Below are 46,431 nucleotides of genomic sequence, written 5' to 3'. Positions count from 1 at the left end.
GATCAAAGAATTTGGTACAAAACCAGTTGTTGGTTTCATTGCCGGCCAAACTGCGCCTCCGGGCCGCCGTATGGGCCACGCAGGTGCAATTGTTGGCGGTGCCGATGATACTGCTGCTGCAAAAATGAAGATCATGCGCGAGTGTGGTATCCGTGTGGTAGAATCACCTGCCGAGATTGGCGCTGCTATGGCAGAAGAATTAGCGAAATTGAAATAGAATCAAGAGGTAAGAATCAAGATTCAAGATATAGGGAAATCCCGGTCAAAGTTTGGCCGGGATTTTTTGTTATGTTATGATCCCAACACAATTTCAAAATAAATGTAACTTTTGGCAGCTGATTTTTGTCTCCCATAAAACGAATGGAGAATTTGCATTATAAACAATTTTTAAGTTGCAGGCCAAAGCTTTATCGCTTTGCGCTTTCACTAACAAAAGATGTTAATGATGCAGAAGATCTTTTCCAGGAAACCTTGTTAAAGTTATGGGAACTAAGAAGTGAGTGGGCCGAATGGAAAAATTTTGAAGCCTATGCTATGAGGATGGAACGGAATGCTTTTTTGAATAATGTTAAGAAAAGTAATAGGCAACCACATCTGCAACTTGATGAAATAAGCGACCATCCATTTGAGAATGCAACTGATATTAACATGAGGTTAGCTGACCTAAGACTACAGTTCTATAGTCTAACCAGTCAATTGCCGGCAATACAACGGGATCTTTTGTATTTGCGCGAGATTGAAGAAATGGAGTACAAGGAAATTGGAGAAGTGCTTAATTTAACTGAAGCACAGGTTAAGGTGTATTTATACAGAGGAAGGCAGTATATAAAAAACAAGATGAATGGAACAAGATGAAATAATGTTACTGCTCGAAAAATATTGGAAAGCAGAAACAACAGTTGAAGAAGAAAAAATAATAAAGAAGTATTTAACAACACATCAGGATAAGAGCCTGGCACAGGATAGTAACTGGTTTAAGGCAATTGAAAAAACGCAAAGCATTGATCCAAAGCCTGTAGAACATAGCGGCAAAAATAACGGAACTTTTAAACTTATTGTTACTAAAATAGCTGCCAGCATTATTGTAATAACAGCGGTTTTTTTATGGGGAATAAATTATCACAACCGTGTTCAGGCCGAAAAGGATATAGTTCTTAGAAAACAAGTCGAAGCTGATCTGATATTCGTTGCTGAGGCACTTGATCAGGGCTATAACAACTTAAACGAGTCAAAAGATATTCTTTTAGATATTAAACCATTAAAAATAAAAAAATGAAGAAGATTATTTTATGCATGAGCATATTACTGTTAACAGCCAATGTGTCATTTAGTCAGGATACCCCATCACCTGCATCGTCAGGTAATATAATAGATACTTACTTTAAATCTTACAACAGCGAGCCGGAGTATCGTAGTACTGATATTACCGAAGAAATGATGAATAAGATTAGGGAAAAAGGCATATGGGGGAATCCAAAGTTCGATAAATTTATGAGGCAGATAAAACTATATAAAAAACTAAGTTTTAAAAGTAATAAAGAACATTCGGAACAAATATTTGCTGGTGTTAAAGCTGCGATAAAAAAAGACCGGTTATATAAGCCTTATTTTAAATGGAATAAAGATAGTGGGCAATCTTATTTTTATATAAAATCCAACGATAGTAAAATAACAGAGTTTTCATTTATAACGATCATGCCGGACAGAAACATTTTTACAGTAAGCAGTTTTAATGGTGATAATATAGATATAGAAACAATTCGTTCATTTACTCACGATAAGTAAGCTGTGAAGGGCGGATTAATCTTAAAATCCTTAAATTCGTTTAATTCCGGTTCAGACAAAATCCACCGCCATGAAAAAGTATCTTATCCTTTTCCTGTTCATATCTACCACAACCTTCGCCCAATACAAACCCGCAACCTTTACCGATCCCGACAGGCTCAAAAAAATTGAGGCAACCTTCCCGGTTATCGATTCCATCTATAAAAAGTATGCGCTTGCCAATAATTTTCCGGGCTTAGCTTATGGTATTGTGGTTGATGGTAAACTGGTGCACAGTGTTGGCCTGGGTTATAGTAATTTGGAAGAGAAGATCCCGGTTACTTCAAAGTCGGCGTTCCGAATAGCCTCCATGACCAAAAGCCTCACCGCTATGGCTATATTAAAGCTGCGCGATGCGGGCAAGCTAAAACTGGATGACCCGGCTTACCTCTACATCCCCGAGATGAAGAACAATAAGTATCTTACTAAGGATGCTACCCCGGTAACCATTCGCCACTTACTTACCCATGCGGCAGGCTACCCGGAAGATAACCCATGGGGCGACCGCCAGTTAGCGGTTAGTGATGATGAACTATTGGCCATTTACAAAAAGGGCGTATCGTTCTCTACTAATTCGGGGCAGGGGTATGAGTATAGCAACCTGGGCTTTGCCACATTGGGGTACATCATCAAAAAGGTATCGGGCAAAACCTACGAGCAGTATATTGCCGATAATATTTTAAAACCCCTGGGCATGACGCACACTTATTGGGAGTACACCAAGGTGCCCAAAGAACAGCTTGCCCTTGGCTACCGATGGCTTGATGGCAAATGGGTGCTTCAACCTATGCTGCACGATGGCGCTTACGGTGCAATGGGTGGACTGATCACCACTATTGAAGATTTTAGCAAATATATGGCTGTGCATATGGACGCCTGGCCTGCAAGGGATGATGCTGAAACCGGACCGGTGAAACGCAGTTCGGTACGCGAAATGCAATACCCCTGGGATGTAAATTATTTAACGGCAAATGCCAAAACACCCAATGGCAGGCCATGCCCAACGGTATCTGCTTATGCCTACGGGCTGCGCTGGGCAAAGGATTGTGATAACCGGGTTTATGTTGGCCACACAGGCGGTTTGCCCGGCTTTGGCAGCCAATGGAATATTATGCCCGACTATTGCGTGGGCATTGTATCATTCGCCAACCTTACTTATGCAAATGCGGGCGCGGTAAATAATATGGTTTTAGATACGCTGCTAACGCTATCGGGTGTAAAGCCGCGTACACTGCCAGCATCGAGCATATTGACCCAGCGGCGCAATGAACTGGTAAAACTGTTACCCAATTGGGATAACCCGCAGGCAACAGGCATTTTTGCCGATAACTTTTTTATGGATTACTTCCCCGATAAGCTAAAAGCCGAAGCAATCGAAGTTTTTAACCGGGCAGGCAACATAACCGGCGTAGGCGAGGTAGTGGCCGAAAATAACCTGCGCGGTTACTTTATAATGAAGGGCGAAAAGGGAAATATCAAAGTGCGGTTCACTTTAACCCCCGAGAACCCCGCGCTGATACAGGAGTATCATATTACGTTTGTTAAGTTATAATGTTTGTCATGCTGATTTCGCTCCCGCGAGTTTAGCGCAGAGTAACTCGTGGGTTGCATTAGGTAAGCTTTCAGCTTACAGTTCAGCTGAAAGCTGAAGCTATACCACGAGCTGAAAGCTCGCGGCCGCGCTTTTAAGGCTTGTCAAACCCGTGTAAACATCCTCCATACAAACAAAATCTGCCGGCAAATTGTCGTATATTTATATAGTAGAAAGGGCGAAATATATCTTAAATCGCCAATTCACTAACTCAATCAATTCACTAATTAAAATGGCATACAATCAATTAACACCCGAAGAAGAATATATCATATTACATAAAGGCACCGAGCGCCCGTTTACCGGCGCGTTGCTGGATAATAAGGCCGAAGGCGTTTACGTTTGCAAGCGTTGCGATGCCCCGCTTTACACATCCGAATCAAAATTTGAATCGCACTGCGGATGGCCAAGCTTTGATGACGAGATAGCCGGAGCGGTTAAATGGGAAACCGATGCGGATGGCCGCCGCACCGAAATACTTTGCGCCAATTGCGGCGCTCACCTGGGCCATGTTTTCCAGGGCGAGTATCTTACCCCTAAAAATACCAGGCATTGCGTTAACTCGGTTTCCATGAAATTTGTACCGATTGACGAACTGAAAAAATAAGTCAGAACGGCAGTGCTGCAAAGCCTTGAAAAATTAAATCCCTGCCGAAAAAACGGCGGGGATTTTTTCTTGTTCCACATGTTGTTTTTGTTAAAAAAACAGTCACTGTATGTTAAGTTTTCGGCGTGTAAAAACAGCCTTTTTAAGGCCTTTTACCTTAAGTATTCCGCTGGGTTTTAGGCTTGTTGAGAACATGTTTATATCCTGCAAGTGTTTCTGGTTTTTTATTTTCAATCTGTCAATATATCGGTCTAAAACCTGGTAAGATGTTGTTTCTTAAACTATTAATTTTAATGTCATTCTAAAATACTTTTAAAGTATTGCTAAATATTGTGGACAACTTATAGGTGATGTTAAAAACTTAGACTAACGTGAAACGGTGTGTTAACCTATCTTTGAATTACAAGTTCTTTTAACGCTATCTATGTTACCGATAATTCTATCGGGACAGAAAAGAAAGACCATGGTAAAACATGGGCTAATGTGCAACTAAGAAATAGTTTAGAAACGATTAGTGTGGGTGTAGAAAGTGAGTAAATAAATGCGGAAAAGCAATTTTTTTCCCTTTAAGTAAAAAACTCGCATGGTACACCTGTCTATTGTCGGCTCGGTACAAAAGCAGTTCAGGGGTAGGTTAACAGGGTAATAATTTAATACATAAATATAAGAAGTCGTCAGTATGGCAGAGGAAACCGAATTACTATTAAAAGAGAACAAAGACCGCTTTGTGATCCTCCCAATTAAATACCCCGCTATTTGGGAAATGTACAAAAAAGCTGAAGCCAGCTTTTGGACAGCCGAAGAGATCGACCTGTCTGACGACATGAAACACTGGGAAAGCCTGAATGATGGCGAGAGGCATTTTATTTCGCACATACTGGCGTTTTTTGCAGCGAGCGATGGTATTGTGAACGAGAACCTGGCTATCAACTTTATGAGCGAGGTGCAGTTGCCGGAGGCGCGTTGTTTCTACGGTTTCCAGATCATGATGGAAAACATCCACTCAGAAACCTATGCATTATTAATTGACACTTATATAAAAGACCCTGTAGAAAAAGACCGCCTTTTCCATGCTATTGATACCGTACCATGTGTAGGTAAAAAAGCAGAATGGGCGCTGCGCTGGATAAATAACGGAACTTTTGCCGAGCGTTTGGTAGCATTTGCAGCAGTGGAGGGGATTTTCTTCTCGGGTAGTTTCTGCTCAATCTTTTGGTTGAAAAAACGTGGCTTAATGCCGGGTTTAACCTTTAGTAATGAGCTGATATCGCGTGATGAGGGTTCACATTGTGAATTTGCCTGCCTGCTATACAAAATGCTGGATAATAAATTAAGCACAGCGGCGGCAACAAAAATTATTACCGATGCGGTTGAGATAGAAAAAGAATTTGTTAATGATGCGCTGCCGGTAAGCCTGATAGGCATGAACGCTAAAATGATGAGCCAGTACATTGAGTTTGTGGCAGACAGATGGCTGGACGAGTTGGGCTATCCAAAAGTTTACAATGTATCATGCCCTTTTGATTTTATGGAAATGATAAGCCTGCAGGGTAAAACTAACTTTTTTGAAAAACGCGTTGGCGATTACCAAAAAAGCGGAGTATTGAATGGCACTGCAGAAAACAAATCATTCTCGTTAGACGAGGATTTTTAGAGTTTGGTGAGTGGAGAGTAGTGAGCGGAGATTGGTTGAAAACTGATCAAAATCACAAACAATAAAATCGGTGAAATCATCCCAATCGGTGAAATCCCCAAAAAAGAAACTAAGTAATTAAATATATTAAACAATCCCCTGCCGGTGCAGGGAATAAGGAGGTGGCAAAATGTTCGTATTAAAAAGAGACGGTAGAAGAGAGTCGGTTAAGTTCGACAAGATCACAGCTCGTATAGAGAAGCTGTGCTATGGGTTTAAACTGGTTGACCCAATAGATGTAGCAAAAAAAGTAATTGAGGGTTTGTTTGATGGTGTTACCACCTCCGAACTGGATAACCTTGCAGCCGAGACGGCAGCATCGTTAACTACCAAACACCCTGATTATGCTTTGCTTGACTCGCGTATTGCGGTGTCTAACCTCCACAAAAACACCACAAAATCGTTCTCTGAAACCATGAAACGTATGTATGAGTACGTTGACAAAAAAACCGGTAAAAACGCCGCTTTACTGGCCGAAGATGTTTACCAGATCATCCGCGACAATGCCGAGCTGTTAGACAGCAGCATTATTTACGACCGCGATTTTGGTTTCGATTACTTTGGTTTTAAAACCCTTGAAAAATCGTACCTGTTAAAAATTGACGGTAAAATAGCCGAGCGCCCGCAGCATTTGTTTATGCGCGTATCAATCGGTATCCACAAAGAGGATGTAGAAAGCGCTATCAAAACATACCACCTGATGAGCGAGCGCTGGTTTACACATGCTACACCAACTTTGTTTAACGCAGGTACACCAAAACCTCAAATGTCGTCATGCTTTTTGTTAACCATGAAAGATGACAGTATTGAAGGTATTTATGATACGCTTAAACAAACTGCCAAGATCTCGCAAAGCGCTGGCGGTATTGGTTTAAGCATCCACAATGTAAGGGCTACAGGCTCGTACATCAGCGGTACAAACGGTACCAGCAACGGTATCATCCCAATGCTGAAAGTATTTAACGATACCGCACGTTATGTAGACCAGGGCGGTGGCAAGCGTAAAGGCGCCTTTGCCATATACCTGGAGCCATGGCATGCAGATATATTTGAATTTCTTGACCTGCGTAAAAACCACGGTAAAGAAGAAATGCGCGCCCGCGACTTGTTCTACGCCCTTTGGGTATCTGACTTGTTTATGCGCCGTGTTGAAGCTAACGAAGAATGGACACTATTTTGCCCGCACGAAGCACCGGGACTGGCTGATTGCCACGGCGCCGAGTTTGAAGCATTATACGAAAGATACGAAAAAGAAGGCCGTGGCCGTAAAACCATCAAAGCACAGGAACTTTGGTTTGCTGTACTTGATGCCCAGGTTGAAACCGGTACACCGTACCTGTTGTATAAAGATGCTGCCAACGCAAAATCGAACCAGAAAAACCTTGGTACTATAAAAAGCTCTAACCTTTGTACCGAAATTATGGAGTACACTTCTGATAAAGAAGTAGCGGTTTGTAACCTGGCTTCACTGGCCCTGCCACGTTATGTAATTAACGGTGAGTTTGACCACGCTAAACTGTACGAAGTAACTTACCAGGCTACCCTGAACCTGAACAAGATAATTGATAACAACTATTACCCTGTACCGGAAGCAGAGTACTCTAACCTGCGCCACCGCCCAATTGGTTTAGGTGTGCAAGGTTTGGCTGATGCCTTTATCCTGCTGCGTTTACCGTTCGAGAGCGAAGAAGCAAAACAACTGAACAAAGAGATATTTGAGACCATTTACTTTGCAGCCATGACGGCTTCAAAAGACCTGGCCATCAAAGATGGTGCTTACGAAACCTTTAAAGGCTCGCCTTTATCTGAAGGTAAGTTCCAGTTTGATCTTTGGGATGTTAAACCAGCCAGCACCCGTTGGGATTGGGAAAACCTTCGCCTTGATGTAATGAACCATGGTGTGCGTAACTCGCTGTTAGTAGCGCCTATGCCAACCGCGTCAACATCACAAATATTGGGTAATAACGAATGCTTTGAGCCATACACCTCAAACATTTACACCCGCCGCGTATTAAGCGGAGAGTTTGTGATTGTGAACAAACACTTATTACGTGACCTTGTTGACCGTGGCTTGTGGACAAACAACATGAAAGACAGGATCATCACCGCTAACGGTTCTATCCAGGATATTGCAGAGATCCCTGCCGATATCAAGGAACTTTACAAAACCGTTTGGGAAATTAAGATGCGTAACATTATAGATATGGCTGCCGATAGGGGCGCTTATATCTGCCAGTCGCAATCGCTTAATCTGTTCATCAACTCGCCAAATGCATCTAAACTTACTTCAATGCACTTCTACGCATGGAAGAAAGGCCTTAAAACAGGTATGTATTACCTGCGTACACAGGCAGCATCGCAAGCAGTTAAATTTACGGTTGAGAACCAGGGCGGAAAAAACATGGAAGCCGTTATCCCGGAAGTTGTTGCAGATAGCAGCGAAGCAGAAATGCCGGCCGGCCCAAGCTGCTCTATGGAAGAAGGATGCGTTACCTGCTCTGCATAACAACCGCCTAATCCACCATAAATTGATTATAAAAAAGACCGGTAGCTGTAAAGCTTACCGGTCTTTTACATTATAATGATTGGTATACATCATTCTATTACCGACCTTTGATAGATCATCCGGACTTTCGGTCTTTCCCGGCTTCCCGACTTAATAATGCTTATATCACCAAAACACGAAATACTCCACTGCGACCGCTGCAGCGCACCCTTTGAATGTAAAGCAAATTCATTTACCAAGTGCCAGTGCAGTACCGTGCAGTTAAGTATCAATGAGGTGCAATACGTAAGTGAGCTTTACGATAGCTGCCTGTGCGCCAAATGCTTGGTTGAATTGCAAAAGGAGTATCAGGAAAGTTTATAAATACAGCACTAACATTATTTTTTTTTCAAGGAAATGCATGTTGCTTAATGATTAAATAATTAACAATTGTTTAAATATAACAGTTGAGTTGTTTTTGTAGTTGATTTATTTTGACTTAGCTTAGCTATATACCAATTAAACAACCTAACATTATGAAAAAAAGCATTTTAGCCACATTGCTGGCCGGGTTAATCCTTGTGTGTATTTATTCGTTTACCCTTATTCACACTCCTCCCAAAAAAGTTGCTGCCAAGCCTAAAACGGCATTTGCCTGTAGCGCGGGTGTAAGCAATGCCCATGTCATATCTAACGATGGCTGGACCGTAACTATAGGCTGGACCGGTGTAAACACGCCCCATCATTACGATTATGGCGGCTATTACAAATGCTCTGTGCCCACTATTCCTACAACTATAACTTATGGTACAACAATTACTATCCCGTATGCATGTACCGGTGGTACGTTGGTAATAAGGGCCTATTGTGCCGACGGATCATTAGGCGGTTATCAAACCATTGGTTTTTAATAATAAATCTTAAATCTTTAAAAAAATGAAAAAGCTAAAAACACCATTAACCCGGGCAGAAATGAAAAATGTTATGGGGGGATTTTATCCCTGCGATTTCGGCGGTTACGTTTGTCCCGATTTTCCGCTGTGTGATAATCCAACCAACCCTAATGGGTGGGAGTATCAATGTATAAATAACACCTGTAGAATTGTCAATTGCAGTGTTTAACAGTTTAAATGACATGTAAAAGGCCGGTACCGGCCTTTTACATTGCTTAAATCTCATATAAAATTCCCTGCTTTCGCCTTTCCTGTTAATTCCTTACTTTCCCCCACTCTAAAAACTCATACTTAGATTATGAATTTTTCGTCCTTGTTGGTGTTGTCACAACAAGTGTTCGGAAGATCTTTCGTTTATCAACTCACCCCGACATCGCTACGCTTGTCGACCCTCTCTGCTACGCAAAGAGGGTGAGAAGAAAAGCAAAACCCTCTTTGCGCGTAGCAAAGACCGGGTGAGTAAATTACGCGGTGGCATTTAGGATCTTCCGAACACCTATCGTGTTGTCACCAACAAGCCGCGATTCGTTCCAAAAGGCTTTACAATTTTCTCTCCTCGTGGTGTTAGGCCGAAACAGGGTCGAAAAAGGGCGAAAAAAGTCGTTTTTTATTGGTGATTTCTGGCCTCCCCCAAAGCGGAACAAGGAACTTAATTAAACCTGCATCTTCAAACTTATCCTGGTTTTCACTTTCTAACAAATTCCCTATCTTCACCCACTCGAAAAACTCATACTTAAATTATGAAATTACTTGAAGGAAAAACCGCACTTATTACAGGTGCATCAAAAGGAATAGGCCGCACTATAGCCGAGAAATTTGCTGAGCATGGCGCCAATGTTGCCTTTACATATTTATCGTCGGTAGAAAAAGGCCAGGCCCTTGAGCAGGAATTGCAAAGCTTTGGCACGCAGGTAAAAGGTTACCGCAGCGATGCCTCCAAATTTGACGAAGCCGAAAAACTGATCAACGATATTGTTGCTGATTTTGGTACATTAGATATCGTGGTGAACAATGCCGGTATCACCAAAGATGGCTTGTTGATGCGTATGACCGAAGAACAATGGGACGACGTACTAAACGTAAACCTTAAATCGATATTTAACGTTACTAAAGCTGCCTCAAAAATCATGATGAAGAACCGTAAAGGCGTGTTCATCAACATGAGCTCGGTAGTAGGCGTGCAAGGTAATGCCGGCCAGGCTAATTACGCAGCTTCAAAAGCAGGTATCATTGGTTTCTCAAAATCAGTAGCTAAAGAACTGGGTTCACGTAATATCCGTACCAACGTAGTAGCCCCGGGTTTTATACGCACCGAAATGACAGACGTTTTAGATCCTAAAGTGGTTGAAGGATGGACGGCAGCTATCCCGTTGAAACGTGCCGGCGAAACAGCCGACGTAGCCAATGCCTGTGTGTTCCTGGCGTCAGACATGGCAGCTTACATCACCGGGCAGGTTATCCCTGTTGATGGTGGGATGTTGTAAGAGTAAGTCAAAATTAAAAATTCAAAAGTCAAAACCGCAACCGTCATCCTGAACTTGTTTCAGGATCTCTCGGAGCAGGTGATATTACCTATAAAACAAAAAAGGCAAAGCTTAGCTTGCCTTTTTTGTTTTATATTGGGTTGAAAACCTATCCGATGAAAAGATATTTAATTATTCTTTTATTAATCCTGCCATGTATAGCTTTAGCTCAGCGAAAAAAACACTTTGAGGCACCAAGAGTACGACACTACTATGAAGGCTATAATGATTGTTCTTACCAGTACCGCTTTAATGCTAATGAGCGGCGTACATTTTTCCCTTTTTCCAAAGCTGTAAATGTTCGCCTAATATCTTATCATGAAGGCGAAAATGTGCTCATCCATATAACAGAACCTGGAACAATAAGTGCCTTGGATGATATACCCGCAGAGGATACTATGCAGGTATTTTCGCCAATGGCAAAGGGTAATTTTTTTATAAATTATTGTAGGGTAATAGAAATGCGCGATCTGTCTAAAAGAGCGATTGACTCTTTAACAGATATTATGTATAACGTAGCCAGGAAACCAATAAAACTGCCTGATGACTACGCCAACCCGGGGGTAAAGTGTTATATGCCTGCAAATGCTATTTTATTTATGGATAGTAAGGGTAAAGTAACCGAATATATTGAGATATGCTTTCATTGTCATAAATATTATTACAGTTCATCCCAAACTCATGAAATAGACTATTGTGATCAAAAATGGGATATGCTCAAAAGTTTTTTTGTTTCTCAAGGGCAAAAGTTTGGAATAATTGAGTAATTGAATAAATAAACACCTATCTCTGTCATCCTTCAGAGTCTAACATTTTCGCCCAAATTGAAAATAAGAAACTCAAAATATTGTTCTGGAATATTAATGGTGACACTGTTTTGTCAGCACGTTTTTCATGTATCTGATTATCAGGTTTTAACGAGTGTTCGCGGTCTGCCTGTGGTGTGAACGTGAACACTTGATGCCGCAGTTGTTTAGCAAGCCGGCATTATAAAGCATGAAATTTAATTAGCCCCATTCCACAATATTTTCGCATTTTGCGGGTATGCACTGTATGGTCATCGCACACAATTTACCAACCAAAAATTAATGTCATTTACCTGGGGATCGGTTTCGGGGTGGTGGCTGCCTGCCTGCCTTGTTTTGGGCCTGCTTTATGCGTGGTTGATGTACCGCCAGCCTGTGCAACTGGTAAAAAGCATGCGGTATATACTGTTTGCCTTACGGGCAGTTGTGGTAAGCTTTTTAGCCCTGTTATTGGTGTCGCCTTTGGTGCGTTCAATAACTTACCAGCCGCAAAAACCACTTGTGTTAATAGCGCAGGATAATTCGGAATCTATCAAGTTATTTGGCAAGAATGCTCTTAGGGGGGGCTGGGAAGAATCCCTCAAAAAAGAATTAGGCAACGATTACGAAGTACATGAGTTTCATTTCGATAAAGACCTGAAAGATAGTTTGTCAACCAGGTTCGACGGAAAGCAAACCGATATTTCAAACGCTTTACACCAACTGAACGAGCGTTTTGTAAACCGCAACATAGGCGCCCTGGTGCTGGCTACCGATGGCCTGTATAACCTGGGTACCGATCCGCAATACGAAGCGCGCAACATCAAAACCAATATTTATACTATTGCCCTTGGCGATACCGTTCCCCGCCGCGACCTGTTGCTGAGTAATGTGAACTATAACAAAACCGCTTTTCTGGGGAATGATTTTGAGGTAGAGATACTGGCCGAAGCTTACCAAAGCGCGGGCGAAAATATGCACCTTACCATTACCGAAGATGGCAGGCAGGTGCATACCCAAAACATCAGTATCGCATCGGCGGCGTTTAAAAAAGTTATCCCGGTAAAACTGAATGCCGGTAAAAAAGGTATCCGTAAGTTCACCATCAGCCTGGCACCAGTAAAAAATGAACTATCGGTACAAAACAATACCGAAACTATTTACATAGATGTGCTTGATGCCCGGCAAAAGGTATTGTTGCTGTACGATGGCGTTAACCCTGATATCAGCGTGCTCAAACAAGCTATAGAAAGCAATAAAAACTTTGAGGTGAAAACCAGTTTGGTAAGCGATGTAGCTTCCATAAAAATGGCAGATTATAGCCTGGCTATTCTTTACCAGTTATCGGCATCTAGTTACGGCAAACTACAAACCCTGCTGCAAAGCAAAACCCCGATATGGTTTATCGCAGGTACACAGGCCGATCTGCAAGCGTTTAACAATGCGCAAAAAGCAGTGAAGATAAACGCTGGTAGGCAAGAGGTACAGGAAGCCTTCGCACAACCGGTTAGTACGTTTTCGGCTTTTACCTTAACAGATCCTACCCGCGATAAAATAAGCAAACTGCCGCCGCTGGTATCACCATTTGGCAGTTACGAAGCATCGGGCACTGCATCGGTATTGTTTAAGCAAAAAATAGGCAATGTAGAGACCAACTACCCGCTGCTTGCTTTTAATGATGAGGCAGGCCGTAAAATAGCCGCCCTTACCGGCGAAGGTTTATGGCGCTGGCAACTGGCCGAATACCGCGAGTTTGGCAACCACCATGCGGTAGAAGAACTGTTAAGCCAAACCGTACAATACCTTACCGCCAATGCCAACCGCCAGCGGTTTAGGGTATATGCCGCTAAAAATGTTTTTGACGAGGGCGAAAATGTATTGCTCAATGCCGAACTATATAATGATGCACTGGAGCTGATCAACACACCTGATGTAAAGATCAATCTGAAGAGCCGGTCGGGTAAGAGTTATAGCTTCCTGTTCACCCGTAGCGGGCAAAGTTACCAGTTAAACGCGGGCGCACTGCCGGTTGGCGAGTATAGTTATCTGGCTACAACGGCCAATGGCAAGCAGGCGTTTACGGCCAACGGACAAATAACAATCAAGCAATTAAACCTGGAAACCCGACAAAGTACAGCCAACCATGGCTTGCTGCGAAACATGGCTGCACAATCTGGAGGGCAAATGTTGTTGCCATCACAGATAGGCAAACTGGCCGGCTTGATCCGCAAAAACGAAAATATCAAAACCGTGGTTTATGAGGATAAGCGCTATACCGACCTGGTAGATATGAAATGGGTGTTTGTGCTGATACTATTGCTGCTTAGTGCCGAATGGTTTTTGAGGAAGCGCGAAGGGGAGATTTAGAGATTGGTGAATAGAGAGCGGTGAGTGGTTTTCTCTGTTCATTGCCGTTGGCTTCAGCCAACGGATAACCAATAATAAATTCCTCCGGCTTTAGCCGAAATCAATTGGCTAAAGCCAATTGGTAGATTTAATAATCCGCCCCATAAATGAGACGGCAATGATTTTATATTTGCATATCAATTCCTCCTACCATGAAAATCAAACTAACACTTATCCTGCTATTGCTTACCGCGACAGCTACATTCACCAAAGCACAGCAATTCAACATCGGCACATACAACCTGCGTTACTCCAACCAGGGCGATTCGACCGCCGGAAATGGCTGGGGGCAGCGGTTCCCCTGGATAGCAAAACTCATCCAATTTCAAGATTTGGATATCTTTGGCACACAAGAGGGCAAATACAACCAACTGGTAAACCTTTCCGATAGCCTGCCCGGTTACAAATGGGTTGGTGTGGGCCGCGATGACGGCAAACAAGGAGGAGAACACTCCGCAATATTCTATAAAATAGACAGGTTCAAACTCTTAAAAACAGGAAACTTCTGGATGTCGACGGTTACCGATAAACCCAACAAAGGCTGGGATGCCGCCTTACCGCGTATATGCACCTGGGCGCAATTCCGTGAAATTAAAACCGGCTTTACTTTTTACTTTTTTAACCTGCATATGGATCATATAGGTGTGGTTGCCCGCCGCGAAAGCGCCAAGCTGGTACTGGCAAAAATTAAACAAATGGCAGGCGCTATGCCAACCATCCTCACCGGCGATTTTAATGTGGACCAAACATCAGATAGCTACGCGGTGATCAATAACTCGGGCTTGCTGAAGGATAGCTATGTACTATCGCCCATAAAACTTGCGCCGAGCGATACCTTTAACGAATTTAATGCCAATACAGCCGGCGACAAACGCATCGACCATATTTTTGTGACCAAACAATTTAAGGTAAAACGCTACGGCATATTAACCAATACCTACCATGGCCGCACCCCGTCAGACCATTACCCGGTAGTAGCTGTGATGGGGGTTGGCAAATAGTTCATGGTTCATGGCCGGACGTAAATTGCTATGAACAATGAACCATCAGCTATGAACTACTAACAACAATTCCTATCTTCGCTACCATGTCGCCCACCGAAGCAAAAGACCAAATACAAGCGCTTACTGCCGAATTAAGACAGCACACTTATAACTATTATGTGCTGGCTATGCCTACTATTTCTGATTACGAATTTGACCAAAAGCTTGAGCAATTAAGCAAGCTGGAAAAGCAATTCCCTGAGTTTGCCGATCCCGAATCGCCAACACAGGTAGTTGGTGGTGATATCACCAAGGAATTTGTGACCGTAAAACACCGCTGGCCCATGCTCTCATTAGGCAACACCTACAACGAGCAGGAGTTGATTGATTTTGACCAGCGTATCCGCAAGGCCATCGGTGATAATTTTGAATATGTATGCGAACTGAAGTTCGACGGCTTATCAATGAGCCTTACTTATGTGGATGGCAAATTGTCGCGCGCGGTTACCCGTGGCGATGGTACACAGGGGGATGAGGTGACCACTAATGTACGCACTATTCATACTATCCCAAAGAAACTGAATACGGGCAATTACCCGGACATGTTCGAAATTCGGGGAGAGGTGTTTATGCACCTGAAGGCCTTTGAACGTCTGAACAAGGAACGCGTTGATAACGGAGAAGTTCCTTATGCCAATCCCCGTAACTTTGCATCGGGTACCATGAAACTGCAGGACTCGGCAGAGGTGGCCCGCCGCCCGCTGGATTGTTTCTTGTATGGCTTGTATACCGAAAAAACATTATTTAAAACCCATTGGGAAAGCCTGGAAGCCGTAAAAAACTGGGGTTTTCATGTAGATAACCATAGCCGTTTGGTGAGCGATATCAACGGCGTGCTGGAGTTTATAAGCCACTGGGATACCGAACGCCATAACCTGAGTTATGATATTGATGGGATAGTCATTAAAATAAACAATTATTCGCAGCAGCAGGAACTGGGCTTCACCGCCAAATCGCCACGCTGGGCTATCTCCTATAAGTTTAAAGCAGAAAGGGTAGAGACAGAATTGCTGGCTGTTACTTACCAGGTAGGCCGCACAGGTGCGGTTACACCGGTAGCTAATTTAAAACCGGTATTATTGGCTGGTACAACCGTAAAGCGTGCCACCCTGCACAACGCCGACGAGATAACCGAGCGCCTTAAACTGCATGAACACGATATCGTTTATGTAGAAAAGGGAGGGGAGATAATCCCTAAAATTATCAGCGTAAATTTGGATAAACGCAAGCCCGGTGCAAAGGCCATTGAATATATAACCCATTGCCCCGCTTGTGGCACGCAGCTATTACGCACCGAGGGCGAAGCGGCATGGTATTGCCCTAATGATGAAGGCTGCCCACCGCAGATTGTGGGTAAAATGCAGCACTACATAGGCCGTAAAGCCATGAACATTGATGGCCTGGGCGACGAGACCATCGAAACCCTGTACCGCCAGGATTTTATTAAACACATTAGTGATATTTATATCCTGCATGAGCGTGCCGATGAGTTGAAACAGCTTGGTCGCTTTGGTGAGAAATCTATCAATAACATGCTGGATGGGATTGAGAAATCGAAGCAGCAGCCGTTTGAGAAAGTATTGTTCGGCCTGGGCATTCGCTATGTAGGCGAAACCGTGGCCAAAAAGCTGGTAGCGCATTTTAAAACTATTGATAACCTGATGGCAGCTACGGCAGAAGAACTTATTGCAGCCGAAGAGATAGGCGGCCGGATTGCCGAAAGCATCACCGAATATTTTGCCGATGAGAACCATCGCGCAGAAATAGAGAAGCTGAGGGAACGCGGCCTGCAATTTATCGCCGAAGAAAAAGAAGTAACCCTGGCCAGCGAAAAACTAAGCGGACAAAGCTTTATCATCTCTGGTGTGTTTGAGAAGTATTCGCGCGATGAGTTGAAAGATTTGATTGAACAAAACGGCGGTAAGATATTGAGCAGTATATCTGCCAAGCTGAACTTTTTGGTAGCAGGCGATAACATGGGGCCTGCCAAATTGGAGAAGGCTAATAAACTAAACATCCCGATAATAAGCGACGATGAGTTGCTGGCCTTGATCAGCTAAAATATTATTTAAAAAAATGACAGCAATACAATGGGGCATCATAGGTTGCGGTAACGTAACCGAAAAAAAGAGCGGACAGGCCTATAATAAAATAGGTGATAGCAAACTGGTTGCCGTAATGCGCCGAGACGCCGAAAAGGCAGCAGACTACGCCCAACGCCATCATGTTGATAAATGGTACAGCGATGCCGAAGACCTGATGAACGATCCGGCGGTAAACTCAGTATCTATAGCTACGCCGCCTGCTTCGCATTTGGAGTATGCCTTACGGGCGATTAAAAAAGGCCTGAATATTTATGTAGAAAAACCTGTTACCCGCAACGCGCATGAAGCACAAGCAATGGCCGATGCAGTAAGGGAAAGCGGAGCAAAACTTACCGTAGCTCATTATCGCCGTGCGCTGCCCATGTTTTTGCATGTGAAAAATTTAATTGATAGCGGCGCCGTGGGCGATATCCGTACGGTGCAGATCAGGATGTGGAAATATGCTAATCCAAACCCGCAGGCCAACATTGATAACTGGCGGTTACAACCCGAGTTTTCGGGTGGCGGCTACTTTCATGACCTGGCCCCTCATCAGCTGGATCTAATGCTGTTTTACTTTGGCGAACCCGCAGCTTACAACGGCTATAGCCTTAACCAGGGTGGGTTTAGCCCCGCCGATGACCATGTTTGCGGGCAGATAGTATTTAAAAACAAGGTGGTGGTAAATGGCTCTTGGTGTTTTAATGTTGCCCCAAGTGAGGTGGCAGACAGTTGCGAGATCATCGGTACAAAAGGGAAAATCACTTTCCCTTTCTTTGGTGGCTTTGTTACCTGTAAGAATGAGGCAGGCGAGGAAACAGTAAACTTTACCCATCCCGAGCATATCCAGCAGCCTATGATCACCAAAATAGTATCTTATTTTAAAGACGAAGGACCAAACCCCTGTACAATTGATGAAGCGGTGGTGTTGATGAAAGTAATGGACTCATTTACAATATCTCAAAAAATAAAATTATCTTAGCATTAGCTAATAACATGAAAAAGATAATCCGCACTGTTTTATTATTAACACTGCTTACAGGCCTAAAGGCATCGGCGCAAACCTATGAAGTGCCAAAAGATTATCATTTTAAAAGACACGAAGACTATATTAAATACGAGACCGAAATTATAAAGGCCGCCGATTGGCTGATGCGTACACCCTGGGGTACCGAACCTGTAAAAACAGAAGCTGCAAACCAGTTTATTTTGCAATGGGCACAAGGTACACCAGATGTAGTTATTGAGTTGAAACAAGCCATAATGGACATTTCAGATACTAACCCACAACTGGGGTTTATATACATGTCTCAGTTTTGTAAATATGCTATACAACATAAAACAGGCTTTAATAAAGCGCTTGCTAACCTGGCGGCACTAAAGGCGGTAATTGAAAAGTATAACATGGAGCCCGCCCATAAGCGTGATAATGATGTTGAAAAGCTGATAGATATTGATAAGGATGGAAAACTGGATTATTGGATAAATAACGAATTTACCTTTAACTAAGCAGTAAGCCCCGCGTATAAATCGGGGCTTCTTACTTGTACAGTTATATTAATCCTTTTTCTTAGGTACTTTTGCGCCCTCTTTACGTACCTCTGATAAGCCTATTGCAACAGCTTGTTTTTTACTCGTAACTTTTTTGCCACTGCCGCTTTTTAGTTTGCCTTCTTTCATTTCGTGCATGGTTTTTTCAACCTTTTCGCTCGCCTTTTCTGAATATTTTGCCATGTTAGTATGTGTTAAGTTTATAACGTATTCATAGCAAAGTATTTGCCAGAAAGGAGCCATTAGGTAGTTATAAAATGGATAAATTTAGAATAGCTAATATTTTATTGCACATTTACGTTAGCCTCTAAAACATATAAAACACCCATATGTTGAGCTGATAAAATATTGCTGCTATATGCCAACAAAAAAACTTATCGCCCCTTTTTATGAACGTTTAGCGCTTATCCTGATCGGGGTATGCGTGCTGGGATATTTGGTAGTAATGGCCAAAGAACTGATAGATCCCATGATCTTCGGTTTTTTGTTTGCAGTATTGTTACTGCCGGTTTCAAATTTTTTCGAAAAAAAATGCCGCCTGCCGCGCAGCGCATCATCCTTTTTATCAATATTGTTATTTATTGGATTTGTTGGTGGCATTATGTATTTGATAGGTACACAAATATCAAGCATAGCTAATGATTGGCCTATGTTAAAAGGGCAGGTAACGGAATCGATAAATAACCTGCATGAATGGGTACACACCACTTTTCATATCAACACTGATAAACAATTAACCTACGTACACAGTACTGCCGATAAATTAATGGCATCGGGCACAGCAGTATTAGGTACTACTTTTGGGGCAGTATCGTCACTGGTATTGTTTTATGTGTTTATACTCATCTTTACCTTTTTTATACTGTTTTACCGCAGGTTGCTGTTCCGTTTTATTACCTGGGTTTTTAGCGATGAGAATAAAACCATTGTCGTTGACATCGTAGAAAACGTACAAAAAATACTGCGCCAATATATTTTAGGCTTAATGATAGAAATGGTTATTGTAGCCGGTATGGCCATAACCATATTTTACTTTATTGGCATCAAATACGCTGCGCTGCTGGGCATTATAGTGGGGGTATTTAACATTATACCTTACATTGGTATTTTTAGCGCGTTGCTGTTAAGTACCGTGGTTACGTTTGCTACCGGTACCATAAGTCAAACGCTTACTGTTGCCGCCTGTACAATTGGCATACACGCTGTTGATGCGAACTTTTTACTGCCGGCTGTAGTAGGCTCTAAGGTGCGGTTAAACGCTCTTATATCGTTTGTCGGTATTATTATAGGCGAAATGATATGGGGACTATCGGGCATGTTTCTTTCTATCCCCATCATAGCCATTTTTAAAATTATATTTGACAGGATTGAAAGCCTTAAACCATGGGGCTACCTGCTAGGCGGCGATTACGAGTATAAAGATTCGGTAGAGAAAAAGATGAAGACAGAGTAATTGATTAGTGGTTAGTTGATTAGGGCTATTGGCCATCAGGATTAATCATTTATTTTATAAGCCGGTAAATGTGTATGTACAGCGTAATGGCGTAAATGATCAGTATAACCGTATTTAATACTAACAGCCAGTTCAGATCTGTTTTGCTGAATTTTTTAATGGAACAAATAACCAGCAGCGCAATAAACCCAAGGATCAGCAAAATGGGGAACACCAGTGTCCAGGCTTGTTTGGGTGCAAGGTAAAGGTGCTGCAGTTTAGAGGTATCGCCCTGTAAAAACGGCACGAGCGCTATTAGCAGTAAAAAGAAAAATAAACGGGTTACAATTTTAGCGGCAATCTGGCTTGTTTTCATTAGCGGCCAAATTAGTAAATTTGGCACAATGTATAATCACCGTAAGTTCTCGCTGTTTGCTTTTTTACTTTTGCCTGTTTTTGCGTTAGCGCAGGTTAAGCCAGCGGCATCATTCCGTATAGTGCCTTTAGGCGTTTTGGGCAGTGCTGATGAAAGCAACTTGTCGGCCTATATGCTGGCACCAAAGGGCTCATCTAATTATATTTGCCTTGATGCCGGTACCCTGCATTATGGTATAGCCAAAGCGGTAGCCCATAAAACATTTACAGTACCGGCAGACGTGGTACTGCGGCAATACATCAAAGGCTATTTTATCTCACATGCCCACCTTGATCATCTGGCCGGTATGGTCATCAATTCACCGGATGATACAACCAAAAATATCTACGGCTTAAAAAGTGCCCTTGAAACCCTCAAAACCCACTACTTTACCTGGGAAAGCTGGGCTAACTTTGCCGATGAAGGTGGCACGCCACAACTCAAAAAATATCATTATAAACCCTTGGAACCGGGCAGCGAAACAGCTATCGAGAATACCGAGATGCAGGTGCAGGTGTTCCCGCTGAGCCATTCTAATTTAACCAGCACCGCGTTTTTGGTGAGGAGTAAGGATAGCTTCGTTTTATACATGGGTGACACGGGTGCCGATGAGATAGAAAAAAGCCAGAACCTGCACAGCCTATGGGCAGCGGTAGCACCATTGGTAAAAGCCAAAAAGCTAAAGGCTATTATGATAGAAGTATCGTTCCCGGATGAGCAGCCGGATAAAAGCTTGTTTGGCCACCTGACCCCGCGTTTGCTGATGAATAAAATGAGCGAACTGGGCAAGCTATCCGGCGTTTCATTACAGGGATTGAATGTAGTTGTAACCCACCTGAAGCCGCCATATAAAAGCATCTCCCAGATAAAAACGCAGCTAAAAGCAGGCAATAAAATGGGCTTGAATTTGGTTTATCCGCAGCAGGGTAAAGCGCTCGAGTTTTAGAGTTTACTTATCATCCAGCAGGTCGATGCAGTTTTTTGACAGTCCCTGCAGGCGCGTGTTTAAAGTGGCCAAGCCTTGCTGGTCTTTGATGTTTTTATAAAGCGTTTTAATAAGCGCGAGGGTATCATCATTAGGGTCGCAGGCCTGGGCTTTTTCTAAATAGGGTAGGGTCTTTTTTACCGCGGCAACGTATAGCATGGTTAACCTTTTATTCTCGTTGATATCAGATTGGGCGGCGTTGATCTTCGCGCTCAAGTCATCCACCTGTTTAAGGTACTGGTAACCTAAGGCGCGTTGCACCACGTAATAGTTGGGCACGGCAGCGGCAACTTTTTCGTAATATTCTATCGCTTTTACCGATTGCCCGTCGTTTTCGAACAGGTTGCCTATCGAATAATAAAAATTGTTCCGTACGTTGACTTTAAGTTTGTCTGCATTCGGGATGATATCCTGCCCTAGGTTTAAGGCCTTATCGGCTTCGCCCTGCAGGCGCGCCAGGTTAAAATCAAGGTATTGGTTATATACCTCGTCGGCAGTTTGGGCGTGTGCAGCCACTGCCGAAAACGAGATGAATAATATAAGGAGGGCCTTTTTTAACATATGCAGTTTGACGGTGAATATTGAGTTTAGTTTAATGCTTCACGCTCTTGTTGGTGTTGTCACCAACAAGTCGCTATGCTTGTTTGCTACCTGCCTAAAGGTTGTTGGTGACAACACCAACAACGGCTAAAATCTTCGATAGAAAAGTCGGTGACAAGCATGACGAAGATTATTAATGTGTTTAATTTTTCTTTAGGGTATTAATGAGCTCCCTACGGTCGGTTGTCCGCGCTACGCTCGCAATGACGATTTGGCTGTCTTGTATCTTGATTCTAAACTCTTGACTCTCGCATACCTACTTCAACTCATTCAGCACCTTAAACATCTTCTCCCTTATCCCGCTTCCCGGGCCATAGTAATTGTTCACCATGATGGAGAAACATAGCTGGCGGCCACCATGAGTTTGGAAACCCGCGTAGGCTTGCACACTGTTGATGCTACCGCTCTTCATCTTCATATCATTATAAACCGGGAGGCTCTCGTAAAAGTCATTAAACCAGGCCTCTTTACGGGCTGATTGCAGCACACGCGCCATGGTAGATGTAGTTATCCTGTCCTCGGGCGATAAGCCGCTGCCATCAAAAAAGTTCATGGAGCGTTTGTCTATACCTTTCAGCTCCCAAAAAGCTTTCATGGCATCCACGCCATCGGTAGTAGATGCCGGTTTGCCTGCTTTTGCGGCTATGGTTGCCAGCAATTGCTCGGCATATAGGTTAATGCTTTTTTGGTTAAGCCAGTAAACTATTTTACTTAACTCGGGCGATAAAATAGTAGTAATACCTTTTGTTGTTGCAGGTACAGTCTGTCCTTTATCCGCCAACATCATGGACGATTGCGGGTCGCTGCTTACGGTAATGCCAATACCTTTCAAGGTATCGGTCAACCGCAGGGCGGCATCAAAGGCTGGGTCAGGGATGGCGGCTGCTACGCGTTTCTTGGTTTGGTCGATAGCGTAGGTGCCGCGCAGGTACATCACCTTACTGCCATAAGCAGGCAGGTAAGGGTATGCCAGGTCGCCGGTTTTGGCGGCACCGTTGGTTAGTTCACTTTTGTATTGCAGGTAGTTGGTTTCGGGGTTAGTGCCGGCAACGCTGATGGTGCTGCCAACGCTACCGGTTTTCAATAGAATATCAAACTGGTTTTCGCGCCAGCAAAGCCCGGCTATGCCCGCACCGTAATAAGTGCCAAGGTCCTGCCAGATCCAGCCATCAGGGATGCTTTGACTTTTGAACATGCCGTTATCGCCAATTACGCGCCCGTTTATTTTTTTGATACCAGCCTTTTTCAAAGCGGCTACCATGGTATTTAAAACAACGCCTTCTTTGGTTGATGCCCAGCGCCAGCTGCCCAGGGTAGGGTCGCCGCCGCCTTTAATAATGATATCGCCGATAAGGGTGCCATCAGCACTGATAGCGCCGGTATAACCCAGTTGGGTTTGAAACTGAAAATCTTTACCTAAAACATTAAAGGCGGTTATACTGGTAACCGTTTTTAGGGTAGAGCCGGGCGCTAAACCCATATCAGGGTTAGCTGCAAAAACCCGTTCGCCGGTTTTGGCATCCAGCACCGTTAACGATACCGAAGCGTAACGGCACTGACTATCCTGCTGTAAACGGGTAAATGCCTTTTGTATATTTTGCTGCAGGGTTTGCGCCCCTGCAATATTTGCTATAAATAAAAAACTAACTAAGTACTTCAGGTTTATCCTCATGCTTTACGTTCCGTTGGGATATATAATACAGCGGTATGCCTATTAAAACAATAACTAAACCATAAACGGGATATTGCCATTTATAGATACAAAGCAAGATACAAAAAGCTATACCCATAATAATGTAAATAGCGGGCAATATTGGGTACCCAATTGCTTTGTAAGGCCTTTCAACATCGGGGCGTTTAACACGCAGTATGAAAATACCTGCAATAGTTAACATGTAAAAGATCACAACCACGAAGGAGATCATGTCCAGCAAATCGCCATAACGGCCGCTTAAACATAGTAATGATGCTACAAGGCATTGTATCCACAAACCAAACTGTGGTACACCAAATTCATTTAGGTTGCCTGTCTTTTTAAAGAAAACGCCATCCTTTGCCATGGTATAATAAACACGTGCGCCCGATAATATCAACCCGTTGTTACAACCAAAGGTCGAGATCATGATCATTACCGCAATAATATAAGTACCCACGTTGCCAAAAATAACATGCGATGCAGCTACCGCAACACGGTCTTTATCGGCAATGGTTATTTCATGTAAGGATAGTACCCCGGTATAAACCACATTGGCCAAAACATAAATTATAGTTACGATGATGGTACCAAACATCATGCTCAGGGCCACATCTCGTTTGGGGTTCTTCATCTCGCCGGCAACAAAGGTTACACTGTTCCAGGCATCACTGCTAAAAATTGAGCCTACCATTGCTGCTGCTATAGCGCCTAATGCGGTACCCCAGGTTAAAGCGGTTACACTGCCATCCTTATTCAGGTTGTGCAAGTCCCACGCGTTTGTCCAGTTAGCGGTCCATATATCACCCTTGAATGCTAAAAAGCCAAAGCCTATCAATCCAAAAAGACTGATCAGTTTTGTCATGGTGAAGGTGGTTTGGATAAGCTTACCACCTTTTACGCCTTTTGTATTGATATAAGTAAGTAATACGATTAGTACTATAGATACTACCTGGGCTGCGCTAATTTTAAACGAACCGGCCTGAAGCAAAATATTATCCTCGCTTACTGCCGGTATCATATACGCTGTAAATTTGGAGAACGCCACACCCACGGCAGCTATCGTCCCGGTTTGTATTACAGCGAAAAAACTCCAGCCATATAAAAAGGCAATGAGTTTATTATAAGCTTCTTTCAGGTAAACATACTGCCCGCCCGCTTTTGGGAACATAGCGCTTAATTCGCCGTAGCTAAGGGCCGCGGTAAGGGTCATAAAGCCGGTGATGATCCATACGGCGATAAGCCACCCTGCCGAACCTACGTTGCGGGTAATATCGGCACTTACAATGAAAATACCTGAACCGATCATAGAACCGGCTACCAGCATAGTACCGTCTAACAGGCTCAGTTCGTGCTTTAATTTGGGTTGAGTAGTGTCTTTTGACATTAGGGTTTAGTTTAAACCACTAAACTATTCAAAAACTTTAATTGACAGGCTATTGTAAAGAAATTAATTTATATTTTGCGGCAACCAAATTATAAACGCGCTCTGCGCAAATGAAATAGCACACTTAATAAACACTAATTATAGAATATGGATCTTTTGAACAACTACTTAATTTATTTGATCCCTGTTTTTGGGCTCGTGGGCATAATCGTGATGGCGATTAAATCTGCCTGGGTTACCAAACAGGAAACAGGCGATGCCTCCATGAACCAACTGGCAGGATATATTGCCGATGGCGCAATGGCCTTTTTACGAGCAGAATGGAAAGTATTAGGCTACTTTGTTGTTGTGGCAGGTTTACTGCTGGCATGGAGTGGTACAACCGTTGCTACCTCAAGCCCGGTTATTGCCATATCATTTGTGATTGGCGCTTTCCTGTCGGCCTTTGCAGGTTTTATAGGGATGCGTATCGCAACAAAATCAAACGTACGTACCACGCAGGCGGCTAAAACCAGCCTGGCTAAAGCATTAAAAGTGTCGTTTACAGGCGGTACGGTTATGGGCCTTGGTGTTGCAGGTTTGGCAATTATCGGTTTAGGCTCGTTATTCATTGTATTTTATACCATGTATGTAACCAGCAAAGGCGAAAGTGTAAACGGCGAAGCTATGGCCAAAGCGCTTGACGTATTGGCCGGTTTCTCATTAGGTGCCGAGTCTATCGCGTTATTCGCGCGTGTTGGCGGTGGTATCTATACCAAAGCTGCCGACGTAGGTGCCGACCTTGTAGGTAAAGTGGAAGCCGGTATCCCTGAGGATGATGTACGTAACCCCGCTACTATTGCAGATAACGTTGGTGATAACGTAGGTGATGTTGCCGGTATGGGTGCCGATTTGTTCGGATCGTATGTGGCTACTATGCTTGCTACTATGGTACTGGGCCGCGAAATTGTATCACACGATAAGTTTGGTGGCATAGCCCCAATTTTATTGCCGATGGTGATTGCAGGTTTAGGCCTGATATTCTCTATCGTTGGCGCATCATTGGTTAAAATATCAAAAGAAACAGATAGCGTACAAAAAGCGCTGAACATAGGCAACTGGGCATCTATCCTTTTAACAGCTATTGCTACTTATTTTGTAGTACAATGGATGTTACCTGCCGATAGCTTCCACATGGTCCGTGACGAGGATGCATCGGGTGCTATAAAAGCAGGTTCATTGGTATTTACCAAGAACGGTGTGTTTGGATCTATCCTGGTGGGTTTAGTGGTTGGTACGTTAATGTCTATCATTACCGAATATTACACTGCCATGGGCAAACGCCCGGTAATGAGCATCATCAGGCAATCATCAACCGGCCACGCTACTAACATTATTGCAGGTTTAGCTATCGGTATGGAATCAACCGTATTGCCTATCCTTGTGTTGGCAGCCGGTATTTATGGTTCATACTTTTTTGCAGGTTTATACGGTGTGGCTATTGCTGCTGCCGGTATGATGGCAACAACAGCTATGCAGTTAGCTATCGACGCATTTGGCCCAATTGCCGATAACGCCGGTGGTATTGCCGAAATGAGCCGCCTGCCTGAAGAAGTACGCCACCGTACAGATAACCTGGATGCCGTAGGTAACACTACAGCAGCAACAGGTAAGGGTTTTGCTATCGCATCTGCTGCGTTAACCTCACTGGCCTTATTTGCGGCCTTTGTGGGTGTTGCCGGTATCGAGCATATTGATATTTATAAAGCCAACGTTTTGGCTGGTTTATTTGTGGGAGGGATGATCCCTTTCATCTTCTCTGCATTGTGTATCTCGGCAGTAGGCCGCGCGGCAATGGCTATGGTAGAAGAGGTTCGCCGCCAGTTCCGCGAAATACCGGGCATTATGGAGTATAAGGCACGCCCTGAGTACGAAAAATGCGTGGAGATCTCAACCAAAGCTTCTATCCGCGAGATGGTTGCACCGGGACTGATCGCTTTAATTACGCCTATCGTTATCGGTTTTGCATTTGGCCCTGAGGTATTGGGTGGTTTGCTGGCAGGTGTTACCGTATCAGGTGTGTTGATGGGGATCTTCCAGAGCAACGCGGGTGGTGCATGGGATAACGCTAAAAAATCATTCGAGAAAGGTGTGGAAATAAACGGCGAGATCTACTACAAAAAATCTGAACCGCATAAAGCATCTGTAACAGGTGATACTGTAGGTGATCCGTTCAAGGATACCTCCGGCCCGTCAATGAACATCCTGATCAAGTTAATGTCTATCGTTTCACTGGTTATTGCACCGCACTTAAACACTGCTGATAACACCAACAAAATGATGCAGAAACAAGAGAAGGTACAATCAATGAATGTGCATCAAATTCACGTAGATAAAAAGATCTAAGGATTTTTGAATAGAATAGGAAAGCCCTTCGATTTATCGGAGGGCTTTTTTGTTGCAGAAAGATTTATATTAGCATTGATGAAGAAACCTATTTTCCATTATCTCCTTTATCTTCTCTGCCTGTACGACATCTACCTCTACCTGCCGGATATCTTCGACCTGTTTAAACTGGATATTGAACCACCCACAACAGATTACCTGCTTTATTTTGATGCTGCCATGTTATTGGTAGGAGGGATAGTGACAGGCATTATGCTGATGCGTACAGGAGGTAAGTTTAATAAAGCGTTGGGCGTGGTAATGATATTATTGAATGTGATTTTAACGCCGTTGTTTATATTTAAAGCGTTGCCGTAATGAAGAAATTGATATTGTTTTTATTGGTCATTATTGGGCTCTTTACAGGATGTTCAGATAATCCCGGCAAACATAATCCGGCAAAAAAAGCTGCCGTTTCAGAGATTTCTGACTTTGATACATTTTTCAAGAAATTCAAAAGTGATTCTGTTTACCAGGTAGCGCATGTTAAATTTCCACTTAGTATTATTATAGCAGGAGACGAAGAAGAAGGCGACTCCGTTAAGTATATTGAAAAAAGCAAATGGCAAAATATAACTTTTAAAAAAGATAAAAATGCTATTTATAAGCAGTCCCAACTGAGTAAAACCGAGGTTTCGATCCAACATATGGTTGAGGATACAGGGATTTCCACAGTCTTTAATTTTTTATACAGGAACGGAAAATGGCAACTGGTTAGTTTTAGAGATCAATCCGATTAAACTCACACCGCAGTGACGCACAAATAAAAGAGAAAGCCGCTACTAAGCGGCTTTCTCTTTATCACACACTTTGTAGAAATTATAACCTATAACCTACTCCTATACCAATTACCCATGGCCTTATTTTAACATCGGCAGGTATGTTTTGTAAAACCGGGCGCAAAGCCTCATTGCCTGATGGGGTTAGGTTTGATGCATCTACCGTAGCCTGGGTAGTAAGGAAGATCTTTTTAACATCAACGTTCAGGAACACTGTTTTGCTGATATCATAATCAAACCCTAACTGGCTTGCAAAGGCAAACTTGTTTTTATAGGTTATGCCCTGTACAACCGGCCCTTTGTCTGCACTGTAAAATATAGTGTAGTTGGCACCCGCACCTATGTATGGCTTAAAGCCGGTACCTGTAGGTAAATGGTATTGTAATGTAAGTGTTGGCGGCAGTAACCAAACGTGCCCCAGGTTAACATCGGCAGCGGCAGCCCCGCCAATAGCCGTAAGGTTTGATGATGTGGTACTAACCTTATGTTTGGTAGTGGCCAGTATCAGTTCGGCAGAGAAGTTTTTTGCAAAGAAGTACGTAAAGTCCAGCTCGGGTACAACGGTGTTACTGATATTAACACCGCCACCAATTACGCCGATAGTGGCACTTTCCTGCGGTATAATACCGATGGCCCTTATGCGGATATCGAATTCATTTTTTTGTTGTGCAAAAGCGGTTACCCCTTGTAGTAATAACAGAGATAAAGCGAATAGTCTGAATTTTTTCATGATGTATTTTTTATTGATTAACAGGTCAAATGTATGCTGCTATAATTCCCCTCAACATGATAGAGGGCAGGCGATGGGATGAGCGTAATCATTAATTAAACGGGCTTAAAGCGGTAAAATCCCCGCTGGGAAAAGCGTTAGGGACAAGAGCGGATACCGGCCCGTGGCTAAGGCCTGCGCAGTATGAGCGGATAGCACGGGCCGCAGGTAACGCCATTCGTCTCTACAATATTATATCTCGTACAGACGCGATACTTCGCGTCTCCTGCCATGAAGGCGTGCCCTACTTAGTGTTTTAAATAGCACATTTCTAGCTTAAAAAATAAACTTTAAAACATTCATAATCACAACCTTTAATTCTGTTGAAAACACCTATGCCCTTGTTACATTCTGCACTTTAACTTTTCAATAAATTTAAGTACGTTTGGGGAAACTGATTTCAAGACTATTATAACTGATCTTATTAAATTAAAACATGAAGGTATTTGTAAAAAAATCTATTGAACAACTAACCTCCTCTGTAGATGCAGAAGGAAGCCTGAAGCGAACGCTTGGGGCCGGTAACCTTATTGCACTGGGTATTGGTGCCATTATTGGCGCCGGTTTGTTCGTGAGGACAGCAGCGGCAGCAGGCGAGCACGCAGGCCCTGCAGTAACACTATCATTTATTGTTGCGGCAATTGGTTGCGCCTTTGCAGGCCTTTGCTATGCTGAGTTTGCTTCAATTATCCCTATTGCAGGTAGTGCTTACACTTACGCATATGCAACTATGGGCGAAATTGTTGCCTGGGTTATTGGCTGGGCGTTAATATTAGAATATGCACTTGGGGCGGCCACGGTATCTATCAGTTGGAGTGAGTACGTTAATAAGCTCCTCGGCGGGGCCATACCCTACGAGTGGTGCCACTCTCCGTTAGAGTCGGTAATGGTTAACGGCTCATCTGTACATGGTATTGCCAACGTTCCGGCATTGCTGATACTGTTGATCTTATCATTATTACTAATAAAAGGTACACAAGAATCTGCTACTGTAAACGGTATTATCGTTTTCATTAAAGTAGCTATCGTATTGGTATTTATAGCTATTGGATGGCAATATGTTAACCCGGTCAATCACACACCATACATGATCCCTGCTAACGCGCCGGATGTTATATTGGCGAGTGGCAAAACATACTCATACGCGCCGTTCTTTAACCACGGCTGGGGCGGTATTGTAAGCGGTGCCGGTGTGGTGTTTTTTGCCTTTATTGGTTTCGATGCCGTATCAACCGCAGCGCAGGAAGCTAAAAACCCTAAACGCGATATGCCTATCGGTATATTGGGTTCATTAGTGGTTTGTACAATTCTTTACATCTTGTTCTCATGGGTATTAACAGGCGTTGCACCTTACCAGGATTTCATGAAATCGGGTAAAGAGGCTTCTGTAGCATACGCTATCAGTACTTATATGCACGGCTATGCATGGTTATCAACGTTGGTTACTGTGGCTATCCTTGCAGGTTTCTCTTCAGTTATCCTGGTGATGCTGATGGGCCAGTCGAGGGTATTCTACACCATGTCTATAGATGGTTTATTACCAAAAATATTTTCAGACCTTCACCCAAAATTCCGTACACCGTACAAGAGCAACATTATCCTGTTTGTTTTTGTGGGCTTATTTGCGGCATTTATTCCGGGTAGCGTTGCCGGCGATCTAACATCTATCGGTACCTTGTTTGCCTTTATACTGGTATGTGTGGGTGTTATGTTATTACGTAAAACCAACCCTAATTTACCAAGGCCATTTAAAACCCCGTTAGTGCCGTTAGTGCCTATTTTAGGTGTAATAGTTTGCGCGGGTATGATAGTAAGCTTACCAAGCGAAACGCAGGTGAGTGCACTTGTTTGGATGGTGGCCGGTTTGGTTATATACTTTGGCTACAGCAGGAAACGAAGCATATTGGGTAACGTATCAGATATTTTACCAAAAGCGTCTGATTTCGAAAAGCAATAATTTATATTGTATTAATATTTATACAAAAGGTTCTGTGCAAACAGAACCTTTTGTGCGTTTAATACCTTTGTTTTGTATTGATGAAGATGAACCGCATTATTTGGGTGCTTGTACTTATTGCCATTATCAATTCAATGGGGTTTGGTATTATCATCCCACTGTTGTACCCTTATGGTAAAAAGTTTGGCGTAACCGAGCATACCATAGGCTTGCTTACCGCGGCATTTTCTATAGCGCAATTTTTTGCTACACCGGTACTTGGTTCACTGTCTGATAAATGGGGGCGTAAGCCTTTGCTGGTTATCAGCCTTATTGGTACGGCCGTATCATTTGTTATGTTTGGGTTTGCCAACAGCATTTTTATGCTTTTCGCCGCGCGGATATTGGACGGATTAACAGGCGGCAATATCTCGGTAGCGCAAGCCATGATCTCGGATATCTCTTCACCAAAGGAGCGGGCCAAAAACTTTGGGATCCTGGGGTCGGCATTTGGGTTTGGCTTTGTAATAGGGCCGGCCATTGGTGGCTTGCTTAGTAAATTCGGGCTTAAAGTACCGTTCTTTTTCGCGGCGGGCATTGCGGTTATCGGCGTATTGCTCACCCTGTTTTTTCTGAAAGAAACCAACCAGAATAAAACCGGCAGGTTCGCGGCTAAGAAAGGTAAGTTCAGTTTCTTATCATTGATAACGGTGTTAAAAAAGCCGGTGATAGGTACGGCCATATTTACCGGTTTTTTGCTAACCATGGCGCAGTTTACCATGCTTATAGGTTTCCAAACCTTTAGTGTTGATGAACTAAAACTGAGCCCCACGCAGATAGGGTTATTTTACGGAGGCTTTGGTATCAGTGGTATACTGATGCAGATGCTGGTACCGGCGGTTAAAAAGGTGATCTCATCACAGGCTACAATCCTGCTTATATCAACCCTGTTTTGCTTAGGGATGATGGTATTGGCGGGTTTTGCTACAGGCATCGTACTCTTTGCCATATCCATCGGAATTTACGGCCTGTTCAACGGTTTGCGCAACCCCATGTTAAACGCCATTATAGCCGATCATAACGAAGGTAACGGGAAGGGCGAGGTGATGGGTGTAAATCAATCGTACGCATCCATAGGGCAAACGCTGGGGCCTGTAACAGCAGGATTAATTACGGCAATATCTATACATAGTATATTCTTTTTAGCATCTTTATATATTTTAATTGCACTTTTGTTTAGTATTCGTTTAATCTCAAAAGAAAACCCCTAAACCTATGCATCCTTTAATATTTAAAGAAGTCCTTTCAGTAACCATGATCCTCTTCGCGATCATCGATATACTGGGCGCAATACCCATCATTATCAATTTACGCCAAAAGGTTGGGCATATCGAGTCGGAAAAGGCCAGCATTGCGGTATTGGTTTTAATGATAGGTTTTTTGTTTGCAGGGGATGAGTTACTCGCGGTTATTGGGTTGGATATCTCCTCGTTTGCCATAGCGGGTTCAATCGTAATATTTATCATCGCATTGGAGATGGTATTGGGGGTGAACTTTTTTAAAGAGGAAGTACCCGAGGCAGCGTCAATTGTTCCGTTGGCCTTCCCGCTGATAGCCGGCGCCGGTACCATGACGACGCTGTTATCCCTCAAATCGCAATATCAAACGCAAAATATCATTGTGGGTATCATTGTAAACACCCTATTTGTTTACCTGGTGCTTAAAAACGTAAAATGGCTGGAAAAGCTCTTCGGTAAAACAGGCCTGCACATTCTGCGTAAAGCTTTCGGAGTGATATTATTAGCTATCGCGATAAAACTGTTTAGGAGTAATAGTGGGCTGTAGAAGAGAATCAAGATCTTAGAATCAAGAGCCAAGACTTAAACTCATGCGTTATTGCTTTTAGACCGTCATTGCGAGCGATAGCGTGGCAATCCCCGATAGAAATGTGCTGAGGGCATTGCCTGCGGCCCGGGCTTTTCGCTCATACTGCGCAGGCCTTAACCATAGGCCGGTACCCGCTGCAATCCCTAACGCATTTTTGTCTGAACCTTGATTTATAGGATTTTCCTGATTACCCTGATTTACGAAAGCGTGGGGCAAAAGGTCAGAGCGGGCGGGCCGGGAGTATGGCGGGAATGGCGGTTTAGCTTTTGCGCGTGATGCGAGCACAGCGAGTCATCCAGCAAAAGCGTTAAGAACCGGCAGGGAGCGCAGGAAGCATTCGCTCTGACTTGATCTTTTGCTTCTTTTCTATCAAGAGAAAAGAAGTAGCCTCCGCGGCAATGAGCGGGCGATAATAATAGCGGACTCACATATTCACTACTGACTGCTCGTAGAAGATTTATCTGCGATGAGCTCCCTACGGTCGGTTCTCCTCGTACCTCGTTCGAAATGACAGGATGGTGAAACAACCGGGATGTTACTTCGCAATAATGAGCGATCTTACCTTGCCTCTATTCCTATTCACTCCTTAAACTCGTCACCGGGTTTGCCAGCGCTGCCTTAACGGTTTGCAGGCTTATCAGCACCGATGTTACCAGTATTAACGCTATAATAGCAATGGCGAACGGTACAGGCGTCAGGTTTATTTTATAAGCATAGTTGCTCAGCCATTTATGCATCATCCAATAAGCCAACGGGCAGGCAACAAGCCCGGCAATAACTACCGTGCCCAAAAAATCTTTCAGGAACAGCAGCATCACATCCTTAACCGATGAACCCAATACCTTACGGATACCTATCTCTTTGGTGCGTTTTTGAATGCTGAGGGATATCAGCCCCAATACACCCAACAACACAATGATCATGGCCAGGCCGGTAGCCAGGTACGATGCCTTTTTTAACTGCAGTTCGGTTTTGTACATTTTGGCAAGAGCCTCATCCATAAAACTGTACTCGAACGGTGCGCCGGGCATTACCTCGGCCCATTTCTTTTGCAGGGCTGTTATGCTGGCTTCCATATTGCCCGGTTTTATCCGGATAGAGAAATAGCGATAGAACGGGATGTAATTAACGTTTACAAAGGTTAGCGGTTGTATGCGGCTGGACATGCTGCCAAACTGAAAATCGGCTGTTACGCCGCAGATGGTTAGCTGCGGCATGTTTTGCGCATTGAATTTTTGGCCAACAGCATCTTTAGGAGAGGCAAAACCAAGCGCCTTCGACTGCGATTCGTTGATCACTACCTGTGCCGAGTCTGCCGGCATATATTGTGGTTTAAAAAACGTACCGGCCTTAAGCGGGATACCATAGGTAGCCGCATATTGGTTATCGGTAAGCAGCATTTGCGATGCAAATGCTTGATTTGGATTATCAGATAACTTATAAGCTTGCAAACCGCCGCTGTTGGCGCCATCCAGTATCTCCCATGACAAGGCTACGCTGCTCACCTCCGGGATCTGCGAAAGCCGGTAACGGATGCCTTCCATTTTTTGCACGCCGGGTTTGCTCCAGTCGCGCGGCAACTGGGCCGATAAAACATACTCCTTATTAAAACCCAAGCTTTTGCTGAAGAACAGGCTGATCTGCCCCGAAATTACGATGGCGCAGACCAGCACCACTGCTGCAGTACCAAACTGGAACGCGATAAGCGATTTGCGGAATATCACGTTATCCTTCACCCTGTCCAGCTTACCTTTCAACGAGTCGATTGATTTTAAGGACGATAGAACCAGCGCCGGATATAAACCGGCTAATAAACCAATTAATAGCGCAAACAGAAGTGGTATAGCATAAAAGTATAACGGGAAGGAGAACAGTCCGCCAATATCGGTAGCCAATAGGTCGGCAAAGTATGGCCTTGCAAGGGCGTAAATACCCAATGCAATTAAGGTAGCTATCAGCACCATTAAAACAGATTCGGTTAAAAACTGCCAGATAAGTTGTTTCCTTAATCCACCTAAAACCTTACGGATGCCCATTTCTTTCATCCGCTGCGAGGAGCGACTGATGCAGATATTCACAAAGTTGATGACCGCCATCAGTAAAATAAACAACGCGATGCTAGATAGGGTGTACAGCATTTTTTTAACCGTACCATTGCCCCAATCCAGGTAAAAAGTTTTTAACGGTACAAGGTAAGGGGTAAGGTTGGCCGCTATTTGTGGTGATGCGTTTTTCCTGATCAGGGCGCGCATGGGGCCGTCAAGGTCTTGTGGTTTTACGCCTTTCTTTAGTTCTATTAAACCTACCAGGCCGGTGTTGTTCCAGCCATCAACACTACGCCCCAGGAACTTTGCCGCTGCCGCCGGTAAAAAGAAAGTACTGTTGCTGCCATCAATAACATTGGTCACCGAATTTTTGCTGAGTTTTTTTAGTACGCCGGTTATGGTAAAATCGTGCTTGGTGCCGGTGAAACTTTCGATAGTCACAGCCTTTCCAACCGCATCGGTCTTTCCGAAGTATTTAATGGCCGTTTCCTGCGTTATCACGGCCGAAAAAGGATCATTTAAAGCCGTTTTTGGGTCGCCTTGTAACAGCTTAAAGCCATAGGTAGTGATAAAGGTGCTATCGCCAACTTGCAGACTTTCCCTGAAGTGTTTATCGCCTTTTGAAACGGTAGAGGTCACCCCATCCCAACGGTAAGCATTGGCCACCAGGTTAGGATATTCGTCTTTTAAAGCTTTGGGCATGGGTGCAAGGGCTGTTAAAACATTCCCCATATTTGGGTCTTTCCACTTGCTTTGGATGATATACTGGTTATCGGCGTTACGCAGGTCGCGGTTTACGCTTACCTCGTGCCATACATAGGCGGCAATAAGCAGCGTAAACGCAATGCCAACCGATAGGCCAAATATGTTGATGAGCGAGAAAAGCTTGTGTTTCCAGATGTTTCGCCAGGCAATGGTAAAGTAGTTTTGCAGCATAGGGCTTAGTTTTGTTGAACTAAATTAGCTGCTAATATGTGGTAAATGAAAAGATTAACATTTTTTAACGTCTTGCATATGTCATCCTGAACTTGTTTCAGGATCTCTCAGGACAGTTAGCAAGCATAGCATTTAATTTGCATTAGAGATGCCGAAATAAATTCGGCATGACATTGGGGTTACTCCAAAACACTCTTATCAGCAGGTGCCAACATCCTTGCCACAAACATGGTATCAGCTTTGTTCTCATAACCTGTCAGCACTTTCATTTCTTCCAGTTGCAAACCCAACTCTTTGGTGATGTAGTTTACAGCATCTTCATTCTCGGCTTTAAAGGCCGAGCAGGTGATATAAATAAGCGGTTTGCCGGGTTTAAGGTGTTTGGCTACGTTGGTTACAATGGCTTGTTGCAGGCGCTTAAAAAAGTCGGTTTTGTGGATCTCGAACTGGCTGATCATCTCGGGTGTGCGGCCCCAGGTGCCCGAGCCGCTGCAGGGCGCATCAAGTATAATACCGTCGAACTCATAGTTGTAAAGCAACTGCTCGTTGTTTTCGGTAAGGTCCATCAGTTTCTTTTGGTACTTACGCAAACCTGCCTGCTGAAAGCGCTCATCCAGGTTTGAAAGGATAGACTCGCGGATATCAGATACCAGCAGTTTTATATCGTGCTGCAAACTGTGCAGCAGTAATGATTTACCGCCCGAAGCCGCGCAGGCATCCCACCAGCTATCCCATTTTTGTGGTTTAAAGTAATTGGCTGTTTGCTGTGATGACAGGTCCTGCACCTCGTACCAATGTTGTTTGGGGAAGATGGTTTCCAGCCGAGTACCGTTTGGCAGCGAGAGGCAGTTGTTACCTTCATCCTTAAACGTAACACCGGCTTTGGTTAGTTCGGTTTTTACCTGGGTTTCAAAACCTTTGGTTACCCGTATAAACAGGTCGGGTTGTATGAAAAACGATTTTAAAAAAGCATCCCTGTCAATCCCTGTCGAAAGCTGTGGGACCCATGGGAAAACATTCTCCAACTTAAAATCAGGGTAGGTGGCTTTTACCAGGTTTATTTTTTCATCAACAGTAAAACCCACGCAAGCCGCCCAATCGGGTTTAAAATATTGCAGAAAGGAGTTTGACTGCGTGTTGCATAAAAACTCAGCCACCATCAGCCGGTCTTCAGCGGGCAGGTTGGGCAGGGCGCGGCCCAGGCGGAAATAGTTATAGATGAGCCGGCCGGCAACGCGCCTGTCGGTTGATCCCATTTGCTTGTTCTGCCGATAAAAGCCGGGTAAAAATTTGCCTAAAGGCGTATCTGCAGGGTATTCACCCAATATGCGCTGAAACGTCTTTAACTGATTTATGGCTTTCATTGAATCTTTTTTAGATCGAAGTTTTCATACCTAAGGATATCTACATGCGTATTTATCCAGCCTACCCCCGGCTTTTTTATAAAGTGGAAACTGTTGTGGATACCGCTAAAATCTTCCAGATCGGGTTTGTTAAAATCTTCATCATCAGCCAATAGCTTAGCAAAATATAAACCCTGATCAAATCCCTTTATGGCAAAATCGGTAGGTTCGGTACGGTAGGTGCGGCGGTAGCTGCGTAAAAAAGTATTGGTTTGGGAGCTTTTATAATCAACTTTATCTGCCGAGGTAATGTGCGTGTTCAGCCTTTGTAAAAGGGCCGACTTCAAGAACGCAAACTTCTCCCAGTTAGGGTGACCAAATAAAGTTACCGGATATTTTTTAGATAGCGTGTCTAATGATCGCAACGTCACCATTAAAAATGCCTGTTTGGTTGATGGTACTAAAAATATGTTTTGATTTGACGGTGAAAGTTGCTTTACCAGTGGTGTTAAATTGCCGCGCACTACGGTAATAGTTACAACCTGGATCTTCCGTTTGCTCAGACTGTCGACCGTGCGCTTAAATGGTGATGTGTACAATTTCTCGTCACTAAAGCCCGAATTAAGGATGAATACTTTTTTTGGCTTTAAGCTTCTAACAATATAGGTTGCAGCGCCCATGGCGTGATACTCAAGCGGCGGGGTCATGGTAACCAGGTTCTGGTTATTGAACGTTGATGGCGCGGCCGGCGATAGCGGCGATACTATAGGCTTGCGTGCCGACGGCAGCATGGCTGTAAATGCTTTTACATCATCAGGGAAAACGGGGCCAATGATCAGTTCGCTGGATTTAATCTGCGGGTTTAGCGCCAGGCTGTGCGATTGCGCCACATCATCTTTGCTGTCAAAAACCTGTAACTTGAAATTAGCGCCTTCAGCGGTCATAGAATCCAGCGCCAGTTTAAAGCCCTGGTAATACTCGGCCGCCATGTTTGCCTTTTTTAGGCCGGCAGCCGTATAGGTTTGCCCGGCGGCGGCATGGTCAAGCCCCAGTGGGAGTATCAGCGATAAAACGTGAGCTTTTGCCTCCGGTGCTTTCACCGGGGGCTTTTCGGCAGGTTTGTCGGTCTTAGTTACAGGTTTTTCAGTTGTTGTTTTTACGGTAGATGAGGGTGCCGTCCGTATTTTGGGCGAACATGCACCAACTATCAGCGCTAAAACAAATATGAACCACTTATTCCCACTCAATTGTGGCCGGTGGTTTCGAACTGATGTCATATACTACCCGGTTAATTCCTTTTACGTTGTTGATTATCTCGTTTGATATTTTTGCAAGCAGGTCATAAGGGAGGTGGCACCAATCTGCCGTCATCCCGTCTAATGATTCTACCGCACGCAGGCAAATTACGTTCTCGTATGTACGCTCATCGCCCATAACACCTACCGATTGTACCGGTAAATAAATGGCGCCTGCCTGCCAAACTTTATCATAAACACCGGCAGAGCGTAAATTGTTGATATAAATCGCATCTGCCTGTTGTAAAATGTCAACTTTCTCTGGTGTAATGTCACCTAAGATCCTGATTGCCAGTCCCGGACCCGGGAAAGGGTGGCGGCCTAATATGTTTGGATCCATACCCAAAGCTTTACCGACACGGCGTACTTCGTCCTTAAATAAGGTGTTTAAAGGCTCAACTATCTTCAGCTTCATAAAATCGGGCAGGCCCCCAACATTATGGTGTGATTTGATGGTTGCCGAAGGGCCTTTTACCGAAACAGATTCGATAACATCCGGGTAAATAGTACCCTGGCCAAGCCAGCTTACGCCCTGTACCTCGTGCGCGGCATCATCAAAAACCTCGATGAATACGCGGCCAATGGCCTTACGTTTCTTTTCAGGGTCGGTTAAACCGGCCAGTGCATCATAAAAACGCTGTTTGGCATCAACCCCTTTTATGTTAAGGCCCATGTGCTGATATGAATCAAGCACCGATTGGTACTCGTCCTTACGCAACAGGCCATTATCTACAAATATACAGTGCAGGTTAGCGCCGATAGCATGGTGCAGCAATACCGCCGCAACAGATGAATCAACACCGCCCGATAAGCCTAAAACTACTTTGTCGTCGCCCAGTTTCGCTTTCAGTTCGGAAATGGTGGTTTCGATGAAAGAGTCGGGTGTCCAATCCTGCGAGCAACCACAAATATCAACCAAAAAGTTTTGCAGCAATTGCTTGCCATCAATACTGTGGGTAACCTCTGGGTGGAACTGGATACCATAAGTTTGGGTGCCGGTTATTTGGTAAGCGGCAACTTTAACGCTATCGGTACTTGCAATTACCTCAAAATCATCGCCTATGCGGGCAATGGTATCCCCGTGCGACATCCACACCTGTGAACCTACCGGCACATCTTTAAATAAGATGTTATCCTGCTTAACATAGTCCAGGTTGGCACGGCCATACTCGCGTGTGCTTGAAGCCAACACTTCGCCGCCATGGAAATGCGCTACATATTGCGCGCCATAACAAACGCCTAAAATAGGCAGGGTTTTGTGGTGTTTGGCAAACTCAAAATGAGGTGCATCTTCCTGGCGTACAGAATACGGACTGCCGGAAAGGATGATACCTTTTACACTTTCGTCAATTTCAGGAACTTTGTTAAAGGGATGGATCTCACAGTAAATATTGAGCTCCCTGACACGGCGCGCGATAAGCTGGGTGAATTGCGAACCGAAGTCAAGAATGAGGATTTTTTCTTGCATGGGCAAAGATAGGATTTTGAGCGGAAAAATGTGGTAGGAAATTTAGATTTTGAAGCTAACAATTGGCATAAAAATTTATATTAGCCCGCAAACATATGCTCAATGATAACGATACGCTTAGCTACATTTGATGATGTGGCAGAATTACAGCAATTAATTGCCCTATCCGTACGTGGCTTAAGTACGGATTATTATACCCCAGACCAGATAGAAAGCGCCATTAAATACATTTTTGGGATTGACAGCCAGCTGATTACTGATGGCACCTACTATGTTGCCGAAAAGGATAATGTAAAGGTGGGTTGCGGCGGCTGGAGCAAACGCAACACCCTGTTTGGCGGTGACCAGCATAAAGACATCGAAGACCCGTTGCTTGACCCGGCGAAAGATGCCGCAAGGATAAGGGCATTTTTTGTACATCCCGACCATGCGCGGCAGGGCATAGGCCGTAAAATTATTAATGTATGCGAAGATGCTGCAAAAGCTAATGGGTTTACCAGCTTTGAGCTTGGCGCAACACTACCCGGCGTACCGCTTTACCAAGTGATGGGCTATGTGGCAGTTGAACGGATTGATGTTACGCTGGCGGATAAGGAATTGCTTGGGATTGTGAAGATGAGGAAGAGTTAAATGCGGTTATCAGTTTGAGCTTGTCGAAGACCTGGTACGCAAGTGCATAGTCTGCTATGGTTCGACAAGCTCACCATGACATACGGAATATGTCAGTCTGAGCTTGTCTAAGACCTATTGCGTAATGTTCTAAAAACTCACCCCAATCCTTATTGCCTGGTTGGCACCGCCCACTTTATTGTTGAACGATGTGCCATACATCACCCTTAAACCCACATTGGTTTGGAAGCCTACGCCAAGCTCGGTGTAGTTTTTAAGCGTGGGGGTGGATAGATAATTCACATCAACTATCTCCTGCAATTTTAAGTTACGTAGAATCGGGATCTGGTTGGTGAGAAGCCCCGTAAAATTATGCTCCAGATGGCCTTCTACGTATTTATCGCCGGTGCTGAACTGGTAATAATTTAGCAACATGAATTTGTTGATGCCGCTTTGGTAAAACAGTACCTGGTTACCTGCAAATTGCCTGTAATCGGGATAGGAAATGTTTTTGGTGTTGAAGAATTTACCCGCCGCCACGTAAAAGGATGTTTTACCGTAAAAGCCCATTGGGATGTCTGTTTTAGAAAGATCTGCCGAAACAAGGTTGTAATCCGCATCAGAGCCAAACACATTTTTAATGGCTTTGGTGAAGCTAATACCAAGGGTTGGGTATTTTGAAGGAACGTATCTTTTCCCGGTAGGGTAGGTTTCGTACCGGTTGCTAAAATCGTAAGTGGTACGCATGCTAACTTTAAACGACTGGTTCTCTGGAAACAGCGGTACATCCACATCCGGACTAAGCGGGTTGTTGGATGTAAACTCATGCCCTTTTGGGTGGAAAAAGCTATAGTCGGTAGTGTTGGATAGGTACTTGCGGTTTGCCCATTCGGCGCCCACGCTTGCCTGCCAGCCGCCATAAATACGTTTGGATAGTGTAGCCGATGCATATTGCTTTTGATACAGTTTCTCAAAATTTTGCCTGTTAAGCAGGGTGTAAGCGCTGTTCATGAACGAGGTGATGGGTTCGCGGTTATTCAGGTCTATCACATCAGAACCACCTGCTAAATTTAATGTAGCAGAACCTACCGGCATAGTGACGCCACCTGTTGCGTTGAATAATTTGTTGGAGAAGCCATAACGCACCTTGCCATAAATACGCAGGTAACGGTTGTTTACGCTGTCAATCTGTTTAGTGAATGAACCGCCGTAGCCAAGCGATAAACCTTCAACCGTATTATAGGCTACAGAACTTATCAGCGAGTTGAAATTGTAATATTCATGATCGTACCGGTTTCGGTGACTGTACCCGCCGAGCAGGAATTTACCAACGCTAAACTTATTGTTCACCTTATCCAGCGAATCCAGGTAAGGTTTCGATTCGCGCTTGGCTGCCAGTACGGCCTTTTTCTGGTAATCGGTTTTTTCTTCAGCGGTTAGCGGGATAGGCCTTTGCTGCTCCCAGTAGGCCGAATCTTTTTTGTTCACACCTTTGGTGATGCGTAGTACTTCAGCAAATTGCGACCTGTCGAACTTAGGGGCAATATCGTAATCCTTATAAAGCGAGATAAAATAACCGCCAAATTTAAAGCCGAAGAATCCACCTGTAAATTCAAACTTAAGCGATGCCGGCATCCACGCGTTGCCGCTAACGGGGATAAATTGCTGGTCGACCTTTAGCGTATCTACAAAGTTGATGCTCGATTTTTTGGTGATGTACAGGCCAAGGCTTTGTAAGCGCCAGCTATCCTCAATAATATAAATGTAGCCCTTAAAGCAAGGGTCGTGCTCGTTACGGGGGATAACCTGAATTTTGTTAACGGTTTCGCCATTCTCAATGGCCAGGCCGATGTATTTGTATTTATAGTAAGATAGTGCATTATCGGCTATGGGCGATATCAGCGGGCGGTTACTCAGGCCATCCCAGGTTTGCAGGTTCTCGTAAAAATTCACCTGCATGTCTGATGCACGGTTGAACGTGAACGCCCGGTTACTGCCCGAGAACTTGGAGGATATGATCTCCTCATGTACCTTATCGGGACGAATAAAACTGTATTTTGATTGCGACTCTGAAAGATAAATGATACCCCGGCGGTTGGAGTCCAAGCCGTTTTCGCGGGCTATCTTCTGCATATCAATCCCCAGGAACTTCTTTGGGGCCGCCAGTAGTTTTTGTAAGCCTTTTATATATACCTCGCAGGTGTAGGCGTTCACCTCGTTTAAATAGGTTTTACGTTTTTTAATAGCCTGGCGGATAATGGCATAAGCAGGGTCTTCGGCACCGGCGCGGATAGTTACTTCTTTTATTTGGTAATCTTCGGCCTTTAAAGTGATATTAATGGTTTGGTTTTCCTTCAGGTCTATTTTTCGGCTTTCCTGTTTGTAACCCATTGCCCGGTATTGCACATCGTATTGGCCTGCTTTTAAGTTCAGTGTGTAGCTGCCATCGCTGTTGGCCGACGTACCTTTTGTGGTATTGCGGATATAAACTGTAGCAAAGGGTACGGCATTGCCGGCCCCATCGGTTATTTTACCGGTAAGGGTAACATCCTGTGCAAATAAGTTAGCTGTTAGTAGCAGGAAAAGGGTAAACAGTAAAGGATATTTCATAGACGCAGTTTAGTATAGCTAAGATGTGCAAAATTTTTAGACGCGGATTGTTAATTATTGTTAAACAAAAAGGCGTATTTATTTCTAAATACGCCTACCAACAAAATGTGCCTGAGGGCATCGTTTAAAATCTATTTTAAGATCTGCTCAATTTTCTCTAATTCTTCCGAAGAAAAATCAATATTATCCAAAGCTTTTAGCGAATCTGCCAGTTGGGCAGGTTTGCTGGCGCCTATCAGTACAGATGTTACCCTGTCGTCTTTAAGCAACCAGGCCAACGCCATTTGTGCAAGCGTTTGGCCGCGTTTTTCGGCAAGGGTGTTCAGTTTTTTTATTTTTCCGATCACCTCGTCGGTTACCTGGCTTTCCTGTAAAAAGCCGGTTGATTTTGCCGCGCGCGAATCTTCTGGAATGCCATGCAGGTATTTATTGGTCAGCAGGCCCTGTGCCAATGGCGAGAACGGGATACAACCCACACCATCTTTCCCCAGTACATCCAGCAACCCAGCTTCTGCATCTCGAACAAACATGGAATATTTCGGCTGATGGATCAGGCAAGGCGTACCCAATTGTTTAAGTATGGCGATGGCTTTCTCGGCTTCCTGCGCGTTGTAGTTGGAGATACCCACGTACAAAGCCTTACCCTGTCGAACGATCAGGTCTAAAGCGCTCATGGTTTCTTCCAGTGGTGTTTCTGGATCCGGGCGGTGATGGTAGAAAATATCTACATAATCCAACCCCATGCGTTTAAGGCTTTGATCAAGACTCGATACCAGGTATTTTTTTGAACCCCAATCGCCGTAAGGCCCGTCCCACATAGTATAACCCGCTTTGCTGCTGATGATCATCTCATTGCGGTAGCCGCCAAAATCTTCTTTCATGATCTTGCCAAAATTGGTTTCGGCGCTGCCCGGGGGAGGGCCGTAATTGTTGGCCAGGTCGAAATGTGTTATGCCGCTATCAAAAGCCAGGTGCAGTATACTGCGGAAGTTTTCCATCACATCTACATGGCCAAAGTTGTGCCACAGGCCTAATGAAATAGCCGGTAGTTTTATGCCGCTTTTACCGCAACGGCGGTATTGCATTTTGTTATATCGTTCTGAGGAGGGTAGGTAGGTCATTTTAGTTAGTTTATATGCTAAAGTATGGTTTTTAAATTAATTTAAGAAGTTGTGGCAAGGTATGCGTCACTGCTGTAAGGGTTATCTATTACACAACCTCCGCAACTACAAAAGTACTCCCGCCTGCAAAAACCAGGTCTTTATCGGTAGCTGCTGCTTGCGCGGCCATTAGTGCGGTCTTAACGGATGGGTAGGTTTCACCATGTAAACCGAAAATTGCGGCTTGTTGTTTGATGCTTTCTGCTTCCAATCCGCGGGGGATATCGGGGCGGCAGAAGTAGTAGGTAGCATGGGTTGGCAGCATGGCTAATACCTTGCTGATATCCTTATCATTCACCATGCCTATTACAAAATGCAAATGCTCGTATTTAACGTTTGCTATATTCTTTAACACCTCAGTTATACCTTCGGGATTATGGCCCGTATCGCAAATGGTGAGCGGTTGGTTATTGATCACCTCCCAGCGGCCATGCAGACCGGTTAGGTTTTTAACTTGTTTTAATGCCGTGATGATATGCTCATCGGTAATAGTAAAACCTTGCTTGCGCAGTTCATCAACAGCGGTTAAAACCGTGCGTATGTTATTGAGCTGATAGGTTCCGGGTAAATCGAGTTGTATGTGAAGATCAGGGAGTGGGGTGCGGGGAGCGTTTATCTCCAGGTATTCCAGTCCCTCTTTTGAGTTTTGAATTTTGAATTTTGAATTTACTTCGGATGCAAATACCAAAGGAGCGTTTACCTCCTGGGCTTTATTGTTAAACACTTCAGCAACTTCGGGCTGGTATTCGCCAATGATGACCGGGATGGCAGGTTTAATAATACCCGCCTTTTCTCCTGCTATTTTGGGCAGGTTATCGCCCAGTAAATTCATGTGATCCCAACCTATGTTGGTGATGATGGATAGCAGCGGGTTAATTACATTGGTAGAATCCAATCTTCCGCCAAGCCCTACCTCTATAATGGCAATATCTACCTGTTCCTTCGCAAATACATCAAAGGCCAGGGCAACGGTCATCTCGAAGAAAGAAGGTTGGATATGCTCAAAATCGGGGCGGTGCTTTGCTACAAAATCTATAACTGTTTGCTCGCTTATCATCTCGCCGTTTATACGGATGCGCTCGCGGAAATCTTTAAGGTGGGGCGATGTGTATAAACCCGTTTTATATCCTGCAACCTGCAATATGGCCGCCAGCATGTGCGATGTAGAGCCTTTACCGTTGGTGCCACCCACATGTATGCTTTTAAACTTATGCTCGGGGTTATCCAGTATGTTTAACAGGGCAATGGTATTGGTGAGGTCCTCTTTATAAGCCGAAGCGCCTACCCGGGTAAAAACGGGTAGTTGGGTGTAGAGGTAATCGAGCGTTTGCTGGTAGTCCATTTTAGTTTGCAGTTAGCAATTTGCATTGCAAATGTATACATGCAAATGGCAAACTTATATCTGCAAACTGCAATTTAATTTACCTTAAATACGAATGTTAAAGTACCGTTCTGGTTTTCGGGAGCAGTATCTGATGGGTTGAATTTTGATCTTTTTACCGCATCCTCACATTTTTGAAGCAGAGCTGCATCGGTTATGGTAGTGCCACGGGCACCTGCTGTGGCCTGTATTACGTTACCTTCTTTATCAACTCGTATATCAACCACCACTTTGCCGGTATAGCGGTTACCGCCATCAACAGTGGGGCGACTAACAAAGCTGCGTTGGGTTAGGTTTAAATTACCACCGTTGCCAGATCCTGTTCCGTTATAGTTATTGGTTAACGTAGTACCCGTGGTTTTACCCTGGTTACCCGGTGTGTTGCCTGTTCCATCACCTTCGCCGGTGCCGTTATTGGTTTTGCCTTTGTAAAGCGCATTTTGATTAACAGCGGGTTTTGCCACCGTTTTTGTAGTGGGTTGCGTGGCTACTGTGGTGCTTGGCTTTTTGGTATTGGCAGCAACTTCTGGCGCATCATCGGTAGTTTGGGTAACTACGTTTTTATCGCTATTGTCCACCTGCTGCTTTTCTTCGGTTGGCGGGGCAGGGGTTACTTTATCGGGTTTGGTGTTATTGGCTTTTTCGGCTACAGAGGGCTCTTCGGTACTCATGTAGTCGTTACCCATGCCTTCATCAACAGTGCCATAATTTACCAAAATACCACCCGTGCCT

The 46,431-nt window shown here is 44.1% G+C and carries 40 protein-coding genes and 1 pseudogene; 27 read left to right on the top strand and 14 right to left on the bottom strand.

Going from position 1 to position 46,431, the window contains the following annotated elements; genetic code table 11:
- From WC615_RS05655 to WC615_RS05570, 18 genes and pseudogenes are all read left to right on the top strand, one after another.
- Positions 1-217: pseudogene (locus tag WC615_RS05655) on the top strand (succinate--CoA ligase subunit alpha); the annotation flags it as partial.
- Positions 218-360: 143 nt separating this feature from the next.
- Positions 361-855, top strand: coding sequence for an RNA polymerase sigma factor (locus WC615_RS05650; RefSeq protein WP_372977158.1), 495 nt, complete (start codon positions 361-363; stop codon positions 853-855).
- A complete protein-coding gene (locus WC615_RS05645) occupies positions 842-1,276 on the top strand; it encodes a hypothetical protein (RefSeq protein ID WP_372977157.1) in 435 nt (144 codons plus the stop codon). The genes WC615_RS05650 and WC615_RS05645 overlap by 14 nt, the downstream gene beginning before the upstream one ends.
- Positions 1,273-1,785 (top strand): DUF4252 domain-containing protein, encoded by a 513-nt coding sequence (locus WC615_RS05640; RefSeq protein WP_372977156.1) that lies wholly within the window; start codon positions 1,273-1,275, stop codon positions 1,783-1,785. The genes WC615_RS05645 and WC615_RS05640 overlap by 4 nt, the downstream gene beginning before the upstream one ends.
- Positions 1,786-1,855: 70 nt before the next feature.
- A complete protein-coding gene (locus tag WC615_RS05635) occupies positions 1,856-3,376 on the top strand; it encodes a serine hydrolase domain-containing protein (protein ID WP_372977155.1) in 1,521 nt (506 codons plus the stop codon).
- Positions 3,377-3,647: 271 nt separating this feature from the next.
- Positions 3,648-4,022, top strand: coding sequence for a methionine-R-sulfoxide reductase (locus WC615_RS05630; protein ID WP_372977154.1), 375 nt, complete (start codon positions 3,648-3,650; stop codon positions 4,020-4,022).
- Between the two features lie 679 nt (positions 4,023-4,701).
- Positions 4,702-5,676 (top strand): ribonucleoside-diphosphate reductase small subunit, encoded by a 975-nt coding sequence (locus WC615_RS05625; protein WP_191177458.1) that lies wholly within the window; start codon positions 4,702-4,704, stop codon positions 5,674-5,676.
- Positions 5,677-5,845: 169 nt separating this feature from the next.
- The gene (locus WC615_RS05620) at positions 5,846-8,221 is read left to right on the top strand and encodes a ribonucleoside-diphosphate reductase subunit alpha (protein WP_372977153.1); all 2,376 of its coding nucleotides are present in this window, start codon (positions 5,846-5,848) and stop codon (positions 8,219-8,221) included.
- A gap of 156 nt (positions 8,222-8,377) precedes the next feature.
- A complete protein-coding gene (locus WC615_RS05615) occupies positions 8,378-8,584 on the top strand; it encodes a cysteine-rich CWC family protein (protein WP_372977152.1) in 207 nt (68 codons plus the stop codon).
- A gap of 152 nt (positions 8,585-8,736) precedes the next feature.
- A complete protein-coding gene (locus tag WC615_RS05610) occupies positions 8,737-9,111 on the top strand; it encodes a hypothetical protein (protein ID WP_372977151.1) in 375 nt (124 codons plus the stop codon).
- Positions 9,112-9,136: 25 nt separating this feature from the next.
- Entirely contained in the window at positions 9,137-9,322 is a 186-nt protein-coding gene (locus WC615_RS05605; RefSeq protein WP_372977150.1) for a hypothetical protein, read from the top strand.
- Between the two features lie 571 nt (positions 9,323-9,893).
- Complete coding sequence (fabG, locus tag WC615_RS05600; RefSeq protein WP_372977149.1) at positions 9,894-10,637, top strand: 3-oxoacyl-[acyl-carrier-protein] reductase; 744 nt, start codon at positions 9,894-9,896, stop codon at positions 10,635-10,637.
- Between the two features lie 155 nt (positions 10,638-10,792).
- Positions 10,793-11,443 (top strand): hypothetical protein, encoded by a 651-nt coding sequence (locus tag WC615_RS05595; protein ID WP_372977148.1) that lies wholly within the window; start codon positions 10,793-10,795, stop codon positions 11,441-11,443.
- A 321-nt stretch (positions 11,444-11,764) separates the two neighbouring features.
- Positions 11,765-13,828 (top strand): hypothetical protein, encoded by a 2,064-nt coding sequence (locus WC615_RS05590; protein ID WP_372977147.1) that lies wholly within the window; start codon positions 11,765-11,767, stop codon positions 13,826-13,828.
- 191 nt (positions 13,829-14,019) lie between these two features.
- Positions 14,020-14,868 (top strand): endonuclease/exonuclease/phosphatase family protein, encoded by an 849-nt coding sequence (locus tag WC615_RS05585; RefSeq protein WP_372977146.1) that lies wholly within the window; start codon positions 14,020-14,022, stop codon positions 14,866-14,868.
- 86 nt (positions 14,869-14,954) lie between these two features.
- Entirely contained in the window at positions 14,955-16,970 is a 2,016-nt protein-coding gene (gene ligA / locus WC615_RS05580; RefSeq protein WP_372977145.1) for an NAD-dependent DNA ligase LigA, read from the top strand.
- A gap of 16 nt (positions 16,971-16,986) precedes the next feature.
- Positions 16,987-17,976, top strand: coding sequence for a Gfo/Idh/MocA family protein (locus tag WC615_RS05575; protein WP_372977144.1), 990 nt, complete (start codon positions 16,987-16,989; stop codon positions 17,974-17,976).
- A gap of 14 nt (positions 17,977-17,990) precedes the next feature.
- Positions 17,991-18,503, top strand: a complete 513-nt coding sequence (locus tag WC615_RS05570; protein WP_372977143.1) for a hypothetical protein — start codon at positions 17,991-17,993, stop codon at positions 18,501-18,503.
- A gap of 48 nt (positions 18,504-18,551) precedes the next feature.
- Here the strand turns inward: WC615_RS05570 and WC615_RS05565 are convergent, their stop codons facing one another.
- Complete coding sequence (locus WC615_RS05565) at positions 18,552-18,728, bottom strand: DUF6496 domain-containing protein (protein WP_372977142.1); 177 nt, start codon at positions 18,726-18,728, stop codon at positions 18,552-18,554.
- A gap of 175 nt (positions 18,729-18,903) precedes the next feature.
- On the opposite strand from WC615_RS05565, the gene WC615_RS05560 reads away from it, so the two are divergent.
- Positions 18,904-19,998, top strand: coding sequence for an AI-2E family transporter (locus WC615_RS05560; protein ID WP_372977141.1), 1,095 nt, complete (start codon positions 18,904-18,906; stop codon positions 19,996-19,998).
- A gap of 49 nt (positions 19,999-20,047) precedes the next feature.
- Here WC615_RS05560 and WC615_RS05555 read toward each other — a convergent pair whose 3' ends face one another.
- Positions 20,048-20,353, bottom strand: a complete 306-nt coding sequence (locus tag WC615_RS05555; protein WP_372977140.1) for a hypothetical protein — start codon at positions 20,351-20,353, stop codon at positions 20,048-20,050.
- 28 nt (positions 20,354-20,381) lie between these two features.
- On the opposite strand from WC615_RS05555, the gene WC615_RS05550 reads away from it, so the two are divergent.
- Positions 20,382-21,338: an MBL fold metallo-hydrolase gene (locus WC615_RS05550; protein ID WP_372977139.1), complete on the top strand. Its 957-nt coding sequence runs from the start codon at positions 20,382-20,384 to the stop codon at positions 21,336-21,338.
- Between the two features lie 3 nt (positions 21,339-21,341).
- On the opposite strand, the gene WC615_RS05545 is transcribed toward WC615_RS05550, so the two are convergent.
- The 3 genes from WC615_RS05545 to WC615_RS05535 all read right to left on the bottom strand — a co-directional run bounded on the left by WC615_RS05545 (position 21,342) and on the right by WC615_RS05535 (position 25,057).
- A complete protein-coding gene (locus WC615_RS05545; protein WP_372977138.1) occupies positions 21,342-21,938 on the bottom strand; it encodes a hypothetical protein in 597 nt (198 codons plus the stop codon).
- 295 nt (positions 21,939-22,233) lie between these two features.
- Positions 22,234-23,649 (bottom strand): D-alanyl-D-alanine carboxypeptidase/D-alanyl-D-alanine-endopeptidase, encoded by a 1,416-nt coding sequence (dacB, locus tag WC615_RS05540; RefSeq protein WP_372977137.1) that lies wholly within the window; start codon positions 23,647-23,649, stop codon positions 22,234-22,236.
- Positions 23,621-25,057 carry an APC family permease gene (locus WC615_RS05535; protein WP_372977136.1) on the bottom strand — a complete coding sequence of 479 codons (1,437 nt, stop codon included), beginning with the start codon at positions 25,055-25,057 and terminating at the stop codon, positions 23,621-23,623. The genes dacB and WC615_RS05535 overlap by 29 nt, the downstream gene beginning before the upstream one ends.
- A 147-nt stretch (positions 25,058-25,204) precedes the next feature.
- On the opposite strand from WC615_RS05535, the gene WC615_RS05530 reads away from it, so the two are divergent.
- The 3 genes from WC615_RS05530 to WC615_RS05520 all read left to right on the top strand — a co-directional run bounded on the left by WC615_RS05530 (position 25,205) and on the right by WC615_RS05520 (position 28,221).
- Positions 25,205-27,442, top strand: a complete 2,238-nt coding sequence (locus WC615_RS05530) for a sodium-translocating pyrophosphatase (RefSeq protein ID WP_372977135.1) — start codon at positions 25,205-25,207, stop codon at positions 27,440-27,442.
- A 78-nt stretch (positions 27,443-27,520) separates the two neighbouring features.
- A complete protein-coding gene (locus WC615_RS05525; RefSeq protein WP_372977134.1) occupies positions 27,521-27,799 on the top strand; it encodes a hypothetical protein in 279 nt (92 codons plus the stop codon).
- On the top strand, positions 27,799-28,221 hold the full coding sequence (locus WC615_RS05520) for a DUF4348 domain-containing protein (RefSeq protein ID WP_372977133.1): 423 nt from the start codon (positions 27,799-27,801) through the stop codon (positions 28,219-28,221). Before WC615_RS05525 ends, WC615_RS05520 begins: the two co-directional genes overlap by 1 nt.
- A gap of 79 nt (positions 28,222-28,300) precedes the next feature.
- On the opposite strand, the gene WC615_RS05515 is transcribed toward WC615_RS05520, so the two are convergent.
- Entirely contained in the window at positions 28,301-28,990 is a 690-nt protein-coding gene (locus tag WC615_RS05515; protein WP_372977132.1) for an OmpW family protein, read from the bottom strand.
- Positions 28,991-29,465: 475 nt separating this feature from the next.
- On the opposite strand from WC615_RS05515, the gene WC615_RS05510 reads away from it, so the two are divergent.
- The 3 genes from WC615_RS05510 to WC615_RS05500 all read left to right on the top strand — a co-directional run bounded on the left by WC615_RS05510 (position 29,466) and on the right by WC615_RS05500 (position 32,810).
- Positions 29,466-30,986 carry an amino acid permease gene (locus WC615_RS05510; protein ID WP_372977131.1) on the top strand — a complete coding sequence of 507 codons (1,521 nt, stop codon included), beginning with the start codon at positions 29,466-29,468 and terminating at the stop codon, positions 30,984-30,986.
- An 80-nt stretch (positions 30,987-31,066) separates the two neighbouring features.
- Positions 31,067-32,236: an MFS transporter gene (locus tag WC615_RS05505; RefSeq protein ID WP_372977130.1), complete on the top strand. Its 1,170-nt coding sequence runs from the start codon at positions 31,067-31,069 to the stop codon at positions 32,234-32,236.
- Positions 32,237-32,240: 4 nt separating this feature from the next.
- The gene (locus WC615_RS05500; RefSeq protein WP_372977129.1) at positions 32,241-32,810 is read left to right on the top strand and encodes a MarC family protein; all 570 of its coding nucleotides are present in this window, start codon (positions 32,241-32,243) and stop codon (positions 32,808-32,810) included.
- Between the two features lie 617 nt (positions 32,811-33,427).
- Here the strand turns inward: WC615_RS05500 and WC615_RS05495 are convergent.
- The 4 genes from WC615_RS05495 to guaA form a co-directional block, all read right to left on the bottom strand.
- Positions 33,428-35,833: an ABC transporter permease gene (locus WC615_RS05495; protein WP_372977128.1), complete on the bottom strand. Its 2,406-nt coding sequence runs from the start codon at positions 35,831-35,833 to the stop codon at positions 33,428-33,430.
- A 179-nt stretch (positions 35,834-36,012) separates the two neighbouring features.
- Positions 36,013-37,197, bottom strand: coding sequence for an RsmB/NOP family class I SAM-dependent RNA methyltransferase (locus tag WC615_RS05490; RefSeq protein ID WP_372977127.1), 1,185 nt, complete (start codon positions 37,195-37,197; stop codon positions 36,013-36,015).
- A complete protein-coding gene (locus tag WC615_RS05485; protein WP_372977126.1) occupies positions 37,194-38,453 on the bottom strand; it encodes an ABC transporter substrate-binding protein in 1,260 nt (419 codons plus the stop codon). The genes WC615_RS05490 and WC615_RS05485 overlap by 4 nt, the downstream gene beginning before the upstream one ends.
- Positions 38,410-39,939 carry a glutamine-hydrolyzing GMP synthase gene (guaA, locus tag WC615_RS05480; RefSeq protein ID WP_372977125.1) on the bottom strand — a complete coding sequence of 510 codons (1,530 nt, stop codon included), beginning with the start codon at positions 39,937-39,939 and terminating at the stop codon, positions 38,410-38,412. The genes WC615_RS05485 and guaA overlap by 44 nt, the downstream gene beginning before the upstream one ends.
- Before the next feature lie 102 nt (positions 39,940-40,041).
- Between guaA and WC615_RS05475 the strand changes: the two genes are divergently transcribed.
- Positions 40,042-40,569 carry a GNAT family N-acetyltransferase gene (locus tag WC615_RS05475; RefSeq protein WP_372977124.1) on the top strand — a complete coding sequence of 176 codons (528 nt, stop codon included), beginning with the start codon at positions 40,042-40,044 and terminating at the stop codon, positions 40,567-40,569.
- Positions 40,570-40,698: 129 nt separating this feature from the next.
- Here the strand turns inward: WC615_RS05475 and WC615_RS05470 are convergent, their stop codons facing one another.
- From WC615_RS05470 to WC615_RS05455, 4 genes are all read right to left on the bottom strand, one after another.
- Complete coding sequence (locus tag WC615_RS05470) at positions 40,699-43,158, bottom strand: DUF5686 and carboxypeptidase regulatory-like domain-containing protein (protein WP_372977123.1); 2,460 nt, start codon at positions 43,156-43,158, stop codon at positions 40,699-40,701.
- Between the two features lie 131 nt (positions 43,159-43,289).
- Positions 43,290-44,279 carry an L-glyceraldehyde 3-phosphate reductase gene (gene mgrA / locus WC615_RS05465; RefSeq protein WP_372977122.1) on the bottom strand — a complete coding sequence of 330 codons (990 nt, stop codon included), beginning with the start codon at positions 44,277-44,279 and terminating at the stop codon, positions 43,290-43,292.
- Positions 44,280-44,367: 88 nt separating this feature from the next.
- A complete protein-coding gene (locus WC615_RS05460) occupies positions 44,368-45,660 on the bottom strand; it encodes a folylpolyglutamate synthase/dihydrofolate synthase family protein (protein WP_372977121.1) in 1,293 nt (430 codons plus the stop codon).
- A 74-nt stretch (positions 45,661-45,734) separates the two neighbouring features.
- The coding region (locus WC615_RS05455) for an energy transducer TonB (RefSeq protein ID WP_372977120.1) at positions 45,735-46,431 on the bottom strand (697 nt) is incomplete at its 5' end.

Source organism: Mucilaginibacter sp., from assembly GCF_041663085.1.
GTDB lineage: Bacteria > Bacteroidota > Bacteroidia > Sphingobacteriales > Sphingobacteriaceae > Mucilaginibacter.
This window is presented reverse-complemented; position numbering and strand designations above follow the sequence as displayed.

Excerpts from the sequence above, each read along its gene's own strand:
- WC615_RS05520 (WP_372977133.1), top strand. The coding sequence starts at position 27,799 with ATGAAGAAATTGATATTGTTTTTATTGGTCATTATTGGGCTCTTTACA.
- WC615_RS05565 (WP_372977142.1), bottom strand. The coding sequence starts at position 18,728 with ATGGCAAAATATTCAGAAAAGGCGAGCGAAAAGGTTGAAAAAACCATG.
- mgrA (WP_372977122.1), bottom strand. The coding sequence starts at position 44,279 with ATGACCTACCTACCCTCCTCAGAACGATATAACAAAATGCAATACCGC.
- fabG (WP_372977149.1), top strand. The coding sequence starts at position 9,894 with ATGAAATTACTTGAAGGAAAAACCGCACTTATTACAGGTGCATCAAAA.
- WC615_RS05550 (WP_372977139.1), top strand. The coding sequence starts at position 20,382 with ATGTATAATCACCGTAAGTTCTCGCTGTTTGCTTTTTTACTTTTGCCT.
- WC615_RS05570 (WP_372977143.1), top strand. The coding sequence starts at position 17,991 with ATGAAAAAGATAATCCGCACTGTTTTATTATTAACACTGCTTACAGGC.
- WC615_RS05505 (WP_372977130.1), top strand. The coding sequence starts at position 31,067 with ATGAAGATGAACCGCATTATTTGGGTGCTTGTACTTATTGCCATTATC.
- WC615_RS05640 (WP_372977156.1), top strand. The coding sequence starts at position 1,273 with ATGAAGAAGATTATTTTATGCATGAGCATATTACTGTTAACAGCCAAT.
- WC615_RS05510 (WP_372977131.1), top strand. The coding sequence starts at position 29,466 with ATGAAGGTATTTGTAAAAAAATCTATTGAACAACTAACCTCCTCTGTA.
- WC615_RS05545 (WP_372977138.1), bottom strand. The coding sequence starts at position 21,938 with ATGTTAAAAAAGGCCCTCCTTATATTATTCATCTCGTTTTCGGCAGTG.
- WC615_RS05495 (WP_372977128.1), bottom strand. The coding sequence starts at position 35,833 with ATGCTGCAAAACTACTTTACCATTGCCTGGCGAAACATCTGGAAACAC.
- WC615_RS05525 (WP_372977134.1), top strand. The coding sequence starts at position 27,521 with ATGAAGAAACCTATTTTCCATTATCTCCTTTATCTTCTCTGCCTGTAC.
- WC615_RS05470 (WP_372977123.1), bottom strand. The coding sequence starts at position 43,158 with ATGAAATATCCTTTACTGTTTACCCTTTTCCTGCTACTAACAGCTAAC.
- WC615_RS05490 (WP_372977127.1), bottom strand. The coding sequence starts at position 37,197 with ATGAAAGCCATAAATCAGTTAAAGACGTTTCAGCGCATATTGGGTGAA.
- WC615_RS05595 (WP_372977148.1), top strand. The coding sequence starts at position 10,793 with ATGAAAAGATATTTAATTATTCTTTTATTAATCCTGCCATGTATAGCT.
- WC615_RS05575 (WP_372977144.1), top strand. The coding sequence starts at position 16,987 with ATGACAGCAATACAATGGGGCATCATAGGTTGCGGTAACGTAACCGAA.
- WC615_RS05630 (WP_372977154.1), top strand. The coding sequence starts at position 3,648 with ATGGCATACAATCAATTAACACCCGAAGAAGAATATATCATATTACAT.
- WC615_RS05475 (WP_372977124.1), top strand. The coding sequence starts at position 40,042 with ATGATAACGATACGCTTAGCTACATTTGATGATGTGGCAGAATTACAG.
- WC615_RS05605 (WP_372977150.1), top strand. The coding sequence starts at position 9,137 with ATGAAAAAGCTAAAAACACCATTAACCCGGGCAGAAATGAAAAATGTT.
- WC615_RS05560 (WP_372977141.1), top strand. The coding sequence starts at position 18,904 with ATGCCAACAAAAAAACTTATCGCCCCTTTTTATGAACGTTTAGCGCTT.
- dacB (WP_372977137.1), bottom strand. The coding sequence starts at position 23,649 with ATGAGGATAAACCTGAAGTACTTAGTTAGTTTTTTATTTATAGCAAAT.
- WC615_RS05650 (WP_372977158.1), top strand. The coding sequence starts at position 361 with ATGGAGAATTTGCATTATAAACAATTTTTAAGTTGCAGGCCAAAGCTT.
- WC615_RS05555 (WP_372977140.1), bottom strand. The coding sequence starts at position 20,353 with ATGAAAACAAGCCAGATTGCCGCTAAAATTGTAACCCGTTTATTTTTC.
- WC615_RS05635 (WP_372977155.1), top strand. The coding sequence starts at position 1,856 with ATGAAAAAGTATCTTATCCTTTTCCTGTTCATATCTACCACAACCTTC.
- WC615_RS05530 (WP_372977135.1), top strand. The coding sequence starts at position 25,205 with ATGGATCTTTTGAACAACTACTTAATTTATTTGATCCCTGTTTTTGGG.
- WC615_RS05500 (WP_372977129.1), top strand. The coding sequence starts at position 32,241 with ATGCATCCTTTAATATTTAAAGAAGTCCTTTCAGTAACCATGATCCTC.
- WC615_RS05535 (WP_372977136.1), bottom strand. The coding sequence starts at position 25,057 with ATGTCAAAAGACACTACTCAACCCAAATTAAAGCACGAACTGAGCCTG.
- WC615_RS05645 (WP_372977157.1), top strand. The coding sequence starts at position 842 with ATGGAACAAGATGAAATAATGTTACTGCTCGAAAAATATTGGAAAGCA.
- WC615_RS05625 (WP_191177458.1), top strand. The coding sequence starts at position 4,702 with ATGGCAGAGGAAACCGAATTACTATTAAAAGAGAACAAAGACCGCTTT.
- WC615_RS05590 (WP_372977147.1), top strand. The coding sequence starts at position 11,765 with ATGTCATTTACCTGGGGATCGGTTTCGGGGTGGTGGCTGCCTGCCTGC.
- WC615_RS05585 (WP_372977146.1), top strand. The coding sequence starts at position 14,020 with ATGAAAATCAAACTAACACTTATCCTGCTATTGCTTACCGCGACAGCT.
- WC615_RS05485 (WP_372977126.1), bottom strand. The coding sequence starts at position 38,453 with ATGACATCAGTTCGAAACCACCGGCCACAATTGAGTGGGAATAAGTGG.
- guaA (WP_372977125.1), bottom strand. The coding sequence starts at position 39,939 with ATGCAAGAAAAAATCCTCATTCTTGACTTCGGTTCGCAATTCACCCAG.
- WC615_RS05615 (WP_372977152.1), top strand. The coding sequence starts at position 8,378 with ATGCTTATATCACCAAAACACGAAATACTCCACTGCGACCGCTGCAGC.
- WC615_RS05460 (WP_372977121.1), bottom strand. The coding sequence starts at position 45,660 with ATGGACTACCAGCAAACGCTCGATTACCTCTACACCCAACTACCCGTT.
- WC615_RS05620 (WP_372977153.1), top strand. The coding sequence starts at position 5,846 with ATGTTCGTATTAAAAAGAGACGGTAGAAGAGAGTCGGTTAAGTTCGAC.
- ligA (WP_372977145.1), top strand. The coding sequence starts at position 14,955 with ATGTCGCCCACCGAAGCAAAAGACCAAATACAAGCGCTTACTGCCGAA.
- WC615_RS05610 (WP_372977151.1), top strand. The coding sequence starts at position 8,737 with ATGAAAAAAAGCATTTTAGCCACATTGCTGGCCGGGTTAATCCTTGTG.
- WC615_RS05515 (WP_372977132.1), bottom strand. The coding sequence starts at position 28,990 with ATGAAAAAATTCAGACTATTCGCTTTATCTCTGTTATTACTACAAGGG.